The sequence below is a fragment of the Paenibacillus sp. ACRRY genome (genome assembly GCF_022346995.1).
Lineage (GTDB): Bacteria > Bacillota > Bacilli > Paenibacillales > Paenibacillaceae > Paenibacillus.
Map to the genome: position 1 here is coordinate 922,744 of NZ_JAKRNM010000001.1, position 57,671 is coordinate 980,414.

At 47.2% G+C, this 57,671-nt stretch carries 54 protein-coding genes (2 of these 54 only partly in view); 14 read left to right on the forward strand and 40 right to left on the reverse strand.

The features are described 5' to 3' along the window. The 4 genes from MH144_RS03920 to MH144_RS03935 all read right to left on the reverse strand — a co-directional run. Positions 1–1,029 carry the 5' portion of a VWA domain-containing protein gene (locus tag MH144_RS03920; RefSeq protein ID WP_239297753.1) on the reverse strand. 162 nt of this gene lie to the left of the window's left edge, so only the first 1,029 of its 1,191 coding nucleotides appear in the window; the start codon lies at positions 1,027–1,029; its stop codon lies beyond the left edge, outside the window. Then, on the reverse strand, positions 1,014–3,428 hold the full coding sequence (locus MH144_RS03925; RefSeq protein ID WP_239297754.1) for a DUF5682 family protein: 2,415 nt from the start codon (positions 3,426–3,428) through the stop codon (positions 1,014–1,016). The genes MH144_RS03920 and MH144_RS03925 overlap by 16 nt, the downstream gene beginning before the upstream one ends. Further along, positions 3,416–4,516, reverse strand: a complete 1,101-nt coding sequence (locus MH144_RS03930) for an ATP-binding protein (RefSeq protein ID WP_239297755.1) — start codon at positions 4,514–4,516, stop codon at positions 3,416–3,418. Before MH144_RS03930 ends, MH144_RS03925 begins: the two co-directional genes overlap by 13 nt. Positions 4,517–4,819: 303 nt before the next feature. After that, positions 4,820–5,797: an aldo/keto reductase gene (locus tag MH144_RS03935; RefSeq protein ID WP_239297756.1), complete on the reverse strand. Its 978-nt coding sequence runs from the start codon at positions 5,795–5,797 to the stop codon at positions 4,820–4,822. A 292-nt stretch (positions 5,798–6,089) separates the two neighbouring features. Here MH144_RS03935 and MH144_RS03940 point away from each other — a divergent pair, with 292 nt between their 5' ends. Together MH144_RS03940 and MH144_RS03945 are read left to right on the forward strand one after the other, a co-directional pair. Beyond that, the gene (locus MH144_RS03940; RefSeq protein ID WP_239297757.1) at positions 6,090–7,280 is read left to right on the forward strand and encodes a cytochrome P450 family protein; all 1,191 of its coding nucleotides are present in this window, start codon (positions 6,090–6,092) and stop codon (positions 7,278–7,280) included. A gap of 41 nt (positions 7,281–7,321) precedes the next feature. Then, positions 7,322–7,681, forward strand: a complete 360-nt coding sequence (locus tag MH144_RS03945) for a ribosomal protein L7/L12 (RefSeq protein WP_239297758.1) — start codon at positions 7,322–7,324, stop codon at positions 7,679–7,681. 133 nt (positions 7,682–7,814) lie between these two features. On the opposite strand, the gene MH144_RS03950 is transcribed toward MH144_RS03945, so the two are convergent. The 9 genes from MH144_RS03950 to MH144_RS03990 all read right to left on the reverse strand — a co-directional run bounded on the left by MH144_RS03950 (position 7,815) and on the right by MH144_RS03990 (position 18,552). Then, entirely contained in the window at positions 7,815–8,570 is a 756-nt protein-coding gene (locus tag MH144_RS03950; RefSeq protein ID WP_239297759.1) for an SDR family NAD(P)-dependent oxidoreductase, read from the reverse strand. Positions 8,571–8,866: 296 nt separating this feature from the next. Continuing rightward, complete coding sequence (poxB, locus tag MH144_RS03955; RefSeq protein WP_239297760.1) at positions 8,867–10,594, reverse strand: ubiquinone-dependent pyruvate dehydrogenase; 1,728 nt, start codon at positions 10,592–10,594, stop codon at positions 8,867–8,869. Positions 10,595–10,844: 250 nt separating this feature from the next. Further along, entirely contained in the window at positions 10,845–11,612 is a 768-nt protein-coding gene (locus MH144_RS03960) for an SDR family NAD(P)-dependent oxidoreductase (RefSeq protein WP_239297761.1), read from the reverse strand. 115 nt (positions 11,613–11,727) lie between these two features. Then, positions 11,728–12,033 carry a Dabb family protein gene (locus tag MH144_RS03965; RefSeq protein WP_239297762.1) on the reverse strand — a complete coding sequence of 102 codons (306 nt, stop codon included), beginning with the start codon at positions 12,031–12,033 and terminating at the stop codon, positions 11,728–11,730. A 183-nt stretch (positions 12,034–12,216) separates the two neighbouring features. After that, positions 12,217–12,468: a type B 50S ribosomal protein L31 gene (locus tag MH144_RS03970; protein WP_239297763.1), complete on the reverse strand. Its 252-nt coding sequence runs from the start codon at positions 12,466–12,468 to the stop codon at positions 12,217–12,219. A 142-nt stretch (positions 12,469–12,610) separates the two neighbouring features. Further along, positions 12,611–12,877, reverse strand: coding sequence for an HPr family phosphocarrier protein (locus MH144_RS03975; RefSeq protein WP_239297764.1), 267 nt, complete (start codon positions 12,875–12,877; stop codon positions 12,611–12,613). Between the two features lie 167 nt (positions 12,878–13,044). After that, the gene (locus tag MH144_RS03980; protein ID WP_239297765.1) at positions 13,045–14,112 is read right to left on the reverse strand and encodes an NAD(P)-dependent alcohol dehydrogenase; all 1,068 of its coding nucleotides are present in this window, start codon (positions 14,110–14,112) and stop codon (positions 13,045–13,047) included. A gap of 76 nt (positions 14,113–14,188) precedes the next feature. After that, complete coding sequence (locus tag MH144_RS03985) at positions 14,189–16,330, reverse strand: alpha-glucuronidase family glycosyl hydrolase (RefSeq protein WP_239297766.1); 2,142 nt, start codon at positions 16,328–16,330, stop codon at positions 14,189–14,191. Then, positions 16,327–18,552 (reverse strand): glycoside hydrolase family 52 protein, encoded by a 2,226-nt coding sequence (locus tag MH144_RS03990; RefSeq protein ID WP_239297767.1) that lies wholly within the window; start codon positions 18,550–18,552, stop codon positions 16,327–16,329. Before MH144_RS03990 ends, MH144_RS03985 begins: the two co-directional genes overlap by 4 nt. Positions 18,553–18,769: 217 nt before the next feature. Between MH144_RS03990 and MH144_RS03995 the strand changes: the two genes are divergently transcribed. Next, the gene (locus MH144_RS03995; RefSeq protein ID WP_239297768.1) at positions 18,770–19,684 is read left to right on the forward strand and encodes an AraC family transcriptional regulator; all 915 of its coding nucleotides are present in this window, start codon (positions 18,770–18,772) and stop codon (positions 19,682–19,684) included. Between the two features lie 84 nt (positions 19,685–19,768). Here the strand turns inward: MH144_RS03995 and MH144_RS04000 are convergent, their stop codons facing one another. Beyond that, entirely contained in the window at positions 19,769–21,169 is a 1,401-nt protein-coding gene (locus MH144_RS04000) for an aldehyde dehydrogenase (RefSeq protein ID WP_239297769.1), read from the reverse strand. Between the two features lie 96 nt (positions 21,170–21,265). Next, positions 21,266–21,568 (reverse strand): ArsR/SmtB family transcription factor, encoded by a 303-nt coding sequence (locus tag MH144_RS04005; RefSeq protein ID WP_095287060.1) that lies wholly within the window; start codon positions 21,566–21,568, stop codon positions 21,266–21,268. A 267-nt stretch (positions 21,569–21,835) separates the two neighbouring features. On the opposite strand from MH144_RS04005, the gene MH144_RS04010 reads away from it, so the two are divergent. The 5 genes from MH144_RS04010 (at position 21,836) to MH144_RS04030 (ending at position 25,851) form a co-directional block, all read left to right on the forward strand. Further along, on the forward strand, positions 21,836–22,504 hold the full coding sequence (locus MH144_RS04010; RefSeq protein WP_239299253.1) for a GntR family transcriptional regulator: 669 nt from the start codon (positions 21,836–21,838) through the stop codon (positions 22,502–22,504). A 42-nt stretch (positions 22,505–22,546) separates the two neighbouring features. After that, complete coding sequence (gene uxuA / locus MH144_RS04015; protein WP_239297770.1) at positions 22,547–23,614, forward strand: mannonate dehydratase; 1,068 nt, start codon at positions 22,547–22,549, stop codon at positions 23,612–23,614. Continuing rightward, positions 23,611–24,474, forward strand: coding sequence for an SDR family oxidoreductase (locus MH144_RS04020; RefSeq protein ID WP_239297771.1), 864 nt, complete (start codon positions 23,611–23,613; stop codon positions 24,472–24,474). Before uxuA ends, MH144_RS04020 begins: the two co-directional genes overlap by 4 nt. Positions 24,475–24,718: 244 nt before the next feature. After that, positions 24,719–25,447 carry a DUF421 domain-containing protein gene (locus tag MH144_RS04025; protein WP_239297772.1) on the forward strand — a complete coding sequence of 243 codons (729 nt, stop codon included), beginning with the start codon at positions 24,719–24,721 and terminating at the stop codon, positions 25,445–25,447. A gap of 32 nt (positions 25,448–25,479) precedes the next feature. Beyond that, a complete protein-coding gene (locus MH144_RS04030) occupies positions 25,480–25,851 on the forward strand; it encodes a DUF4363 family protein (protein WP_239297773.1) in 372 nt (123 codons plus the stop codon). Positions 25,852–25,924: 73 nt separating this feature from the next. On the opposite strand, the gene MH144_RS04035 is transcribed toward MH144_RS04030, so the two are convergent. The 7 genes from MH144_RS04035 to MH144_RS04065 form a co-directional block, all read right to left on the reverse strand. Beyond that, positions 25,925–26,632: a M50 family metallopeptidase gene (locus MH144_RS04035; RefSeq protein WP_239297774.1), complete on the reverse strand. Its 708-nt coding sequence runs from the start codon at positions 26,630–26,632 to the stop codon at positions 25,925–25,927. A 46-nt stretch (positions 26,633–26,678) separates the two neighbouring features. Continuing rightward, positions 26,679–27,167 carry a hypothetical protein gene (locus MH144_RS04040; RefSeq protein WP_343226011.1) on the reverse strand — a complete coding sequence of 163 codons (489 nt, stop codon included), beginning with the start codon at positions 27,165–27,167 and terminating at the stop codon, positions 26,679–26,681. A gap of 152 nt (positions 27,168–27,319) precedes the next feature. Further along, a complete protein-coding gene (locus MH144_RS04045; RefSeq protein ID WP_239297775.1) occupies positions 27,320–28,462 on the reverse strand; it encodes a metal ABC transporter substrate-binding protein in 1,143 nt (380 codons plus the stop codon). Further along, on the reverse strand, positions 28,449–29,342 hold the full coding sequence (locus tag MH144_RS04050) for a metal ABC transporter permease (protein ID WP_239297776.1): 894 nt from the start codon (positions 29,340–29,342) through the stop codon (positions 28,449–28,451). Before MH144_RS04050 ends, MH144_RS04045 begins: the two co-directional genes overlap by 14 nt. After that, the gene (locus MH144_RS04055) at positions 29,288–29,995 is read right to left on the reverse strand and encodes a metal ABC transporter ATP-binding protein (RefSeq protein WP_239297777.1); all 708 of its coding nucleotides are present in this window, start codon (positions 29,993–29,995) and stop codon (positions 29,288–29,290) included. The genes MH144_RS04050 and MH144_RS04055 overlap by 55 nt, the downstream gene beginning before the upstream one ends. A gap of 50 nt (positions 29,996–30,045) precedes the next feature. Next, entirely contained in the window at positions 30,046–30,195 is a 150-nt protein-coding gene (rpmG, locus tag MH144_RS04060) for a 50S ribosomal protein L33 (protein ID WP_036613813.1), read from the reverse strand. A 70-nt stretch (positions 30,196–30,265) separates the two neighbouring features. Then, complete coding sequence (locus tag MH144_RS04065) at positions 30,266–31,465, reverse strand: GTP-binding protein (protein WP_239297778.1); 1,200 nt, start codon at positions 31,463–31,465, stop codon at positions 30,266–30,268. 246 nt (positions 31,466–31,711) lie between these two features. Between MH144_RS04065 and MH144_RS04070 the strand changes: the two genes are divergently transcribed. After that, positions 31,712–32,743 (forward strand): permease, encoded by a 1,032-nt coding sequence (locus tag MH144_RS04070; protein ID WP_239297779.1) that lies wholly within the window; start codon positions 31,712–31,714, stop codon positions 32,741–32,743. A gap of 42 nt (positions 32,744–32,785) precedes the next feature. Then, entirely contained in the window at positions 32,786–33,769 is a 984-nt protein-coding gene (locus MH144_RS04075) for a TIGR03943 family putative permease subunit (RefSeq protein WP_239297780.1), read from the forward strand. A gap of 142 nt (positions 33,770–33,911) precedes the next feature. On the opposite strand, the gene MH144_RS04080 is transcribed toward MH144_RS04075, so the two are convergent. From MH144_RS04080 to MH144_RS04105, 6 genes are all read right to left on the reverse strand, one after another. Next, positions 33,912–35,213: a pyrimidine-nucleoside phosphorylase gene (locus tag MH144_RS04080; RefSeq protein WP_239297781.1), complete on the reverse strand. Its 1,302-nt coding sequence runs from the start codon at positions 35,211–35,213 to the stop codon at positions 33,912–33,914. 240 nt (positions 35,214–35,453) lie between these two features. After that, entirely contained in the window at positions 35,454–36,161 is a 708-nt protein-coding gene (gene deoD, locus MH144_RS04085) for a purine-nucleoside phosphorylase (protein WP_239297782.1), read from the reverse strand. Between the two features lie 130 nt (positions 36,162–36,291). Further along, a complete protein-coding gene (gene deoB / locus MH144_RS04090) occupies positions 36,292–37,470 on the reverse strand; it encodes a phosphopentomutase (protein WP_239297783.1) in 1,179 nt (392 codons plus the stop codon). 29 nt (positions 37,471–37,499) lie between these two features. Then, on the reverse strand, positions 37,500–38,690 hold the full coding sequence (locus MH144_RS04095) for a NupC/NupG family nucleoside CNT transporter (RefSeq protein ID WP_239297784.1): 1,191 nt from the start codon (positions 38,688–38,690) through the stop codon (positions 37,500–37,502). 185 nt (positions 38,691–38,875) lie between these two features. After that, complete coding sequence (gene deoC, locus MH144_RS04100) at positions 38,876–39,526, reverse strand: deoxyribose-phosphate aldolase (RefSeq protein ID WP_239299255.1); 651 nt, start codon at positions 39,524–39,526, stop codon at positions 38,876–38,878. A 203-nt stretch (positions 39,527–39,729) separates the two neighbouring features. Continuing rightward, the gene (locus tag MH144_RS04105) at positions 39,730–40,668 is read right to left on the reverse strand and encodes a sugar-binding transcriptional regulator (RefSeq protein ID WP_239299256.1); all 939 of its coding nucleotides are present in this window, start codon (positions 40,666–40,668) and stop codon (positions 39,730–39,732) included. A gap of 279 nt (positions 40,669–40,947) precedes the next feature. On the opposite strand from MH144_RS04105, the gene MH144_RS04110 reads away from it, so the two are divergent. Beyond that, complete coding sequence (locus MH144_RS04110; RefSeq protein WP_239297785.1) at positions 40,948–41,574, forward strand: FMN-dependent NADH-azoreductase; 627 nt, start codon at positions 40,948–40,950, stop codon at positions 41,572–41,574. Between the two features lie 92 nt (positions 41,575–41,666). Here MH144_RS04110 and MH144_RS04115 read toward each other — a convergent pair whose 3' ends face one another. The 4 genes from MH144_RS04115 to MH144_RS04130 all read right to left on the reverse strand — a co-directional run bounded on the left by MH144_RS04115 (position 41,667) and on the right by MH144_RS04130 (position 46,213). Continuing rightward, the gene (locus MH144_RS04115; protein WP_239297786.1) at positions 41,667–42,017 is read right to left on the reverse strand and encodes a hypothetical protein; all 351 of its coding nucleotides are present in this window, start codon (positions 42,015–42,017) and stop codon (positions 41,667–41,669) included. A gap of 145 nt (positions 42,018–42,162) precedes the next feature. After that, positions 42,163–42,825 carry a class II aldolase/adducin family protein gene (locus MH144_RS04120; RefSeq protein ID WP_239297787.1) on the reverse strand — a complete coding sequence of 221 codons (663 nt, stop codon included), beginning with the start codon at positions 42,823–42,825 and terminating at the stop codon, positions 42,163–42,165. 27 nt (positions 42,826–42,852) lie between these two features. Next, complete coding sequence (locus MH144_RS04125) at positions 42,853–44,352, reverse strand: rhamnulokinase (protein ID WP_239297788.1); 1,500 nt, start codon at positions 44,350–44,352, stop codon at positions 42,853–42,855. Between the two features lie 70 nt (positions 44,353–44,422). Continuing rightward, complete coding sequence (locus tag MH144_RS04130) at positions 44,423–46,213, reverse strand: L-fucose isomerase (RefSeq protein ID WP_239297789.1); 1,791 nt, start codon at positions 46,211–46,213, stop codon at positions 44,423–44,425. A gap of 403 nt (positions 46,214–46,616) precedes the next feature. Between MH144_RS04130 and MH144_RS04135 the strand changes: the two genes are divergently transcribed. Next, positions 46,617–47,648, forward strand: coding sequence for a LacI family DNA-binding transcriptional regulator (locus tag MH144_RS04135; protein WP_239297790.1), 1,032 nt, complete (start codon positions 46,617–46,619; stop codon positions 47,646–47,648). A gap of 107 nt (positions 47,649–47,755) precedes the next feature. Here the strand turns inward: MH144_RS04135 and MH144_RS04140 are convergent, their stop codons facing one another. The 3 genes from MH144_RS04140 to MH144_RS04150 form a co-directional block, all read right to left on the reverse strand. Beyond that, positions 47,756–48,649: an NAD-dependent epimerase/dehydratase family protein gene (locus MH144_RS04140; protein WP_239297791.1), complete on the reverse strand. Its 894-nt coding sequence runs from the start codon at positions 48,647–48,649 to the stop codon at positions 47,756–47,758. Positions 48,650–48,779: 130 nt separating this feature from the next. Beyond that, positions 48,780–49,502 carry a class I SAM-dependent methyltransferase gene (locus MH144_RS04145; protein WP_239297792.1) on the reverse strand — a complete coding sequence of 241 codons (723 nt, stop codon included), beginning with the start codon at positions 49,500–49,502 and terminating at the stop codon, positions 48,780–48,782. A 30-nt stretch (positions 49,503–49,532) separates the two neighbouring features. Beyond that, positions 49,533–50,513, reverse strand: coding sequence for a Gfo/Idh/MocA family protein (locus tag MH144_RS04150; protein WP_239297793.1), 981 nt, complete (start codon positions 50,511–50,513; stop codon positions 49,533–49,535). Between the two features lie 179 nt (positions 50,514–50,692). Here MH144_RS04150 and MH144_RS04155 point away from each other — a divergent pair, with 179 nt between their 5' ends. Beyond that, a complete protein-coding gene (locus MH144_RS04155) occupies positions 50,693–51,277 on the forward strand; it encodes a bifunctional transcriptional activator/DNA repair enzyme AdaA (protein ID WP_239297794.1) in 585 nt (194 codons plus the stop codon). Then, positions 51,274–52,095 carry an SPL family radical SAM protein gene (locus MH144_RS04160; protein WP_239297795.1) on the forward strand — a complete coding sequence of 274 codons (822 nt, stop codon included), beginning with the start codon at positions 51,274–51,276 and terminating at the stop codon, positions 52,093–52,095. The genes MH144_RS04155 and MH144_RS04160 overlap by 4 nt, the downstream gene beginning before the upstream one ends. 91 nt (positions 52,096–52,186) lie before the next feature. Here the strand turns inward: MH144_RS04160 and MH144_RS04165 are convergent, their stop codons facing one another. The 5 genes from MH144_RS04165 to glpX all read right to left on the reverse strand — a co-directional run. Then, positions 52,187–53,293 (reverse strand): Gfo/Idh/MocA family protein, encoded by a 1,107-nt coding sequence (locus tag MH144_RS04165; protein ID WP_239297796.1) that lies wholly within the window; start codon positions 53,291–53,293, stop codon positions 52,187–52,189. 99 nt (positions 53,294–53,392) lie between these two features. Beyond that, a complete protein-coding gene (locus MH144_RS04170; protein WP_239297797.1) occupies positions 53,393–54,118 on the reverse strand; it encodes a ThuA domain-containing protein in 726 nt (241 codons plus the stop codon). Between the two features lie 73 nt (positions 54,119–54,191). After that, positions 54,192–55,364, reverse strand: a complete 1,173-nt coding sequence (locus tag MH144_RS04175) for a Gfo/Idh/MocA family protein (RefSeq protein WP_239297798.1) — start codon at positions 55,362–55,364, stop codon at positions 54,192–54,194. A 39-nt stretch (positions 55,365–55,403) separates the two neighbouring features. Next, positions 55,404–56,450, reverse strand: coding sequence for a LacI family DNA-binding transcriptional regulator (locus tag MH144_RS04180; protein WP_239297799.1), 1,047 nt, complete (start codon positions 56,448–56,450; stop codon positions 55,404–55,406). 257 nt (positions 56,451–56,707) lie between these two features. Next, positions 56,708–57,671, reverse strand: partial view of a class II fructose-bisphosphatase gene (gene glpX, locus MH144_RS04185; protein ID WP_239299257.1) — the 3' portion only. It continues 113 nt past the right edge of the window; only the last 964 of its 1,077 coding nucleotides appear in the window; the start codon falls outside the window, past its right edge; the stop codon is at positions 56,708–56,710.

Below are 57,671 nucleotides of genomic sequence, written 5' to 3' on the forward strand. Positions count from 1 at the left end.
AATATCCTTGCACGCTTTATACATGTGTTGGATCGGATATCCCTCTTCCAGATCACTTACAAGGATGTAGATCGTTTTGCCAGGATTATCAATCAATGTCTCGCCATAACGCAGAGCCTTGGTAATGTGGGTTCCTCCGCCAAGCTGTACACTCATGAGCACGTCAACCGGATCATCCAACCTGTCACTTAGATCGACTACCTGGGTATCAAATATAAACAAGTGCGTGCGCAGTGCATTCAAACGGTAGAAGATACTGGCCATTACTGAGCTGTAGATGACCGAGTCCATCATACTGCCACTCTCGTCAACAGCGATAATGACGTTCCATTTATTATGCGGCTTTATATTACCGTCAAAATACAGACGATCAATCACAAATCTGCGGTTGACTCGATCAACATTTTTCAGGTTCTTGGTAATGGTTCGTTTGAAATTTAGATTACGCAGGGACTTTACAGAACTTGGTGTGTAACGGCTGCGTTTTCCCATGATGCTGGCTCTGGTCTGGGACTCCAGTTTACGCTGAAGTTCCTCAACTACAGTCCGTACGATCTCCTTCGCACTCCGCAGGACGTCCCCTTTCATTCGTCCTTTGAATTGCATGATGTTTTTCAGCAGGTTCATGTTGGGTTCAAGAGACTCCAGCAGTTTTTTGTCGGTTAACAGCTCTGTTAGGCCATAACGATCCAGTGCCTGTTTCTCCAGCAGCTCCACGGTTGGCTTGGGGAACAACTCCCTGACCTTATGCAGCCAGTTTGGTACCGTAAGAATAGAGGATCCACGTCCTCCTTCTTTACGGTATCCCTGTTCTTCGCCGTATTCCCGATTGTAGAGGTAACCCAGAATTTCATCGATTTCGGTATACTTGAAATGCTCAGCGTCGTATGCATCCGTATTCGATAAGCCTTCTTCAGCAGAATCTCCTAAGATCAATCGCCATCGGTTTAGCGTTTCAGCCTGTTTGGATACAGGAAGGGGCTTCAATTCAACTGGGGCTCTTTCCCCTTTGTTCAAATCAGCTTCCATGTCTCAAACTCCTTCCGAATGGCTTCATCCCAGGATTTCACCTGAATCAGCGTTAGTTCGTCGACCCCCGGCATCACCATCTCTTCGGCTTGAACCTGATGCAGCTTCGCAACCCGATCCGCAATCAGAGTTGTCTCCATAGGTGTAAAGTAAGTGAATGCAAGCCTTAGTTCCGGGATCATCAACATAAAATCATCATGATCCAGCTGCTCTATCATGTAATTCAGCTCTGATAGCAGCTGATCTTCATATAAAAATGCATCACGTGCGACGGAAAATACGCCCTGTAAATACAGTGCAGTCTGCCGCATTTGATCCGGCGTTCCGCGAATGTACCCCCGAGCACGATCAACGATCTCTTCCCTTGAGCGATCACCGAGTCCCGAGGAAATGGCCAGGCATACGCCTTCGAGTTGAGCCGGAAGGCTGTGGTCTGCCAGCAGTTCATTCAGATGAGCTCTGAAGGTTTCATCCCGGTAGCGTTCTTCGGAAGATTCCGCCAGCATCGCGAGCAGCTTCAGCCCCTGTATAACAGGCTGATGCTCATCAGGATTCGTTCTCGCGAGCTGCAGTAGTTTGTCCACAGCGTTATTGTAGGCCTCGGCAACCAGTTCTGGGAGATGACTGTCATCCGATAATCCCAGTAATCTTCGGTGCTGATGAACTCGGTCCAGAATATGAAGACTCCCGCAGAGCGAGAGGAAATTCCCGTCTTTTCTCAGTGCTGATCGGACTTGATCATACAATTGCGCTGCTGTATCCTGTAAACCCATGAGCAATGCCTGGAGCATGGATTTGGCAAGATCACCACTATGATGATCCGGGATGTCCTGCATGTGTTCTGCCATTTTCCGGGTTGCCGCTTCCTGAACGGTACCACCATAGAGTGAATTTTCAATTAATCTTGCTTCAATTCTTGATGAATAGGTATAGATCCAGGTCTCCCGGACCAAATTCATATCTCGCTGGGCGATCCAGTCTGGCCCGGATTGGCGTTTCGCGAATTCGGGAACCAGATAGGTAATGCATTGAAACAATTGACTAAGCTGCCGATGCTCTGGTTTGGCATATAGATCAAGGACCTTCTTGTGCTGACCGGTCGTACGAATCTGCAGCTTCGCTACCGCACAGCGGGCTTTGAAATCTTCAACGATCGGTATGTTGAATGAATTGGGGGCCACACTTCCTATGGCATCTCCGGTCAGAAGAAGCTGGAGCTCATGCAGCGGTCTTTCTGTAGCAAGTGTAAGCTCACCTTTGACAAAAGAAGACGTTGCCGCGTCCATCAGCTCATAGACTCCGCCTTCTTTTTTATCCCGAAGCGCTGCAAGCCCCTGCACCATGCTGTATGCCTCAATCGCGTCACTGGTCGATACGTGCTCATGGCCCTTACGGAGTGCACGTGTAAGCTTGGACAGAAGATTCACCGCCGTTACGTTGTAAGCGGTACTTTTCTTGCGGAGCAGCTCACTCCATATCATGTCGTAGTAATTCACATATGGCATTCCACTCGCGTAACCATTCAGACGATCCGCTTCTGCAAAGGTGTACACCATGGGATACATCTGCTGATGTACTGAATTCACGGCTCCAGAGCTTATGTTCTTCTTCACAGGCTTGTCCGAAGACTTCTGCGAACCCGAGTCTGTTTCCAAGCCCAGTAGCCCGTACGTATGGAATCCACCTGTAATGACAAGCACGCGATCATATTTCAGGGAAGCCTCACGGATGCAGCTTCGCATGTGCTCTTCTCTGGCAAAATCACCGGAACGGTGTAACCGATCAGCTGTGTAACACATACGGGATAACGTACAATAGGTGAACACATCCTGCACAAATTCCTTTGTGGATTTCTCCAAGCCACCGATCTCAAACACTTTCTCCCATAGTTCGTCGAAGCTGCGACAGTTCATTTTTTGACACAAACGGTTGATAAAGTCCGAACTGGCCAGCAGCGTCTCATCCTGAACAGAGATTTCATGCTGCTCTGCTTTTTCCTTGTTAGAGAAATGATAGTAATCGAGATCAATAAACTGCGCAGGAATACCAAGCCTCGATGCCTCCCGTAACGCTACATATTCAGGGGAATAACGCAGCATCGGATAATAACACGCTGCGCGGTCATCCTCGCTCTCATAGGTATAATACAAGCTGACCGGAGGGATCGTTGCTTCATCAGCCAGCACGGAGAGAAATGGATTACCGCTCTCCGGTCCTTCGATCAGAATACTGTCCGGCTTGTATTCCTCAATCAATTGCAATAAATGATAAGAGCAAACCGGGCTATGATGCCTTATCGGAAAATAAACCGTACCATTATTCAGGCTATACACCTGAGATTCAAAGAGGGTTTGTAACTGGGTAACATCCGGCTCCACTTGTGGCGCTACCCGATCCATTTTTTCTCCTCGTAATAGTCCTTCCAAATCCCCTCTTCTTTTGAGCGCTCCTTCACAACCTTGGAGAAGTAGGCTTTCAGAACGGACAGATCCTTGTCATTTTCCTTGGCAATGGTTCCAAGCATGTTCTGAACCAGACGATCCAATGCGATCCCCTTATCCTCGTAATAATAAGAAGTCATAGCACTTTGTACATATACGGAAACAGCTTCAGCGGTACTCATGGAAGCTTGTGGCGTGTCCAGCTTGTAACCTTCACGACTCATGCCGGTACGCAGTTCCATAAATGTCGTAGCAAGGAGCTCGACCACATCCGGATTAATTTCAATATCAATATCGCTATGTAATAAAAGGCTTCGTGCCTGGGATTCAATAATTTTCGCTTCCATCTTCACACTGCTGATCGGCTTGATCGTTTCGAAGTTGAAACGGCGTTTCAGCGCACCGCTCATCTCGTTAACACCCTTATCACGAATATTCGCTGTAGCAATAACGTTAAACCCCGGCTTGGCAAACAGCACACCACCATCGAGCTCAGGAATACTCATGACTTTGTCGCTTAGAATACTGATCAGACTATCCTGTGCTTCAGCGGGACAACGTGTAATCTCTTCGAAACGGGTGATGATGCCTTTCTTCATGCCGCTGTATAACGGGGCTGGCACCAGAGCCGCTTCCGATGGACCTTTATCAAGCAGCATTGCGTAGTTCCAAGAATACTTGATCATGTCCTCTGTTGTGCCTGCCGTACCCTGAATGGTGTTTAGACTGGTTCCCGAGATCGCAGCTGTCAGCAGCTCACTGAGCATCGTCTTCGCTGTTCCCGGTTCTCCCACCAGCATTAAGCCGCGATTGCCCGCCAGCGTTACCACCGCACGTTCAATTAAGACGTCATTTCCATAAAATTTACGAGTAATCGGTACGGCTTCTCCATCCAACATGGCGGGTTTGTCCCTGCCGATAATGAAATCACGCACATATGCGGGAGACAATAGCCAGTTTGGGGGGCGTTTTCCCTTGTCTTCCTCCCGAAGTGCGCGTAATTCAGTCTCATATAATGTCTCAGCCGGCGGCTTAAGCATTTCCATCGTTATCCTTAATCTCCTTCCACAAAACAGATCGTATGTTCTTATTCCTATTATTTTATCACAGTGGTCTATGAACCACCTTAGAAACCGGGAAAAATGGTTGAAACGTCCCTCTTATCAGAACTCTGAACTAAGTCTATGGACATGGGATATAGCGCATTTATGTATTCACAGACTACTAACTAATACGAGTGATGAATCTATCAATAATAAGACAAATAAAAAAACACAGACCACCGGCCTGTGTTTCGTTCCAGTTTATGAAAAAATGTTTCCGCTAACCTGCAATCATATGTCTCCTGCTTACATTCTTCTTCCACAGGACGCCGAATATAGCTCATACCATTCATGTCGCGTTAGTTCAATCCGGGTTGCATCACGGCAGGCTCGAATGCGTTCCGGCCGAATTGAACCAATCACAGGCTGAATGCCTGCGGGATGTTTCATTAACCAAGCGAGTACAACGGATTCAGCCGTCACACCCCGTTCCCCGGCAATCTTATTCACGACCTGGACTGTATGTTCAATTTCGGGTCTCTGACCTTCGACCACCCTGCCTGTAAATCTCCCTTGTGCAAGTGGTCCCCAAGCCTGCAGCTGGATATTCTCGGCCTGACAATACTCCATCGTACCATAAGGGAAGACTTGATCCTTGGCTTGGGGACGGTTCACGGTAACCCCTGCTTCCACAAATCCGATTTTGTCCAAACTCATCTCGAGCTGGTTCACGAAAAGAGGCACCGAACTATTCAGCTGCAGCAGACGAATCTGTTCCGAACCCATGTTGGATACACCAAAATGTCTGACTTTTCCGGATTGATGGAGCCTCGCCAGTGCTTCACCAATCTCCTGAGGATGCGCAAGAGGGTCAGGACGATGAAGTAAGAGAATGTCCAGGTACTCCACGCCGAGCCGAGACAAGATACCGTCAACACTGGCTTGAATATGCGCACCAGATGTATCGTAACGCTGCGGACCCTCGTCTTCCAGGGCAAGACGTATGCCGCATTTGGATTGAATGATGATCTGATCTCGCAACCCTTTTCTCTCTGACAGAATTCGTCCAAATACATGCTCTGCTTTGCCACGTGTATAGATATCAGCCAGGTCATAATGATTAATGCCGATCTCGAGAGCTGCTTCGACGGCCTGATGACCTTCATGTACCAGATCATTGGTGATGGGAAGTCCGTCCCACTCGCCTCCAAATCGCATACAACCTAATACAAGCGGACTCGCTGGAATCTGCCGACGATTCAGAGGAAGCCGTGATTCATTCATGATAGGTTGCTCCTCTCTTTGTAATTTTCATTCGTTTTGTTTCACTACTGTTTCTTCCTCACGTCTACATTTTCCTTCTCCTTCCAATAAAATCTTCCTGTCCATGGATATGTCTTCTCCTTCTTTGCTCCTCCGCAGGAAAACCGATTTCAATAAAAACAAGGTTTCAACGCTCTTTATATTGAATATATAGAGGGTGCAGGCTTTATGTATCAAGCCGAAGAAGCATACATATGATCCTTTTAGCAAAGGACTTCATAACTGAGCTCTTGGATGAGAGGAGAGAATTGAATTGAATACGAATGAAACTTCACAAACGGCATTCTTCACCAAGGAATTCACTCAAAATCCCTACCCCGTGTACGAAAAGTTGAGAGAGACAGACCCTGTTTTCAAAGTCATGTTTCCCCATGGCGAGTTCGGATGGATTATTACCCGATATGAGGATGCGGTCGAAGTACTCAAGGATCAACGCTTCAGTAAGGATGTAGCCAAACGATACGGACCCGAAAATCAAACTGTTTTTGTGAATAACATGCTATTCTCCGACCCGCCGGATCACCGCCGCCTGAGAGGACTTGTACAGAAAGCGTTCACGCCCAAATTGGTTGCGGATATGAGAAGCCATATTCAGGACATCGCTGATGATCTGCTAAACAAAGTAGGTTCCAGAGATAAAATAAATTTGATTGATGAGTACGCCTTTCCACTTCCGATTATTGTCATCAGTGAAATACTTGGTGTACCTGTAGAGGATCAGGATAAGTTCCGCGTATGGTCCAATTCGATCATTGATGCATCGAGTTCCGATCACGCGGAGATGTTTGAACAGCATGCCAAGGAGTTTACCGAGTACCTGACCGACTGGTTTGCCAAAGTACGCGAGAATCCAGGTAAAGACCTGATAAGCCAGCTTGTGATCGCAGAGGAATCCGGACAACAACTCACTGAAAATGAATTACTCGGTGTTGTCTCCCTCCTTATTATTGCTGGCCATGAGACTACTGTTAACTTGATTGGCAATGGTGTATTGGCCCTTCTTGAACACCCTGAGCAGCGAGATCTGCTGATTCAGAAGCCGGAGCTTATCCATAATGCAGTTGAAGAGATGCTGCGCTACAATGGCCCTGTTGAATTCAGTACGTCACGTTGGGCGCTGGAGGATGTTGAATTCCGTGGGCAGAACATTGCCAAAGGTGAGCTTGTGATTGTGGCGCTTGATTCTGCCAATCGGGATACGGAGAAATTCAAGGATGCCGATATCTTCGACATAACAAGGGAGAAAAGCCAGCATCTCGCTTTTGGTAAAGGCATTCATCTCTGTCTTGGAGCGCCACTGGCACGTCTGGAAGGCGAAATCGCCATCAGTACATTGTTAGCCCGTTATCCTGAAATACAGCTTCAGACCGATGTTACCGAACTGGAGTGGAGACCCGGCATGATTGTGCGAGGACTGAAGGAACTCCCGGTTCAACTCAAATGATGAAATGATTCACACGTAATGAAAGAGAGGCATTCTACATCATGGAAATCAACACCATTTTTTTAATCGTCTTATTACTTTTAATTGTGATACTACTCACCAGATTAATCAGCCTGCAAAGCCAACTGAATGAACTTAAACGGGATGTGGAACGTATTGAGAATGGTGCTGGCATAACGCAACGAACGCCACCTTCCTCATTGAATTATTCTGTTTCATCATCTACCCTGTCATCTTCGTCAGACCATCCAACGGAGTTGTCAGAGCTGGATCAGGAGTTGATCCTAATGATTCAACAAGGCAATAAGATTAAGGCCATCAAAAAGCTTCGCGAAGCCAGAAACCTTTCTCTTAAAGATGCCAAAGATTATGTAGATTCGTTAGAACGTACTTCTTCCTGATCTGCTTGTTAACTCTCCAAACCAATGCTGCTAACGCTACATGAGCAACGTGGTGACAAATATAAAATTGGAGAGCACTGACAAAAGAAAGAGGCCCTGTACACATACAGGGCCTCTTTTTCTTTAATTACTATTATTGTGCAGTCACTGCGCCGTCAATTGGATACACAGCACCGTTGATATAAGGAGCTTCATCTCCGAGCAGGAAGGCAACGAGATTAGCAATCTCTTCGGGTTTACCAAGACGTCCGGACGGAATGCTATCCACGGTTGCTTTGAATACTTCCGGGTTGTCTTTGCCGAATTGAATGACCATTGGCGTCTCGATTGTTCCTGGTGCAATTGCATTGACACGAATATTATCTTTGCCGTACTCAATGGCTGCTGTACGGGTCAAACCAACTACACCGTGCTTGGTAGCTGCGTAAGGAGCAACTGCCGGAACACCGACAATTCCTGCCGTTGAAGCCGTGTTCAGAATGGCACCGCCACCCGTTTTGAGCATTTCGGTGATGACATATTTCAGTCCATAAAATACGCTTCTAAGGTTAATATCGATAATCTGGTCGAACTGCTCAATCGTGTGTTCAATGAGCTTAATACCAGGCCCTGCGATCCCTGCGTTGTTGTAGAACATATCGATTCGTCCGAACTCTTCAACTGTTTTTTTGACATAATTCTCAACGTCACTGGCCTTACTAACATCTGCCTGTACAAAAATGGCTTTGGCACCGAGCTTCTCAATCTGTTTGACTGTTGCTAGACCAGTCTCCTCGACGAGATCAACAACCACAATGGATGCGCCCTTCTCTGCCAGCTTCAGTGCAGCTGCTTGACCCAATCCACTTCCTGCTCCGGTAATAATGGCTACTTTACCTGTGTGACTCATTCTGATCTCCTCCAGTTGTGTTAGTCATCTTGTCATCGGATCGGCTCATTGTGATAAAGTGTAATTCAACAATTTGCGACATATGTAGGTTAAAACTGACATAAATCCTGCCTGACTTTATCTATTTTAATGGACTTACGACATAAAAACAAACCAGATCATATGAGTACATACCATGATCTGGATCACAACCTTGCCATCTCGGAAAGGAGAGATCTTCACCATTCGGTGAATTTAAGCTCTCCATTCATATGAGATGTACAATAGAAGCATGTAGACTACACGTTACTCGCACGTTATCTGAGCAAGTTGGTTTTGGCAAGCTCGATCAATTCATCGCCACGTCCGTTGAGCACTGCCTTCATCATCCACAACGTGAATCCTTCTGCCTGTTTGATATTAATCTTCGGAGGCAGGGACAGTTCCTGACGATTCACGACGGCATCGATCAGAACAGGTCCATCATGTTGAAGTGCACGTTCCACCGCACCCTCCAGTTCTGCCGGGTCTTCGACCCGGATACCTTCGATACCCATGGCCTGTGCAACCAAGGCGAAGTTGGGATTCACCAGTTCCGTGCCAGATTCAAGGAATCCAGCCGCTTTCATCTCCAGCTCCACAAAGCTCAGCGCACCGTTGTTGAACACGACCACTTTTACAGGAAGATTATGCTGCTTGAGCGTCAGTAGATCCCCCATCAACATGGCAAGCCCGCCATCTCCGGACAGCGAGATCACTTGCCTTCCTGGATTCGCTACCTGTGCGCCTATCGCCTGTGGAAGTGCATTTGCCATGGTACCGTGATTGAATGAACCCAGTAATCTTCGGTTACGACTCATCTCCAGGTAGCGTGCAGCCCATACCGTAGGTGTACCTACATCACAAGTGAAAATGGCATTCTCCCCTGCAGCATCGCTGATCACTTTGGTTAGATACTGCGGATGAATCGGTTTCTTTCCAGGTTTACCGACAGCAAGTTCATCCAGCTCCTTACGTACCTTCAGATAATGGTCCACACTTTTACGTAGATGTTTGTCATTATGCTCGTGTGTCAATAAAGGCATCAAAGCCTCAATGGTTGATTTGATATCTCCGCACAACCCATAGTCCAGTTTCGTGCGCCGACCAAGGTGGGATGACTGTATATCGACCTGAAGGACGATTGCATCCTCTGGATAGAATTGACGATATGGAAAATCTGTTCCGAGCATTAACAAGACGTCACAGTCCATCATCGCATGATAACCGGATGAGTACCCAATTAAGCCAGTCAATCCGACAGAATAGGGATTTTCGTACTCCAAATACTCCTTGCCCCGCAAAGCTATAACCATGGGAGATTTCAGACGATCACACAGCTGCATGAGAGATTCCCGCGCACCTGCACATCCCGCGCCACAAAGTAGCGTGATTTTTTTGTCCTGATTCAGGTAATCGGCCAATTTCTGCAATTCCTGTTCAGAAGGGTGAACAACAGGCTGTGTCACATGGTAGACATGCTCGGGGACAGGCAGATTCGCTGCCTCAAGGCCTGCTACGTCTCCTGGAAGAACAATGACGGATACACCTGAACGTGCTACCGCAGTTTGTAACGCCATAGTAACCGATCGAGGCATTTGCTTGGCTGTCGTAATGACCTCGCAATAATGACTGCATTCCTGGAAGAGATATTCCGGATGAGTCGATTGAAAATAATCGCTTCCGATCTCATCACTCGGAATGTGAGCAGCAAGAGCAAGTACTGGCACACGGTTTCGGTGACAATCGTACAAGCCGTTAATCAGATGCATGTTTCCTGGCCCGCTACTCCCAGCACAGACAGCGATACTTCCACAGACCTGTGAATCTGCTCCAGCGGCAAATGCAGCTACCTCTTCATGGCGCACATGAATCCATTCGATTTTACCCGAACGCCGGATGGAATCCAGCACTGCATTAAGTGAATCACCCACGATGCCATATATTCGTTTAATTCCTGCATTTAATAATGCTTCAACCAGTACATCTGCGATTGTTGTTTTCATAGCGGATCTCCTTTAATCGCTTATTTTGAGTTATGTTTCCACCCCGTCAATATACCTATTCTAATACCCCAATCTTTCGAAAACCGAATCAAAATCATATGTAGTTTTGGATATATAAAACAAAACACCCCTACGCCATTCCGTCTTCACGGAGCTAGATAGGGGTGTTTCAATGATTCTTTCCTAAGCAAGATATAAGTATATAAGTATATAAGTAATTCAATTCATTCTTTTCTAACACATATTCAAATCAAATAGCTGGCATCACGTTGCCGCCAGTGACCGGGATATAGGCACCTGTAATAAAAGAGGACAGGTCCGATGCCAAAAAGGCTACCGCATTGGCAATCTCCTGATCTTCACCCCTGCGTTTCAAAGGAACTGTACGCGTGTAACCCTCATCATGCCCAGGCTCACTGTTACGATCACGATCGCTTATTGTCCAGCCTGGAGCGACTTGGTTGACGGTAATCTGATACTCTCCCACTTCCTTGGCAAGAACCCGATACAGTCCGTCCATCCCACGTTTCCCTGCGGTATATGCCGATTGTGTCGCAAAGTTCTGCATGGCACATTCCGTGTTAATGCCGATAAATCGACCGCCTCTGGCTTCCTTCATGTGTGGAATAAATGCCTTGGCGAGATACACACTCTGCAGTACGCAAGATTCAAATTGGCTGATGTAGTCTTCTGGAGATTGTTCGAGCACCGTGGTCCATTCATATTGAATAACCGCATTAGCTACCACAATGTCAACCCCGGCGACGCCAAGACTAGCCTGAATCTGATCCCGCATTTGTATAGCTGTTTCCTGTTTCGTAATATCTCCTTGAACGATAACTGCCTGTCTACCACTCGCCTCAATCTCTTGCTTAAGTTCGAGAGCTTTGGTTTCATTGTTTATGTAATGCAGCGCGAGATTGGCACCACAACTAGCCAGCGTACGAGCGATTACTCTCCCGAGTTGTCCAGTGGAGCCAGTGACCAGCGCGGTCTTGCCTGTAAGATCCAATTGCATGGAGACAGCACCTCTCTAGTTCTAAATCAATAAATGAATTAACTGAAATTGCAGCATGATGAATTAAAACGGTTTCGAAAAGTGTCATTTCCTTATCTTAAATTAATATTTTAATTCATATTCCGTGTTTGATCAGATCAATTTCCTGAAAACGGCTAACTTCCTTCTCCCAACGCTCTTCCACGTATTTGCGGTGAACCGGGTGCTCATTATATGCATCATAAGCTGCTTGATCGGCGAAAACCATTGAGAAACTGTAGTCAAACTCATTTTTGGCGCTTACCTGACGCAGTACCTGGAAGTTCTCCACGCCCGGAATGACTGCAAGTGCATCCGCACTTTCTTTCAGAAAAGCTTCTGCCTCTGCTGTATCCTTGCCAGCGTAGAGTGTAAACGTAACCATATGTGTAATGCTACTCATCTCTATTTCCTCCTCCAATATGATTTCACTCATTTCCTAGTTTACCTCCGAATGATATGTAAGCGCAATCCTTAATAAAATTTGTCAGAGTTTGGAGCCTTGGTAGACCTGCAAATGATGTTCAAGACATAGAAAAACCCCGGAAACGAATTCCCGAGGTTGATCTTGCCATCTATGGACAAACTAGTTTTTGAGGTTGTATTTACGGTTGAACTTGTCAACACGACCACCGATGTCCACGTTTCTTTGTTTACCAGTGAAGAAAGGGTGGGATGCGGAACTAGTGTCCACACGGATTACAGGGTAAGAGTTACCATCTTCCCATTCCATTGTCTCGTTCGAGAATTTAGTCGAAGAGCTCAGGAATTTGAAATCAGCACTTGCATCGTAAAAAATAACTGTTTGTGTCTTTGGATGGATATCAGCTTTTGGCATAATCTATTTACACTCCTTTAAATGGGTACTTCCTTGAATAGAACTAAATTTTATTATACTCTTTTTTTGGACAAAGTACCAGCAGGATTTGAAGAAACGATAAATATTTACCTATTCGCCACAATCTGCACCTGATCACGTTCTAAGTTATTCCCTTCTCCAGTACATCCAGCATGTACTCCAGAGCCTCCAATTCATCTCTTCCTCGCGTCTGCAATCTGACTATACTGCCATGACGAATCGGAAGAAGCGCCATGCCAAGCAGGCTTTTGACATCTACACGACGCTCATGCTCAGACTCAACAAACGACAATGAAATATCCGAGGCAAAACGTGACGCTTGAGAAGATATAGACATCAGATCATCCCGGTGAAAATCAGAGTGAATCGTAAATTCATGTGTTCTCACAACCTTCAGTTCCTTTCGCTAAGTAGCTTACCAACCAGAGAGGTTTGTATCCATTTATATATTAAAATCTCCATGAATTATACCATGTTATGGGAGCTTGTATAATCATTTATTTGGTGAAAATGAAAAAAAAGAAGTCCCTGAATCGGGACTTCCTGAGTAGAGAATTACTTGCCGTTGGGATAGACCATCACTTTCAGACTGCCGCTCTTATTGTGAAGAGCCCGTTCCATCGCTTGTTGAGTTTCATCCAGTGAATAACGATCCGTGATCAAGGACAATACATCGTGCTGACCGGAGCTCAGGAATTCAATTCCCGCTGGATAGGTGTTGGCATAGCGGAATATCCCGTATATATCAACCTCGTTATCAGCAATAAAAGGAACATTCAGTGCAATCTCATCCTGTGCCGGCAGGCCCACAATGGCAAGTTTGCCTCCGCGCCGCAGTGAATACAATGCAGATTGGAGCGCTTTGGGATTCCCTGCAGTTTCCCAGGCCGTATCCACACCGATTCCATTCGTTAACTCTCGAATGACTGTCTGTGCATCCTCGTTTCTCACATTAATCGTATGCGTGGCTCCCATACGCCGAGCTGCTTCAAGTCGAACTTCCTCCAGGTCCGTAACGATAATTTTGTCGACTCCAAATGATTTTGCAGCAGCGACAGCCATCAGCCCAACAGGTCCCATGCCCATGATCGCCAGCGTGGTTCCTGGAGCAAGTTTACTACGACGCGCAGCGTGAATGCCTACCGAAAAAGGCTCGTTCATGGCAGCTTCCTCAAAGGACAGATGATCCGGAATTGGAAAAACCATATCCTCACGAATGGTCATGTATTGTACAAATGCACCGTCAACAGGCGGGGTTGCGAGGAATTGTACATCTGGACACAGGTTATATCGTCCTTCCTTACATGCCGTGCAGCGTCCACAAGTAACGCCTGGCTCGATGGCAACCCGGTCACCCGCCTTCAAGCGTGAAACGTTCGAGCCTACAGCAGCTACAATACCTGCACATTCATGCCCCAGAATAATGGGCTTTTCCACTACAAATCTGCCGATTCTTCCGTGTTCAAAATAATGCACATCCGACCCGCACACACCCACTGCCATGACCTGAATCAGAACTTCGTCCTCGGCAGGCTTCGGTACAGCCTGTTCTTCGATGATGATTCGTCCTGGTTCCGTCATTACAGCTGCTTTCATGGTCTGGGGTAATTGATGCTGTCCCATTGGATTTTCGCCTCCTCTTGGTTGCCAATGCTGCTCTTTCATTCAATAACAAAGAGATGTGTAGCAGAATTCTCTATTAATAAATGGTTCGTCCCTGTTCATCCTCAATGCCACTCTTGCGATAGAAGTACGTATTAATCATGTCCCGCCATTCCTTGGCATGCTCGGCCTGATTGTCCTGACGCTGAGCTACGGTTTCGAAAATTTCCGGGTCTACTTTACCTTCGAGCTTTCTCCAGGTTTCCGCTAAAGCTTGTGCCTGTTCCGCACCCTTGAAGTGTGTATCATAAATGTGCTGAATGACGGTCTTGCCAGAATGCAGCACATGTGTATAAGGAACATGGTGGAAGAATAACAGCAGCTCATCCGGACAGGCCGTTACATTTTCATATCGTTCCGCATTTTCAGTATGATACTGCGATGTATAACCTGTACCGCTCTGTACGGTCCGATCTACTCCAATGCCCTTGCAATCTGCAAAGTGATACGTTCCCCACTTGGAATATTCATAACCGTCCACATTGGGGCCATAATGATGATCCGGATTAACCATCCAGCCTACTCCGAGCGGCGCCGTATAATTTTCATAGATGTCGAGAGAGTCCAGAAGCATGCCAGAGATCAGACGAACAACCTCTTCGTCGTGCCCAAACGTGAGTCTAACCCATTCGTCCGCAATCTCTTCCGAAGACAGTTCAGGATTCCAGGCGAGTCTGCCATAACCGTACAAATTGGCCTGAGCAAGCGGATGTCCTGTCCAGCATGCATCTGCACCAATATTCGAAACAGCAGCAAAACCGCTTTGAGGTCTGTTGTACAGGGAACCATCCGCAATACGTTTAACTTCCGAACCTTGTCCCTTCGCATAAGTGTCGAAATCCAATACTTCTTTCCACTGTGGAATCAGGTAACACAAATGCCGCTGCTGACCTGTATATTCCTGTGTAATTTGAAATTCGAGTACCTGATTGGTCTTATCCATCGCTCCGAAGAGCGGAGATACCGCCTCCCTGACCTGAAAATCCATCGGACCATTTTTGATCTGCAAAATGACATTATCTGCAAATCTACCATCCAAAGGCTTAAAGTGGTCATAAGCAGCACGTGCACGGTCTGTGGATCGATCACGCCAGTCCTGCTTGCAGTTGTAGACGAAACAGCGCCAAATAACCAATCCACCAAATGGACGAAGTGCTTCAGCTAGCATGTTCGCCCCGTCTGCGTGATCCCGATTGTAAGTGAATGGACCTGGGCGATTTTCGGAATCCGCTTTGATCAGGTATCCGCCAAAGTCAGGGATGGCCGCATACACTTTGGCAGTCTGAATGTTCCACCATTCTCGTACTTGTTCATCCAGTGGATCTGCGGTAAGCAATCCGCCGATCTCCATTGGACTTGCATAGTTGGCGCTTAAGTATAGTCGAATACCATACGCTCTGAATGCAGAGGCCACACGAGCTACATCACTCAGAAAGCGTTCTGTCAGAAACAATGTTTCGCGCTGGTGCACGTTGACATTGTTGATGGAAATGGCATTAATGCCAGTCGAAGCGAGCAATCGTGCGTAATCCCGAATGCGTACGTTATCTTGCGTGAATTCTCCATTTTCATAAAAGATGGATTTACCGGCATATCCGCGTTCAATGCTTCCATCTACATTATCCCATTGATTAATCATCCGCAGCGCATTCCGTGGCTGCTCAATCACATGACTCCACTTATTCGGAGATGTATCCGCTTCACTTGAACTCCCCTGTGCCAGTACCAGCTCTCTGAGCAAATGGAATGTACCATACAGTACACCTTGAGGTGTCTCTGCACCAATAAAGAGTCTGCCTAGCTCCTGGTCTTCACGGATGACGAAGCCTTCACCTTGAACAGCGGCACGTTCACTCTCGCTGAACGTGTCTGCAAGAAGTGAATTGCCTGCCCACGTACCCATCCAGATCCCAGGATCATGCGTAGCCTGTTTATCCGCAAGGTCGGTACCGGATAAGACTGTTGTTGGTTTCTCACCGAACAATCTCTCCAGTCCTTGTGTAAGCTCCTCCAGAGCTGTAGCAATGACTTCATGCTTCTCGATTGTATTTATACGTTTCACCCAAGCAGGAACAGTCTGTCTTGCAGTACCCTTACGACTGTATTCACCAGAGAGATATCCAAGCCACGCATCATACTGCGGGCCAGCCAAATTTTGTTGAACGATTGAACGATTCATCGTACCGCCTCCTTGCTAGCATAGATCTGTTCCAAACGAGTACCTTTGCCTTCCAGCAGCCAAAGGATGGATGTTACTCCGCGCGGGTAATATTTGCTGCCTACGGCAACCCCCGACAGGATCTGGTCACTCCAGCACCAGTAAGACTCTTCGGGATGCAGCAGCCAGTTCACATGCGCGGCATCGGATGCCTGCCCTGATTCATCCCATTCCATGCCCAGTATTTCTCTAGTGATAAACTGGGACAGATAGATTTTGCTTAACCACGAGTTATTGCTTGTCGAGGACAGCTTCCATCCCCCATCTTCGAATAGACAAGTACCTGGTACTAGAACGGTCTTCAAATGGGTTCGAAGTGCCTGTAGGTAAGAACCAAACCGGCCGTGAACATCCAGTGCACCTTCACAGCCTGTAAAGTAAGGGAATACCAGCCCCTCTATAGCCGGGATGATACGGGAATCATTATTCTCGGCAATAACAGCCGGGATGTAGCCTCCTTCCGTCAACTGGGCTGCAACACTCGCGGCACAGCGATCAGCCTGACGTCCGGCCTGAAGGGATAAATCCGAGAGTTTCTCCGCGGCAAACAGCTTTTCAAGAGCCACATATACAGCCCAGCATTTCCCTGCCAAATAAATATTGTTACGGGATTGACCGAGTGACACATCAAGGCTGTCATAAGTCGTAATTTCTGCTCCGCCCTTCGTGCGGCTGCTATCCAGTCCCATGAGTCCGTTACGCTGATCTTCATCCGGGTGATCCCGGTTGAGCATGCTATCGAAGCAATCCTGAATTACAGGAAGCATCTGCTTCACAAATTCCTGATCCTTGGTTTGTTCAATGTAGACGGTTGCACAGCACAGCCAGTTCACAAGCTCTTCATGACTCATCTGGGAAAAGCAATCATCTATTCCTACTAACTCATAGGCAGAATGTCCTGGACGGGAGAACACATTCGCCACACCAATATCATGGGTGAAGGTCAAGCCGCCTGGATACAATTGATCTTCCCCGGGGAAGCGAACCTGATCAGTATAGCTGTAACGTTTCACAAACCACTCGAGCTCGTTGCGCACGGTCCAAGGGTTCAGGGCAAGTTCAAAATACAACTGATCTGCTGTGAGATCAAGGGTGTTCATCATCCGATACTCGCCTTCATTGACAATCCAGAACGGTTCTCCATCTGCGTCCAGCAGCTGCGTGCTTGCATAATAACTATGAATGGAATGGGCGAGCATAAATGCCTGATCATCCGACAGAGAGCTGGTACCCAGACGCTGTTCAGCTTCCTCGCAAGATGCTGTCAATGTGTCGAAACGATCCAGGACATACTGGCCAGCTTCCTGGATATCCGCGAAATATCGGGTATACCAGTACGTCGTATCCAAACCGGAAGTGACGATGCCACCGCGGTAAAAACAAACTGCGAACTGATATGTACGTTTCTCTCCAGCAGGGACTTCCATTAGCAATGCCGCAGTGCGACCTAATCCAAAAGCCAAATTCTCCACATGTTTTTCCTGCAGGATTTTATCTAATGTGAACCCAAGTGCAGGGTACAGTCCATCATCTGAGGACATAATCGCTGTAAGCCTTCCTTGTCCGACACCCGTGAGCTTTCCGCCCTCGGGTCCGCCAATCATGCGCATTGCCGAATAAGGATCATTACCCTGATATCCGAAATAGGCTTTACGTGACTGCTGTCCTTGCGTGTTATCAATTGTCATCTCCACGAGGACCGCTGGAACCAAAGCATCCTTTAATTGTTCAAGATCCCCATGCTTCGGTTCAGGTACAGGACGTACTGGTGAATAGATCCGGAAAGTCAGATCTCCCGCTGTCCATGTGTCTGTACCGGACTTGAACTCACGTGTGATTTCTTCATCACGAAATGCTGCAATGAGCGGACGCTTCGATCGGGTTGGAGTATGTGACTGAGATTGTACCTGTGATTCGGCTCCCTCTTCTATTCCGTTTTCTGCATTGTCCAGCTTCTCAACATCGTAGCGAACACTCTCATCCTCGGTCGCTGCAAAAAAGGGCAGTGCCTCATAATGTTCGCCATCGCGAGATTGTAATCCTATATATATATTTTGGTCTGCAGGTTTTCCCAGCTCCAGGCCGAGTCCACCTTTGGCTCCCTTGTATCCAAGTGTAAAACTTGCAAAAGCCCCGATCGGTGAGTGGTGGGCGTTATAAAAGATCGATTTGGATGTGCTCATGAACGATGACCCCTCTCAATATGGTTTGCATGCGTTTTCATAGCCTCATCCTAACATGCTCATTCCGCACTAGACCATGGACAAATCAATCGGATATTTACCCAAATCAAGCTGATCGTTTATAATGGATTAAAGCGATTACATTAAAATTTGAACAAGCCAGCCACATAAGGCTGACTGTCCAAATTAATAGTTTCTATTATAAAGGAGGTCTCCTATGTCATCTACTTATTTGCCTCCCGCTCTCGGTGAAAGTGTGCATGAGGTCTTCTACCCGGATGTACAGACCACCGTCAATCTTTTTGCTATTCATCTGCGGAGTGTTGGTGCGGACTGGAATTATCCGGCACATGAACATCCTCAATACGAGCTGAACTATGTAACAGAAGGTGTTCAGCTCATGTCGGTGAACGGACAAATGTACACACAAAAGGCTGGCGAACTGCTTCTCATTCCTCCAGGAAGCGTACATTCCAGCCAGAGCCAGCACGGCCAGGGATTTACCTATTTCTGCATGCACTTTGATATCGATGATCAGTTGTTCCTCTCTTTGCTTGCCCGAATCAAGCAGACCCTCTTCCATGCAGACAATCCGGTTACATTAAAAATTGAGCCGGTCCTGAGCAAATTAATGAATTCTGCAAATGAAGAAACGACCTCGAACACAATGGTTCAGCGCATGCAGCTGCAATCTGCTGTATTCGAATTATTCGGGCACTTGTGGGAAGCCGTCTCTCAGGAGGCAGCGCATCTGTTCTCTGAAGGATATGAACGGATTGAGCTTGCTCATCAGATCCGAAATCGACTGCAAGGGCTGGTAAACCAGCAGTTTAAGCAAGGAAATGAAACCGATAGCCACTATGGAATTGATGACATTGCTGCTGAACTGGGGATTAGCTCCTCGCATTGTAACCGTGTGTTCAAGCAGGTATTTGGTCAATCTCCACGAGTGGCGCTCTCTGAGATGGTTTTGCACGAAGCGAAGGTTCTGCTTGGTAATCCGAAGCTGTCCGTTCAAAGTATCGCTGCAATGCTCGGCTACAAGGATATTGCTCATTTTAGCCGTCAATTCAAGCGTTGGTCAGGCATGTCACCGTCTCGATTTCGACAGGAACAACCCGCTTTAGAGTGAGTCGTCAGCCTGTAGTAGAGCGAATTGATGGATATGAAATCCTTCTGCTGATGCACAGTACTTATTTCAACTGATGTACAGTACTTATTTCAACAAACGCTTGATTGTCTTCAGCTTGCCATCGTACGGCGGGTACAAAATGGACAAATTCAGTTTGGTGCTCTTTTTGAGCACACTTTTCATATGTGAGAAGGTTTCGAGGCTGTATCGCCCATGATAAGAACCAATCCCAGAATGTCCTACTCCGCCAAACGGCAGCCGTGGATTGGCTACGTGGGTGATCGTATCATTAATACAACCGCCTCCAAAAGAAACCTCACTTAACACTTTATCCTGAAGCTGTATGTCTGATGTAAACAGATAGAGAGCAAGCGGCTTTGGACGCTTCACGATCTCGGAGATTGCATCATCCAGGTTCCGGCAACTGATTATGGGCAAAATCGGTCCGAAGATCTCATCTTCCATGGTGGCTGCATCCCAGGATTCAGCATCAATCAGTGTCGGTGCAATGTAGCGATCCGCTTCATCAGAGTGACCGCCATAGATTACTTTGTCCTGGTCCCGTTCGATGAGTTTTGTTAATCTTCTGAAATGAGCCTGATTGACAATCCGTCCATAATCGGAATTATGCTGAATGTCTGTACCGAAGAAGGACTCCACAGCTGTTTTCATCTCCGAGATCAGCTGTTCCTTCACTCGTTCGTGCACAAGCAAATAATCCGGAGCGATGCAGGTCTGTCCCGTGTTGAGCAGTTTACCCCAAATGATGCGTTCAGCAGCAACTTTAATATCAGCTTTCTCGTCCACAATGACAGGACTTTTCCCTCCAAGCTCCAAAGTAACAGGAACGAGATTTTTGGCAGCGGCCTCCATGACGATTTTACCTACCGGTACACTGCCCGTAAAAAAGATGTAGTCAAACGGAGCATTAATCAGTGCTGTCGTTGTGTCCTTGGCGCCTTCCACGACTTGAACATAGCCCGGCTCGAATACCGAAGCGATTATCTCACGAACAACGGCCGAAACGGCAGGCGTGTTTTCGGAGGCTTTGAGCACCGCGGTGTTCCCAGCAGCAATCGCACCAACCAGAGGTTCAATCAGAAGCTGAAATGGATAGTTGAAAGGTCCGATAATCAGCACGGATCCATATGGCTCAGGAATAATGTAACTTTTGGAGCCAACCAGAGCCATCTGCGTTTTTACCTTAACGGGTTTGACCCATTTTTTCACTTTTCGTATTGTATGTTTGATGCTGTCCATCATAAAGCCAATTTCGGTCGTATAGGATTCAAACTCACTTTTACCCAAGTCCTGATACAGCGCTTCGGTGAGCTTCGACTCGTACTTCTGAATAGCCTGTTTCAGCTGGGTTAAACGCTCAATTCTTGTCTCCGCTGAACGCGTGGCCCCTGAACGGAAAAACTGGTGCTGCTGCTCCAAAATCAGTTTAACCGCATTACGATCTAATTCCTGTAGGGTGCTCATATCATATGTCTCCTCTTCTTATATTGATGAAACGTTTAAACAAACGAACGTTTTGACTAAAAAGTACTTACTTCATCGTTGTGATTCGTCAGTTGTCTACAGACACTCTTTCTCCAACGCTGCAACCAGTTCTTTCAACAGTTCAACGGATGGCTTCAGGGAAGCAGAATAATACCGCTGGGTACCCTTCTGCTCCACGGATATAAGCCCTTTCTCAAGCAATAACTTGAGATGGTGAGAAATTGCTGGTCTGGATAGACTTGATTGTTCTGTAATTTCGTTTACGGTCATCTGACCCCGCTCGGTTAGAATCAACAAAATGTTTTGACGGTGGTTATCGCTTAGCACCTGGAATAATGGGATGCAGGACTGGAAAATACTTATCGCTTGTTGACCCATATGTTCTGTTCACCTCAATCTGCTCAATCATCGTATACATTAATATCAATTGGTTTAAGTGTTTAAACCTATCGACCTCCATTTTACCTCTCCTTCAAATAAAACTCAATTATTCATTTATTTATTTCAGTTGAAATATGATAAAAGCGCTTCCACACTACCATACAAGTATGGTAGTATGTCATTGAAGGAGTTGAAGTTGTGGAATATACCCCAAAGTTCTCGTCCAAATCCGGATTGTCGTCTTCCTTAAACGGTCTGTCGTCCATGAATAAGCAAACTTCCTCAACACGAGATGTCGTCTACGTTACGTTGAAGCAATTGATCCTAAGTTTGAAATTGCCTCCCGGCACGGCTATTTCCGAGAAGGAAATAGCGTTGGAGTTTCAAGTAAGCCGCACTCCTGTTCGAGAGAGCTTTGTAAGACTTGCACAGGAAGGTTTGCTTGAAGTGTATCCCCAGCGCGGCACGTATGTTTCTCTTATTCAGGTAGACCTCGTTGAAGAAGCACGCTTCATGCGTGAGCAGCTGGAACGGGCTGTGATCCGGCTTGCATGCGAGCATTTTCCGGATCAGGAGATGATTTTGTTGGAGCAAAACCTTGCTCAGCAGCAAGCATGTTTGCTGCAACCGGACGATGAACGAATGTTTCAACTGGACGAGGAATTCCATAGCACCCTTTTTGCAGGTTGTAACAAAAGCAAGACATGGACCGTGATCCAGCAAATGAATGTGCACCTCAATCGAAGCCGGATGCTTCGTTTGTCTTCGGATCATCAGTGGGATCATCTGATACACCAGCACCGGTCCATGGTGGAGGCCATTCAGCAGCATGATGCCAAGACGGCGGAACGAATTATGGAAGAACATCTTCACCTGACCGTCACAGATCTGGCCATCCTTCAGGATACATATCCATCCTATTTTCAACAATGACATGTCTTGCTCTATCTAATTACACTTGATGAGGTGAACGTGATGAGAATGGTTTTTCGCTGGTTTGGCGAAGGCAATGATACGGTGACGCTGGATCATATTCGGCAGATTCCGGGTGTGGAGGGCATTGTATGGGCACTGCATGATGTTCCGGCAGGCGAAGAATGGCCCATGGACAAAATTCTGGCCGTCAAAGCGGCAGCCGATCGGGCAGGATTACATTTGGACGTGGTGGAAAGCGTCAATATTCATGAAGATATCAAGCTAGGCCTGCCTACACGGGACAAATACATTGACAACTACAAAAAAACGATGGAAAAACTCGCTCAGGTGGGCGTAAAAGTGATCTGTTACAACTTTATGCCTATCTTCGACTGGCTGCGTACGGATCTTCATAAGGAAATGGAAGACGGATCCACTGCCCTCTTCTATGAAAGCAGCAAGCTCGCAGATATTGAACCACTGGAGCTTGTTCGGCGCATAACGGAGAATTCCGCGTTAACAATGCCAGGCTGGGAACCGGAACGTCTGCAGTATTTGACTGGCCTATTCGAAGCTTATAAAGATGTGACCGAGGAAGATATGTGGGAGCATGCCCGATATTTTCTACAGGAGATCATTCCTACGGCTGAGCGGCTTGGCATTCGAATGGCGATCCACCCGGATGATCCGCCATGGCCTATTTTCGGTTTACCGAAGATCATTATCAGCCAGGACAACCTACGTAGATATCTGAATCTTTATGATAGCCCTTACAACTCTGTAACCTTGTGCAGCGGATCTCTTGGAGCCAACCCGGATAATGATATTATTGGTATGATTCATGAATTCCGCGACCGGATTCCGTTTGCCCATATTCGTAACGTCAAAGTGTATGAGAACGGTGATTTCATTGAAACTTCACATCGCAGCCAAGATGGGAACGTGGATATTGCAGGTGTAGTTGAAGCTTATCACGATATTGGATTTGAAGGTTATGCCAGACCGGACCACGGACGTCACCTCTGGGGCGAAGAATGCAGACCAGGTTATGGTCTGTACGATCGCGCTCTAGGCATCATGTATCTCTGGGGTGTCTGGGATTCCCTACAAAGGAGGACAAAAGCATGAGCGACTATGTATTTGAAACATCATCCCGACTGGAAGGCAAAACAGCGGTAATTACAGGTGGTGCCGGCGTCCTCTGCCGATCCATGGCTGAAGAACTTGCTCGTCACGGAGCCCGTGTGGCCATTCTTAATCGCACAGTTTCCAAAGGTGAAGAAGTTGTTGCAGCAATTGAAGCTGCTGGCGGAACCGCCATTGCCGTTGCTTGTGACGTAACCCAAGTGGACAGTGTGAAGGCCGCGGCGGAAATTGTACAGGAAAAGCTGGGTCCATGCGACATTCTGATCAATGGCGCAGGCGGTAATCATGCCAGCGCTAATACCACGAATGAGATTTTCAGATTGGAAGATCTCGGGCAGCCCGATGTCACTACGTTCTTTGACGTCAGTGTGGATGGGTTCCGCCAGGTCATGGATCTGAATTTTGTGGGCTCCCTTATCCCTACCCAGATCTTTGCAAGACAAATGATTGACCGTGATGTACCCGCAACAGTCATTAATATCTCGTCGATGAGTGCACCTTCGCCCATGACCAAAGTTCCTGCGTACAGTGCTGCCAAGGCTGCAATTAACAATTTCACGCAATGGCTTGCAGTCCATCTTGCCGAATCGGGAATTCGGGTTAACGCCATTGCACCAGGTTTTTTCCTTACAGAACAAAACCGGAATTTGCTGCTTCATCCAGATGGCTCCCCGACTGAACGTTCCAGCAAAATCATTGCACATACGCCAATGCGCCGGTTCGGGAAGCCTGAAGATCTGCTGGGCACGTTAATGTGGCTTGCGGATGAGAAGCAATCTGCATTCGTTACCGGCACGGTTATCCCCGTTGACGGGGGATTTATGGCTTATGCTGGAGTCTAATGATCCGATCGGTACATTTATAAGAGATATCTTAATAGTAAAGCACTAAAAATAATTATTAACATGTAATAACGACCCGTAATCAGGAGTGTGTATCCTGGTTTCGGGTTTTTTCATATTCCGAATAAGATCATCCAGCCGAGGCAACGCTTGTAATAGTCAACACTAACAATTGGCAGCTAGTTGTCTACTAATAAATACATGTGATTTTGCAGTACGCCAAATGTAGGAAGGTGATACATACATGATGGAAGAAACATGGGTTGTGGTTGTGCGATCCATAATTGCTTTTTTGACCCTGATCATCTATACCAGAGTGCTCGGCAAACAGCAAATGGGTAACCTTACGTATTTCGATTATATTAATGGGATTACCATTGGTTCCATTGCGGGAACTTTCGCTACTGATTTGTCTTCTAAAGCATGGATTCATTTTGTCGCACTTACCATTTTTACAATCATTACGATTATCTTTCAGTACATTACACTTAAAAATCGAATGATTTCCAAGCTGATGGATTCTGATCCTACCGTTGTCATACAGAACGGTAAAATCCTTGAGCAGAACCTGCAGAAAATGCGTGTCAAATTCGATGAATTGACCATGATGCTGCGTCAAAAAGACGTATTTGACATTACGACACTGGATTATGCAATCCTAGAACCGGACGGCAATCTCTCCGTCGTTTTGAAGCCCGAGAATCAGCCAGTTACAGCCAAGGACATGCATATGCATCCTCCAAAAAGCAAACTGATGACCGAGCTCATTATTGAAGGTGTCTTGATCAAGCAAAACCTGAAAGAGAGAAATAAGGACATCAATTGGCTGACTGAACAATTAAAAAAGAAAAATATTACGATCCAGGACATTGCTTTTGCGGCTATCTTGCCTAACGACAAATTGTATGTCGATCTTTTCAAAGACCAATTCTCAGAAAAAACGGATATGGGTGATTATAAGGGACCCTTCTAATTTTCTTTTACTATCTGCATGGAGGCGGTTGAATGAAAACACGTTTCTGGTTGCTGTATGTACTGCCCATATTTTTGCTTGTTCTGTTTGTAGCTATCATGGCCACAGGGTCATTTCTCAAAAAACCATTTGGTACACAGGACCGCTTGCTCGAATCCGTACAAACCTTGGAAAAGCAAGTGGAGAAGAAACAGTGGACTGAGGCCAAGTCTCAAGTTGAATATGCAATGCAAGCCTGGGATCGCATCGTCAATCGTATTCAGTTTAGTGTGGAACGTGAGACCATTTATGATATTCTGGGTACTCTTGCTCGAATCAGGGGAGGCGTTGCTGCTGAAGATGATCAGGCGATAATGGAAGAGATTTATTATTTCTATGTCCTATGGGATAATCTTGGGGATTAAGATATACAAAATTACATGTGACGCAGAAAGGCACCTCCTTTATCCCAAAAGGAAGTGCCTTTTCTAAATGCATCTAAGCGTTTCGCGAACGTACAGCACGTGATCGTGGGCTACGAGATGTGGCTTCTTTGCGAAAAAACAGACTCAGTGCCCCCTTTGCACACCACAATGCAAACAATGCAAAGAGTGTACCCCAGAACAGGGCTGGAAGGAACGTCTGCTGAGCCAGATTTGCTGCATCACCTGCCCGTGAAGGCTGTGTCCAGGACATTAAACCGACGTACATGGCACTAACCACAGACTCTTCCAACGTCAAGAAAGCAAGTAACAGATAGTAGTACTTCACGATTTTGGCGCCGAAGATCATAATCACGACATTCAGCGCAATGAAGCCTGTGAGCCACAACATGCCAAATTCTCCTCTTACGTATAACAAAAGGGAAACCAGTGCTACAGCGGTCATGATACCCAGCCCCCACATATGCAGCCCTTTGCGGTATAGATAGAATAACAACCATGCAAAGAGAGAAGCTGTGACATACCCTGCCAATGACACCAAAATGGATCTGCCTGGTGTTAACATGGATGAGTAGGTAACGCCGCTGTGATCCGCGTATAATTCGATTCGTAGTACTTTTCCGGATAACAGCAGGGTCATTAATGCATGGCCGAATTCATGTATCATTGTGTCCAGGTTCCGGAACAACGAAGAAAACGGAATAAAACGTGTTAGAAAAACTGAAGCCACCAAAAATAATATGGTTTTGAGCCATTTATTCAATTCCGTGTTCCCTCCTTCTCACCGACTAAACATGCCCATCGTTATACTACGTATCAACCCTCTTCGCGTTTCTCCTTGTGAAGTGGGCTGCGCAATATTCCATCCACCAGCAGAAGCTGCGATTGTGTCCAATGAAGAAAGAAGACAAATCATAACGTCCCTTCTCGACCTCGAGCGTAACGAGCAGACGATTTCGCATATGCTTCAGTGCATATTGGACGAATTGATCGGCGGTTTCACTTTGCACTAGTGTAACATAAGCATATAACGAATGGTCTACCGGCTCATCTAGCGGACTTACTCCGGCACATGAAAACTCTGTCCCAACACCAGCTTGCTGAAGTGAGGATAAGGCTTCGAGCAGCTCTGCATCAATTTCTACACCGTTCCACAACACCGTTCTTTTCGCAGACACGGTATATTTATCGCGTTCCGTCCAGTGCAGCAGCTCTTGCTTGCGTCTTCTCCATAGATGAGGCGGCTGCTGACTTAACAATACTTCCTGTTCTTCACTTAGACCCATAAGCTTTTTCACCCCTATCCGATTGGTCTTCCGATCGTCTTACACAAGAAAAGAGCACATCGCTGTGCTCTCTGCTTGGCAAAAGGCAAAGGAATGGCACAGCCATTCCTCAGCATGTTGTACCATTGTACCTTTTTCGATGACTGGTATCAAATGGGTTTTAATTATTCATTCAAAGCCAGTTTAAGGGCCTCCAGATTCTGCTCCATTACGCCAATGTAGTCCAGACCCGCAGCAATTTCCTCTTCGGTTAATCCTTCAATGGGATTCAATACGGCTGTTTTGGCACCCACTTCACTGGCAATAGTCTCGGAAACTTTGGAAGATACCAGTGTTTCGAAGAAAATCGTTTTGACCTGATGTTCCTTGGCAAAATCGATGACAGATGCCATCTGTGCTGCAGATGGCTCTTGCTCGGGAGACAACCCGGCGATAGGTACTTGCTGCAGACCATACTGCTGTGCAAGATAGCCGAACGCTGCATGCTGGGTAACGAAATCTTTCCGTTTGCTGTCGGATACAGCCGCTTTAAAATCTTGGTCAAGTGTCTCCAGCTTGGCGATGTACGCATCCGCATTTTGCTTGAATTGCTCAGCATGTTCCGGTGCAGCTTGTGCCAGCCCGGCTTCGATGTTTCGCACTTCCTGAACAGCCAGAACAGGTGATAACCAAACGTGCGGATCAAGCCCGCCATGATCATGTGAATGCCCTTCTTCGGTGTCTGCATCATGTTCATGGTCATGTTCTTCTGTCGTCGCTTCATCTGCATGGTCATGGTCATGCTCTTCTGCAGCAGCTTCTTCCCCATGCTCGTGATCATGTTCTTCTGTAGTTGCTTCATCTGCATGATCGTGGTCGTGCTCATCTGCACTAGACTCCCCATGATGATGGCCATCTTCTACGCCTTCAAGCAGATCAATGCCTTGGCTTGCTTCAACTTGTACCAGCTTGTCATTCCTCAAACTATCCTTAACTTGATCAATCCATGATTCCATCCCAGCACCATTATAGACAAGTACATCTGCTTTCTCGATGCTTGCTATATCCTGAGGTGTTGGCTCCCAGTCATGAGGCTCCATACCAGCAGGAACGAGTGTATGTACATCAGCCAGATCTCCTGCTACATTTTTGGTGAACTCATACATCGGATAAAAGCTAACCTGTACGTTCAATTTTTTCTCAGTTCCTGCCGGAGTACTTGTTGAAGCTGCATCCGAATCGGATGCGGGTTTGGTTTGTCCGCAACCTGCTACAATAAGTGTGAGACTGAACAGCAGTCCCATTGCTGATTTTTTACTGAATTTCATGTGGTGTATTCTCCCTTGATTGTATTAATATCCTTGCGCCTTGCTGTTTTACTTCCTTGCGATGCCGTTTACGATTGTATAGTTGAATCAGCTTTTGAGCTGATATTCCAGTCAATAGAAAGGCCAGCAAAATGAGTGCGATCGTTCCACCTGGCGGTGTATTTAAATGGTAAGATGTTGTCAATCCGCCAAAAATGCCGATTAACCCGGTAATGACGGCAATGACCAATGCAGCAGCGAAGCTGCGAGAGATTCGAAGTGCCAGCGCGGCTGGCAGCACAATCAATGCGGATACAAGCAGTACGCCAACGATCGGCATAGCCGAAGCAACCGTCAGTCCTGTCAGTACGGCGAAAGCAAACGATAACCCTTTTACCTGAACGCCTCCAATAGAGGCTGTCTCTTCGTCAAACGTCAAATTATATAACGGTCTCCGTAGTACAATGAAAAATAACAAACCAATGACACATACAGCTGCCATCATCCATAACTGAACATTGCTGACTGCAACGATGGAACCGAACAGATAGGAACTGAAGGTTTTGGACAAGTTTGTTTTCAGACTCATGAGCACCACGGCCAGTGCCAGGCCAGAGGTCATGATAATTGCCACTGGCACTTCGCTATACGTACGATAGCTTCTCCGCAATTGTTCGACCAATAATGCACCAATGACAGCGATCGCAAACCCGCAGATGACCGGGTTGAGATTCATGACCGAACCAAGGGCCACTCCCGCCAGAGAAACATGAGACAGCGTATCGGCCATCAGCACCTGCCTCCGAAGCATCAGGTAGACGCCAAGAATCGGAGCAATAATGCCAATTAGTCCGCCTGCCCAAAAGGCTCGCTGCATGAATTCGTACTCAAACACTGCCATTCCTCACTTTCTTGACGCTCCAGGGTGATCGTCCGGTCCAACCGGTTGCCCATCTCTTCAAGGCCATGTGTCACCATAATAATGGTCAACCCATGTACATCTGCATAGTGTCGCATCAGATCATAGAAGCCTTCCCGGCTGCGGCGGTCCATGCCTGTTGTCGGCTCATCCAGAACTAGAACTTGAGGCTGTCCTGCCATAGCTCTGGCAATACAGATGCGCTGCTTCTGTCCACCCGACAGAGCGCCTACACGTGTATTGCGATATTCCCACATGCCGACTTCCCGAAGACTGCGTTCGACTACGGCTTCCTGTTCGGGTGAGAATTTTCGGAATAGACCAAGCTTGCGGTAACATCCGGATCGCACCAGTTCAATGACTGTACTGGGAAACCCGCTGTTGAATGATGCCACCTGCTGTGGTACATACCCGATCTCCAGTTTGTTACCACGGTTGTTCTGAATATTCATATGTACCGTGCCGCTCCAGGGCTGTAACAGCCCCAGCAGCAATTTCAGCATGGTTGTCTTCGCCGAACCATTGGGTCCAGTAATGCCTACAAACTCGCCCACATGAATATCCAGCGATAATTGATCAATGACGGGTTCTTTGCCATATCCAAAAACCACGTCGCGCATGGAAGATAGAATCATGGTAGGTCCTCTTTTCGTAAGTATTACGATTTAAAAATGACAAAAAAAATTTATCTCGTTTCCCGGTGAATCGTCATTTTCTTCAATCGTGGTGAATATTTTTTCATTTCAAGACGCTCCGGGTGGTTACGTTTGTTCTTTGTCGTGGTGTAGTTGCGATCCCCGCACTCTGTACATGCTAAAGTTACAATGACTCTCATGGTTGTGACCTCCTTATATTTAATCGTAATTATTACTGTTTAATGATACTATCCCATCCTTTTTCTTTTGTCAACCCCATGATGGGAAGGGATCTTTCAATTCACGCCAGTTAAGCTGCATTTCTTCTTCGGTAAGCAATGTATCGTCCAATGTTCTCTCAATCTCAGCGCGGTCCATATCAATTCCGATAAATACCAATTTCGTTACCCGGTCTCCCCATGTATCATCCCAATCCGGAATGGCTGGTAACGTATCTCCAAAATGCATCTGCCGTTCCTCTTCGCTCATGGCACCTACCCATAAGCCAGCTGGTCCAAGTTGTTTGGAGGTGCCTGCGTGACTGAAAGAGATGGCCATATGGTTCCGTGTAGCCAGCCACATCAAACCCTTAGATCTGACAATACTCTCCGGCCACTTCGCAATCCAGCGCAGCAATCGTTCCGGATGAAATGGACGTTTCCGATGGTACACAAACGAGTGAATGCCATACTCTTCCGTTTCCGGGGTGTGTTCTTCCTTCATCAATTCACGGATCCAGCCTGCAGACTGACTGGCTTTTTCAAAATCAAACCTTCCCGTGTTCAATATCTCCTTCGGATCAATCTGCCCGTGAGACGTTCGAATCAGCTTAGCTTCGGGTTGCATCGCATGCAGAGCTTTTTCCAGCTTCAGCAATTCCTCCTCAGAGACGAGATCACACTTGTTGAGAATCAGCACATCACAGAATTCAACCTGATCGGTCAATAGATGCACGATTCCCCGGACATCGCCCTCTCCTGCCTCCTGTCCCCGATCCATTAATGTTTCTTTTGAATAAAAGTCCCGCCAGAACTGCGCCGCATCCACAACAGTTACCATGGTATCGAGTCGGGTGAACTTCGTTAAATCAATTCCGAGTTCTTCATCGATATATGTAAACGTCTGTGCAACGGGAACAGGTTCTCCAATACCCGTCGATTCAATCAAGATATAGTCAAAAGAACCATCCAGAGCGAGACGTTCCACTTCTTTCAGGAGATCTTCCCGAAGCGTGCAGCAGATACAGCCGTTGGACATCTCCACGAGTTTCTCGTCAATACGCGATAATCCGCCTCCATCTCGAATTAACCCGGCATCAATGTTTACTTCACTCAGGTCGTTTACGATTACCGCGACTCTCATACCTTCCCGATTATGTAGCACGTGATTCAATAAGGTTGTTTTGCCTGCGTCCAGATATCCGCTTAATACGGTTACCGGTACCCGGCGATTCTCTTGTTTTTCAGACATGTCTACTCCTCCACTCCAAGGTTCTTTAATAAAAAGGAAGAACCCATATGTTTTTTGGTTGATTGTTAATCGTAATGATTACGATTAACAATCAACACTATACTTGACTTGACTTTCGCTTGTCAACTTCTCGATTCAATACTGACGAATAAATCGTAATATTTATGATTAAAAGACCAAACTGCGTATGTTGCTAAAGGTACAAGCATATAGATTACTAAAAGTCCGGTTGTGGAGGTCTGTTGTATGAAGCTTGCAGCCAATCTGAAGCTCTTGTCTATCCTGGTGCCTTGCGCCTTTCTTGTTCCCGTGCTCATCACGATGTCCTCTGATCTGAATCAGGCGTGGAACAGCGAAGCTTTGCAAAATATGAAAACCGTATTCATTGGCATTTTCCTCGAAGCTGCCCCTTTTCTACTCATCGGTGTACTGCTCTCTTCACTCATGCAGTGGTTCGTGTCGGAAGAAATGGTACGCAAGCTTACACCAAAGAACCCCGTTGGTGGAGTATTGGTGGCTGGCTTACTTGGAATCATATTTCCTATCTGCGAATGTGGCATGATACCGGTTGTTCGCCGTTTGATGCACAAAGGCATGCCTGCATACATTGCAGTTACTTTTATTCTTAGCGGTCCTGTAGTCAATCCGATCGTGTTTACCGCAACATTGCTCGCTTTTCCATCTCATCCCGAAATCACGATTACCCGCATGGGACTGGCTTTTGCCGTCGCAGCTTCGATAGGCTTGTTGGTATATTTGTTTGTGCGGCAGAATCCTCTGCGCAAAGTCAAGACTTCCGTGACAGAAGTCAAGACTCACTCCGGATTTAAAATGGCACACTCACCTAAGAATGGAGACCACGACCATAACCATGAGAAAAACTGGCGCAGCTTCTTTATTCATGCCGGAGATGAATTTGTGGATATGAGTAAGTATTTGGTCATTGGTGCATTGATTACAGCCTGCATTCAGACGTTTATTAGTCGAAGTGACCTGATCGCGCTTGGAAACGGCCCGGTTGCCTCCTATGTGTTTATGATGGGATTTGCTTATGTATTATCTCTTTGCTCCACTTCCGATGCATTTGTAGCTTCTGCGTTCTCGCATACCTTCGCTCTCGGTCCGCTCATTTCATTTCTTGTTCTTGGTCCCATGCTTGATTTCAAGAGTACACTGATGCTGCTGTCCACTTTCCGTACTAGGTTTGTCATTGGGTTAAGCTTAGCCATTATTGTTCTTGTCTTTGCTGGATCTTGGCTTGTTAACCTTCTGGTATAGCGTATATGCTCACTTCATTATAAATTGAAAAGAGGTGATTAGATGATTCATCCTGCATCCTTTCACACCCACAGTCACACTCCAAAGAGGCACTCCATCCAGTGGCATTCATTAATCCGTGCGGTATGGATTGGTGGTCTTGCCATATATATCTTCCATTTGAAGGAGAATGATTCTTTACATTATTATCTGGCACCTACGATGCAGCGTTTGTTGTTATGCTGCCCCATACCACTATTGTTCATCGCGGTCATTATGGCTTCGCATGGACTTTTGGGTCAGGCCCAGGTCCATTGCGATTGTGAACATCCACCTCCGTCTGGAGGGCTTCGAAGCTCAGTGACCTACGGCTTAATCATGGTTCCCCTGCTGCTCGGCTTTTTCTTACCCGATCAGGCACTCGGCAGTTCCATGGCCAGTCAGAAAGGCATGTCGCTATCTTATGCTCCTCCCGAAATCCGGCGTAAAGAACCTGCACCAGAGGAAGCTGCCAGCCTGAACATTCAAGATTTTGCCCAAAATTCACCAACTGCTGCATCTGGGTCATCTGGTAAGGTCCAATTCATTCCTCCAGATGAATACAGCCGTGAATTTGCTAAGCTAGCGGAAAAATTGTATGCAGAACCAGTCATCCAGGTTTATCCTGAGATTTTTTCCGAAACGCTTGGAACGATTGACATGTTTCAACGACAATTTGCAGGCAAGCCTATCTCCCTTACTGGCTTTGTCTATCGGGATGAAAGCATGGATCATGAATCACACTTTGCGCTTGGGCGGTTCCTCGTCATGTGCTGTCCAGCAGATGCAGCGCCATTTGGCGTAATGATCCACATCCCCGAAGCCGACAGCTTCCCTACCGACAGCTGGGTACAGATTGATGGCAGCATCGGTTCTGCCCAGGTGAATGGCAAGGATACCATTGAGATCAGGGCAGCGAAAATAACTGCTGTTTCCGAGCCATCCACGCCTTATATCTATACAAACGCAGATTCCGTAATGGCCTATGATAAGCTGCAGGCAAAATGAGAGGAATGGTTTTAAACCTAGGTTTAAGACTCCAATCCAGGCTCGTATACATTGAACGAGAAAAACCCGAAGCCATGAATCCGCGGCTTCGGGTTTTTCAATTCGAGTCCAAAAACGTATTGTACTCGGGGCAGCTGATTGATTATTCTGTTACAATATCATGAACGAGAACAGGAGCATCGGCTTGATCAGCGATGGTAATATTCTCTTTGATCTTCGCGATCACGTCTGCCACATCCTCACGATTGGCATGAATGGTTACTAGCGATTCACCAGCTTTGACCTTGTCGCCAACTTTTTTGTTCAACATCAAGCCTACAGCAAGATCAATCTCGGATTCTTTGGTAGCACGACCTGCGCCAAGCAGCATCGCAGCAGTACCAATCTCGTCCGCTACGATTCCAGCCACATAACCGTCCTGGTCAGCTTCAACTTCAATCAGATATTTTGCCTGTGGCAGTCGATCCGGATGGTCAACTACAGACGCATCGCCACCTTGGTTGGCCAGGAAATGCTTGAATTTCTCCAGTGCCTTCCCGTTCTGGATCACTTCTTTCAATTTCTCTTCTGCTTGCTCCAAGGAGTCTGCTTTGCCAGCAAGGAATACCATTTGACGTCCAAGCGCAAGACATAGTTCTTCCAGATCTTTCGGTCCTTTACCTTGCAGCGTCAAAATAGCTTCTTTCACTTCAAGCGCGTTACCGATCGCAAGGCCCAGTGGCTGAGACATGTCGGAGATGACAGCCATCGTTTTGCGCCCTACATTGTTACCAATGCTGACCATGGCATGTGCCAGTTCTTTTGCATCTTCCGTCGTTTTCATGAATGCACCCGCACCTGTTTTTACATCCAGTACGATGGCATCAGCGCCTGCAGCAATTTTCTTGCTCATGATGGAGCTGGCGATGAGCGGTATGGAGTTTACTGTTGCTGTAACGTCACGGAGCGCATAGAGCTTCTTGTCGGCTGGTGTAAGGTTACCACTCTGACCGATAACCGCTACCTTATGTTCATTTACGAGTCTAATAAATTCTTCCTTCTCCAGCTCGACATGGAAACCGGCAACAGACTCCAGTTTGTCTGTCGTTCCGCCTGTGTGACCCAGGCCGCGTCCGGACATTTTCGCTACAGGAACATCCAGGGCAGCAACAAGCGGTGCCAGTACCAATGTCGTTGTATCACCAACGCCTCCGGTGGAGTGCTTGTCTACTTTGATGCCTTCAATGGCGGATAGATCGATCGTTTCACCCGAGTTGACCATCGACATCGTTAGATCCGCACGTTCCTTGTCCGTCATATCCTTGAAGAAAACGGCCATCGCCCAAGCGCTGACTTGATAATCCGGAATTTCTCCTTGTGTATACCCTTGAACAACAAAATCAATTTCAGCTGTTGTCAGTTCTTTTCCGTCACGTTTTTTGGCAATAATGTCTACCATTCTCATGATGATCTCTCCTCGTGTAAGTGATTGTATGGAACACTTGTGCAAAGTCCGTTCCGGCCCCGGATCATTCTTCCGATCGCTGTTGTCTCCAAGTTTTTTTGATCCATTTTGCAATGGGAAAACTCGGAGACAAAGGCGAACGCTTCGCTTCTTCACAATCGATTCCGGTTCCTTCACTCCGTGCTTAAAAACAAAAGTTTCGATTAGAATTAAATGATTATTGAATATAAAATGCAACAATTACAGCATGATTGCTGTTTCCAGTGCAACGACCATCATGTCGTTGAATGTTTTTTGACGCTCTTCAGCAGAGGTTTCTTCGCCCGTTAGCAAGTGGTCACTTACTGTCAGGATGGTCAATGCATTAACGCCAAACTTCGCTGCGATTGTGTATAGTGCTGTCGTTTCCATTTCCACGCCCAATACGCCGTGCTGCATCAATTTTTCGGTAACGGAGCGGTCATCACGGTAGAATGAATCGGAACTGAATACGTTACCCACATGGATTTTCAAACCTTTTGCTGTCGCGCGGTCATACGCTTCTTTCAGCAAAGAGAACGTTGCGATTGGAGAGAAATCATACCCGCCAAACACAAGCTTGTTCATGCTGGAATCCGTACAGGATGCTTGAGCCAAAATGACATCACGAACACGCACATGCTCCTGCATACCTCCACATGTACCAACACGAATGAGGTTTTTGACGCCATATTCGCTGATCAGCTCATTGGCATAGATGGCGAAAGAAGGAATCCCCATTCCTGATCCCTGCACCGAAATGCGATGTCCTTGATATGTACCGGTAAAGCCTAGCATTCCGCGAACTTCGTTATAACAAACGACATCTTCCAAATACGTATCCGCAATAAATTTAGCGCGCAATGGATCTCCTGGCAAAAGGATCGTTTCTGCAATATCTCCGGGTTTGGCTCCAATATGTGTACTCATGGTCTAAATCTCCTCCAGTTTATCCATTAATATAGTAATGCCAGATCCCGGGCAGCCGAAGCTGCTCCGGTGACCTGCACATCTTATTTAACAATCCGATATTATCTGATTTCAGCTTGAACAAAGGTATTTATTTCAAATCTTTCAGGAAGCTTGTACCATACTCCGGCAATTGAACACCGAAATTATCAGCTACCGTAGCACCAAGATCTGCAAATGTACTGCGCAGTTCAAGCTGCTTACCTTCAGTAAAGCGTGGGGAATACACTAGCAGTGGTACATACTCTCGTGTATGGTCCGTGCCACGATACGTTGGGTCGTTACCATGGTCAGCCGTAATGATCAGCAGATCATCGTTTGTCATTTTCCCAAAAATCTCAGGCAGACGTGCATCATAATCCTCAAGTGCTTGAGCATATCCTTGTGGATCACGGCGATGACCGAACAATGCGTCGAAGTCTACCAGGTTCAGGAAGCTAAGCCCCGTGAATTCTTCATCCATTGTCTCGGACAATTTGTCCATACCATCCATGTTGGACACTGTACGGACAGACTTGGTCACCCCTTCACCATCATAGATGTCTGCGATTTTACCAAGGGCAATGACATCGAATCCCCCGTCCTTAAGCTCGTTCATCACCGTACGCCCGAATGGTTTAAGCGCATAGTCGTGACGATTCGCCGTACGTTTGAAGTTACCGACTTCACCAACGAACGGACGAGCAATGATACGACCCAGCATGTATGGATCATCGAGCGTGATCTCCCGGCAGAATTCACAAATTTCGTACAGCTCTTTCAATGGCACCACATCTTCATGTGCTGCAATCTGCAGAACCGAATCAGCAGATGTATAGATGATGAGCGCTCCTGTTTTCACATGCTCTTCACCAAGCTCATCAATGATTTCCGTACCGCTTGCGGGTTTGTTCCCGATGACTTTACGCCCAGTTTCCTCTTCGATGCGCTGAATCAGCTCATCCGGGAAGCCATTCTCGAATACACGAAACGGGGTATCAATATAGAGTCCCATGATCTCCCAATGGCCTGTCATGGTGTCTTTGCCCCGGGACGCTTCCTGCATTTTGGTATAATACGCTTTGGGTGCATCCGCGACAGGAATACCCTCGATTTCTTTAATGTTGGACAGTCCGAGACTTGCCATATTCGGCATGTTCAGACCTCCGCGTTCACGTGCAATGTGACCAAACGTATCCACATCGAAGTCATCGAATTCTGCCGCATCCGGCGCTTCACCGATACCTACAGAATCCATAACGATCAGATGTACTCTTTTGAATGTTGACATAACTTATGCACTCCTTCCAATTATCCGGTTTACAAGAACAGTCCGGCGATGATCGCAGACAGCACGCTGACAAGCGATGCACCGTAAAGCAGCTTCAGACCGAAGCGGGCCACCACATTGCCCTGTTTCTCATGAAGTCCCTTGACCGCACCGGCAATGATACCGATGGAGGAGAAATTGGCGAACGATACGAGGAAGACCGACACGATGCCTGTCGTACGGGCAGACAGTGCGGTTTGTTTGGTCAGATCCAGCATGGCGACGAATTCGTTCGACACCATTTTGGTTGCCATAATACTTCCCGCCTGAATCGCTTCTTTCCAGGGAACGCCCATAATAAACGCAAAGGGTGCAAACACATAACCAAGCAGTTCCTGGAACGAAATGCCAAGAACAGCACTAAATATGCCGTTAATGAGCGCAATCAGGGCAACGAAACCGATGAGCATTGCTGCAACAACGATCGCCACTTTGAATCCGTCTAGAATATACTCACCCAGCATCTCGAAGAACGATTGTTTTTCCTCTTCCTGCACTTCCAATATATCTTCTTCCTCGGTTACCTTATAAGGATTCACGATGGAAGCGATGATAAAACCGCCAAACAGGTTCAGCACAAGCGCTGTGACCACATATTTCGGATCAATCATGGACATATAGGCACCGACAATGGACATCGATACCGTGGACATGGCTGAGGCACATAGTGTGTACAGCCGATGCTTCGGCAGCAAACCGATTTGTTTTTTTACGGAGATGAACACTTCAGATTGCCCCAGAATGGCGGAAGCAACCGCGTTATATGATTCCAGTTTGCCCATTCCGTTGACTTTGCTTAATACCAGACCAATATATTTTATAACAAAAGGTAAGATTCGGATATACTGCAATATACCAATCAGGGCAGAGATGACGACAATCGGCATCAGCACGTTCAGGAAAAACGGTACCCCGCCGCCTTCTGCTTCAATGGTCGTGAGACCACCAAATACAAAAGCGATCCCTTCGTTTGCGTAATCAAGCAAGTTTTCAAATATCGTGGAGAATCCACCAATCAAAAACGTACCAATCCCAGTGTTCAGCAAGGCATACGCCAATATAATCTGTAAAACAATCATGACGACCAGCGGCCGGTAGCGAATTTGCTTCTTGCCGTTACTTGCAATATAAGCCAGTCCAAAAACAACAAGTAAACCAAGTATGGCAATTAGAAATTTCATTTGATCTCTCCTTTGAAGGTAGTTTAGCCAGATGTTGAATTCAGCTCAAAGGCCATACAATAAAATTAAACTTTCAGAAAGTTTATTAAGCGCTTACAAATAATTCATTTTATAAAGGTTGGAAACCTGTTCCCCATCATCGGTGTATATACCGGATTCTAGAGAACAGGTCAACGACCTGGTTCTTAGTAGGAGGATGTAGATTGTCCGCCTTGCATGATCTTCACGCCGGAGCTTGCACCAATACGAGTTGCTCCTGCTTCAATCATTTTTTGCATGTCTTCCAGGCTGCGTACCCCGCCCGATGCTTTTACACCCATATCTGGTCCAACCGTGCGACGCATCAGAGCGATATCTTCTGGTGTTGCCCCACCTGTAGAGAAACCTGTGGACGTTTTGACAAAATCGGCTCCAGCTTTAACGGCTGCCTGGCATGCACGTACTTTCTCTTCATCTGTAAGCAGACACGTTTCGATGATGACTTTTACCAATGCTTTACCCGCTGCAGCTTCAACAACAGCACGAATATCCTGCTCCACATCGTCATCTTTTCCATCTTTTAACGCGCTGATGTTGATCACCATGTCCACTTCTGTAGCACCTTTAGCGATTGCATCTGTCGTTTCGAACGCTTTGGTCTCGGAAGTAGAAGCTCCCAGAGGGAAGCCGATCACTGTACAGATATCCACGCCACTGCCTTGAAGCTGTCCTGCTGCATAGGAAACCCAGCCCGGGTTTACGCATACGGAAGCAAATTGGTACTGTTTCGCTTCTTCTGTTAATTTGTTAATTTCGCTTTGCGTTGCATCCGCACGAAGCAAGGTATGATCGATCATTTTGGCTAATTGAGCTGTAGTCAATTGAATCTCTCCCTTATCTGAACTGTTTATTTATAGCCTTACACTAACATGAACATATGTAAAAATCAATATGAACCTTTGTTCACTCTCTGTATTGAACGAAACAACGCTTATAGCTTCTGCCCTAAAAAAGCAAAACATCCACCATTCTTCCGTGGCAGATGTTGTCATCCTCAGATTTAAAATCGAAGCAAAGCCTGCGCTGTGTACTGGTCTGTTACCAGAATATTAGCATAGTGCCCTTTAAGCGCTGCATGGATGGCTTCGATTTTGCGTTGACCACCGGCAACAAGGATCGATTTCTCTTTGTTCCGTAATTCGGCCAGATCAATCCCTACCGTTCTGCTGTTGATTTCCTCACTAATCAATTGACCCTCAGCATCAAAGAAACGTGAACAGATATCACCTGCACCCGAATTCATCAGCAATTGCTGTTCCTCTTCGTTGAAATAACCCAGCTTGAACAGGAGTGCGTCCTCCTTAACCGTACCCACGGTAAACAGAGCAATGTTGGCTTGCCTGCCAAGCTCTACAATTCGACCGATGTGCCGGTCGGCTTCCACCATTTTCTTGACTTCAATATTGTCAAAAATAACAGGCAGGGGCAGGTACCGAGGAACAGTGTGAAACGCTTCCGCGAACAAATGCACGATCTCCGCTGCATACGTGTTCACGTGCGAATGACTGACGCCTCCCTTTAACTGAACGACTTCAACACCTTTAACCTGTTTAGCCCGAAGTTGTTTGGCCACCGCGTACATCGTTGTTCCCCATGTCACTCCAATAATATCTGCATCCTGTACGGTGTCCTGCAGATAGTCCGCAGCTCTTTTGCTGATATGCTTCTGAATTTCTTCATCACTCTTCAATGGTGCAAAACAGACGAGCGCGGTATCCAGATTATATTTGGCTTTGAGATCTCCGGCAATGATATCAATGTCCTCCAGCGGGTCCATAATTTCAATACGGACATACCCTCGGTCCTTGGCATACTGGAGCAACCGGGATACGGTTGGACGAGACACGCCCAGCCTGACGGCAATATCCTGCTGGCTGTAATCCGACTGATAATACAATTTGGCTGCTTCAATGCTTAATCGTTGTTTCTCCAGATCCATTCCCATTTGCAATCATCTCACTCATCCATGGTATCGTTTGAAATCCTTGTTCCATATTGCTTACATATTTTAATTCGCTGCTAGTCCAGTTTATTATACATCATGAAGTACCAGGTCACTATTCCTTCTGTAGCTAATGACATAAGAGGAGATTTCCGAAATCCAAGCATAAAAGGAATCCAAGCATAAAAAGTATTTTAGGGTGCATACTACAGCGGTCACTTTATCGTTTGAGTAATTATGAATTCACCAAAATACATGACTGAGAGGAAGTATTGCATGCCAACCCTACTGTATATTACTGCCCATCCACATGATCATGAGACCTCTTTCAGTATGGCTACAGGTCAAGCTTTTATAGATGCATACCGGGAAAGCAATCCATCGGATGAGGTTGTCCATCTTGATCTGTATCGCTCCAACATCCCGCATATTGATGCCGATGTGTTCAGTGGTTGGGGAAAACTTCAATCAGGAAGTGAACTCACTGCGGAGGAGCAATCCAAAGTCAGCCGTCTGAATGAGCTATCGGATCAGTTTGCATCTGCTGACAAATATGTTTTTGTTACTCCGATGTGGAATTTCTCGTTTCCTCCAATCATGAAAGCGTACATTGACTCCATATGTGTGGCTGGCAAAACGTTCCGCTATACAGAGCAAGGTCCGATCGGACTTTTGACGAATAAAAAGGCACTTCATATTCAGGCTCGTGGTGGCATTTATTCAGAAGGTCCTGCAGCACAAACGGAATCAGGGCATCGTTATTTGAGCATCATTATGTCTTTCCTTGGTGTACCCAAGCTGGAGGGAATCTTCGTTGAAGGTCACAACCAATTCAGAGAACGTGCGGATCAGATTAAACAGGATGCAATTGAACAGGCTCGTACCGTAGCGAAACAGTTTTAATCATGAAATAAAAATAGTAAAGCCCGCTGTCCACCCCTATAAGTACGAAGGGGCACACAGCGGGCTTTTATATAATAATGACTGATATCTGCTTACTGTTGACCGGCACTGGCACGGCTTATGGTTTCAAGTTTGCGGGTAATGGCATTACGGTCCACTTTCAACCCCCAGAGCATTTCAGCAATTTGCTCTTTCTCTTCCGCGGAATCTGCATGTTTGAGCTGCATTAAGAGATCATGCATCTGTTCATTAATTCCTTCAAACTGGGTCCAGAGATCCTGGCGTACTTCTTTGGAATCCAAGTGACGATTAGCATCCACCTCTTCTTTTAGTCCTTGAAGAATGGAGTTTTTCCACTCATCGTCACCTAACTGTGTCGCTATGTTCAGGAGATCCAGATAATCGTCAACAAGAAGTGAGTTTAATTCAGCATGTGTTTTCATCGTTTATTGCATCCCCTTTTCGTCTATTTACCAAGTATTATACTCGGTTTTTCAGGATATGCAATAGGTGTCGGAAAAAGTTGCAACTTCTTACCCTTGATGTCGAATTACGACGAAACACAACGAGTAATGACTAATGTTGGTATTATGACTTGAGTTGTTGTAACAATTGAACACGATACGCTTCACTCTCTAGAGATTGGATCTCCTTATATTGTTCAACCGTAAGAACTCTTGGTTCTCCAGCTGCCTTGGCTATCATGTACACTTTCGCACTTTCCTCCACCACTTGAGTTCGATAATAAGCTTCACGCAAATTTTTTCCTGTCGTAACCAATCCATGATTGACGAGAATGAGGGCCGAATGTGATTCCACCTTAGCAGCGACTGCATCGGCCAGCAGTTTGGTCGTGGGAAGAACGTAAGGAATAAAACCGACGTCCCCTACAAGTGCTGACTGATCCGGAAAAAGGTGAGGCAGTTCATCGTACACGAGACTCAGAGCGATCGTATATGCAGGATGCGTATGAACAATCGCTTGAATATCGGGATTTACTCGATAGCTGTAGAGATGCATTAACACTTCTGAGGAAGGACGTGTTGATCCGGCCCGCGTCTCACCTGTCTCGATATCAACCGCAATCCATTCCTCCGGTTCAATATCCTCAAGTGCATAACCACTTGGAGAGAGCAGCATCGTCCCTTTCGAACGGGCACTCAGATTGCCTCCAGGTCCAACTACGAGACCCTGCGCTACCGATCTGCGGGCATATTTGGTCAGTTCTTCTCTTACCAGCTGTTCAGACATGTGTTTCTCCACTCCCTTAACTTCTTTTTATTTCAATCCCTTCGTTAAGCGCCCATTCAGTTTTTGATAGATTTCATAGGCTTCCTGCCATGGCAGGCTATCCTCTGGCTCATAGGTTTCAAAGGTGAAGGAAGCGGCGGCAATCTCCCGGACCTCAGACAAACTGCTTACTTCGCCATGGGCCAGGAATTGCAGCATGCAATTCCCGGCGGCAGTTGCCTCCACTGGCCCTGCTATGACAGGAATACCGGTGGCATTCGCTGTAAACTGACATAGTAAACGATTCTGAACACCTCCGCCTACCATATGAATGACGCTTGGGCGGCTCCCCGTGACAAGTTCTAGTTCATCCAGCGTCTGCCTAAATTCCAGCGCCAGGCTTTCCAAAATGCAGCGTACAATCGCTCCGATTGTTTCGGGAGTAACCTGCATGGTGGCACTGCACTGCTGACGTATTCGTCCGGGCATATCACCAGGCGTTAAATATATCGCGTCTCCCGGCAGGATAAAGCTTTGTAGCGCTGGAGCCGATGCTGCGAGATGAACCAGTTCCTGATGGCTAAAAATATGGTTTTCCCGTTCCCATTGCCTTTTGCACTCCTGCAAGAGCCAGAGACCAGACCGATTCTTCAATATTCTTGTCTTGCCACTGACCGTTCCTTCATTGGTGAATCCCAGTCTTCGGCTGCGTTCATCCAATACTGGGGATTCGCGTTCCATGCCCATTAGTGACCATGTTCCACAACTGATAAAGGCAAAATTCGAATCTGACGCAGGAATGGCTGCAAGTGCTGATGCAGTATCATGCGAGCCTACAGATATGACTTGCATGGGTTCGATCCTTAACTCCGCACACAGATCATCTGTTAACCGTCCCAACACAGTGCCTGGCCGAACAATGGGTGGGAAAAGTGTTTCAGGTAGACCGAGGCGGCCAAACAATGAATCATTCCAGCGGTCCTCTCCGGCATGCAATAGTCCGCTCGTGCTGGCAATGGTATATTCACAGGCCTGCTGCCCCGAGAGATAAAAGTGAAACAGATCCGGCATGAATAACATCCTCATATCTGGTCGTAATTCAGCGTTTCCCCGTAAGCTTCCAACCAATTGGAATACCGTATTAATCTGCTGAGGCAGAACGCCGGACATGGTATACAGATCTTCTTCATTAACCATGCGCAGCGTCTCTTTCATCCAATCGGCATTACGGGATTCCCGGTAATGACGTGGGTTTCCATATAATCTTCCTGCACCATCCACCAAGCCATAATCAACGCCCCAGGTATCCACGGCAATAGAACGAACCGGGTGGGTTAATCCCTGAGTGCCTTTTACAATGCCCTGTTTCAGTTCATGGAATAGTCTTAGGAAATCCCAATACAATCCGTCCGCAAGCTGAACGGGATCATTACTAAATCGGTGTACTTCCTGTAATGAGAGCATTTCACCGTCAAAACTTCCCCTGACCACCCGGCCGCTTCCGGCACCATAGTCAGCAGCAAGCACATGGTTTGCCTTATCTCCCATCTCTCTTGCCTCCTCCTTTGGAAGAACGCCAAATTCTGATTAGACAGAATTTGGCGTCTGACAGGATAGTCTAACGGTATAAAGGTCCAAACACGCTGCAAGCACGATAATCTGCACTCTCGGGTTCACTTGTTCCAAATAACCCCCATGCCCGTGGACGGAATATCTCGGAATCCGGAACATTATGCATACTCACCGGAATCCGCAAGATAGAAGCCAGGGTAAGGAGATCTGCTCCAATGTGCCCGTAAGAGATCGAGCCGTGGTTGGCGCCCCATTGGTTCATGACTTCATAAACGGAGGTAAATGCGCCTGTTCCTGTTAAAATCGGGGCGAACCAAGTTGATGGCCAGGTCGGATCCGTCCGCTGGTCCAGCGTATTATGCACTTCATCAGGCAGATCGACGGTGTAACCCTGAGCGAGCTGCAGCACAGGACCAAGACCCTTAACCAGATTGAGACGTGTCATCGTGACTGGCATACCGCCTTTGGTCAGGAAGTCAGCGGAGTAACCACCGCCTCTGAAATATTCGACTGAAGCAGGTCTCCACGATGTCGACTGCAAGCAGTTCTGAACTTCTTCATCTGTAATTTCCCAGAAAGGCTTCAGAGCAGGATTACCGTCTTTGGATTGCTGCCCAGTGCCATCGAGTGCTGCTGAGCCCGAATTGATTAAGTGGAGAATCCCGTCCTTCGCTTTTCCCTCCAATTGGTGTCCAGTTACCCGTGCTACCGAATCCGGACTCCAATACGTGCGTACATCTGCAAAGATTTGGGCTGTATGGGTGAGCAGCGAGCCGAACAGCATGGACACACCATTCAGGCTGTCATTTTCTGTGGCGACCAGATAAGGTGAGCGTTTGCCATTCCAGTCAAAGGATGAATTCAGGATCGACTCCAGGAAATCGCCATTAGGCGAGTGATCCGTCCACTGCCGCTGACCCTGGAAGCCGGATACAATCGCGTGATGACCCATCGATTCTTCTGTGAAACCGAGTTCTGCCAATCTCGGATTGCCTGCCATCAAATCACGTACGATCTGAGTCATTTTCACGACAGTTTCCCATTCATACTCTTTCCGCTTGCGGTCTGTTTGCAAGTGAGTCGGGTTGTTGTCCGGCCCTTCAATGCAATTCTCTTTCACCCAAGCCAGTGCCAATTTATATTCTTCCGGATCATAGATTTCTTCCTCAATCCGCCGGGTCAGCTCGCTCATATCCACATATTCGTTCCTCATGCCGAGATATTCCTGGAAAAAGGAATCGTTCACAATGGATCCGGCAATCCCCATGGATACCGAGCCAATGGACAGATAGGCCCGCCCCTTCATCGTAGCGGCTGCAAGACCCGCCCGGCTGAAGCGAAGCAATTTCTCCCGGACGTCATCTGGAATGGTCGTATCCCCGCCATCCTGAACATCCTCGCCATAGATTCCGAAGGCCGGAATCCCCTTCTGAGCATGTGCAGACAGTACGGCTGCCAGATAGACTGCGCCAGGCCGCTCCGTACCGTTAAAACCCCAGATGGCCGTAGGGATGGATGGAGACATATCCATCGTTTCCGTACCATAACACCAGCATGGAGTAACCGTGATGGTAACTCCAACATTCGAACGATTGAACAGCTCTGCCGCCGCAGCTGCTTCGGCTACACCGCCAATACAGGATTCGGCAACGACGCATTCGACCGGGGAGCCGTCCGGATAACGAAGTTCTGCCGTAAGCAGCTCAGCTACCGATGTTGCCATTCGCATCGTTTGTTCCTCCAGGGATTCACGTACTCCCTTGCGTCTGCCGTCAATGGTGGGACGAATACCAATCTTGGGAAAAGCCTGTTTATAACGGTAATCCTGATGTGTCATACTAATACGTCCTCCTTCAAGTGGTTTCTGGATAGGTACGAATTGATTTCACGTTGTCTTTCAGGATGCAGTTAAAGCGGTCAGACCTTGAAGATGTAATTCCGATACCCATTGGTGCGTCAGTCCTGGACAAGAGAGCAATTCATTAAATGAATGCGTTTACAAATTTAAATTGAACAAAAGTCCACTTTATGTATGGATCACCATGATGCAGTCCTGTCTCTCTGCAGGAACGGATGTATGGAGCGGAAAAAGATTGAGTAGTGTGAAAAGTTTTGCTGAAAAAAAAGATCGTTTTTTACTTTGGGTTATCGGTAACCCTAACATAGCACGCGCCCATATTGCTGTCAATCGGCATTATCCTATAGAATGGTAAGACTATGTTATGAGAGGTTAGATTCTATTGATCACTATTTATGATATTGCCAAGAAAGCCAATGTTTCTGCCATGACGGTCTCCAAAGTAATTAATCAAACAGGTCGCATCAGCACGGCCACAAGGGAACGGGTACAGAAGGTTATTGATGAACTCGGGTATATCCCTAATTCGAATGCACGCAGCCTTGTACTTCAGCGAACACAGATGTTATCTCTGCTGATTACAGATATCACCAATCCATTTTATACAACACTCGCACGCGGTGCCGAGGATGCAGCTAACGCTCGTGGATATCGTCTGTTGTTTGGAAATAGCGATGAAGATTACAGCAAGGAGAAAAACTACGTGGAGACGATTCTGTCAACGCGTGTTGATGGAGTCCTGTTTGCCCCTGCGGGCGACCGTTCCCTCGATCATCTGCAGCAGTTACATGAGAGGAACATCCCGTTTGTCATTTTGGATCGTACAGTACCTGGGATCACGTCGGATGTTATTGCGGGGGACAGCCGGCAAGGTGCACTTCTATTGATCCGATATCTGACGGAACTGGGGCACCGCCGAATCGCACTCGTTAACGGCTCATCTGAGGTTTCTACGGCCAGATTACGTGAAGAGGGTTATGCAGAGGGATTACGTGAAGCAGGTCTTAAGGTTGATCCGATGCTTGTCCTACGGACAGGTTATCGTGATTTCAGTGATGAGGCTGGCATGGAACAATTACTTATGCAGCCGGATAAGCCAACGGCTATTTTTGCGGCCAATAATATGCTCGCGATTGGGGTCATTCGTCTGCTCCGCAAAAGAGGGCTGCGTGTACCGGAAGACATCTCGGTTGTCTGTTTTGATGACCTGGATTTGGCTTCCGCTTTTGATCCTTTCCTCACTGTTGCAGCGCAGCCCGCCTATGATTTTGGAGCCAAAGGCATGCATATGCTAATCGACAGAATTGAAGGTACTGCACCGACTGATTCACAAACGGTCATTCTTCCATCCGAACTGCGTATCCGTGCTTCAGCTTCCCTGCCATTAGGGCAATCGAAACCATTGGAATCATGATAGAATCCGTATGACTGGACTTAAATTAATATAAAAAAAACAGGACGCCAAGGAGTTACTCACTCCCTAGCGTCCTGTTTTACCATTCATGCTTATCTACCAAAAATCTAACCTTCGGACTGCAGCGCCAGTGCCACTTCACGTACGAGACCCGGAAACCAGTCCATCAGTGCTTCAAAGGTATATCCCGCCTGCTCTGCCTTGGTTGTATCCATCGTCCATGATTCCGAGATACCGAAGGGCGACATATCCTCCTGAACGGTTTCGCGTAATACTTGGGACTGCATGCCAGTCACAGTCTCAATCAGATTCATCATGGCAGATAGCGTAATTGAGCCTTTCGAAGCGGCATTTACAGGTCCGGTAATCGATGAATGCCCCAACCATGCAAGAAATCTGGCTGCTTCCTTGGAATTGATAAATCCAATCTCGGCGTCCGGATTCGGCATGCCGATTGGCTTTCCTTTTTGCACATGCTCAATATGAAAATGCAGCCTTCTCGTGTAGTCGTCTATTCCGAGAACAATTGGAATTCTCATCGCCACGACAGGGAAACTAGCTTTCTGGAAAAACACAGCCTCCGCCAGCCGCTTGCCCTCTCCATACGAAAAGTCCTCGTGATTCCCGTATTTCAATGGATACGTGTATGGATCAAAATCCTCTTCCTTAAATCCTGGTTTGGGATCGCCATAAACGGAGAGTGTTGACGTAAGTACATATCTTTGGGTACGTCCCGCAAAAGCGTCACACGCCGACTTTGCCGCATCCGGTGAGTAACAGATGTTATCATACACCACATCCCACTGGTCAATCTGTGCCACTTCAGCTAGAGATTGTGGATCCTCCCGATCCATCTTGATCCGGTTCACCTCCGGCCCAAAGTCCACGTTCGTTTTGCCGCGCGTCGCAACGGTAATTTGCGATTTTCCTTCCCACAGCAAATGATCGACCAGACGTTTGCCGAAAAAGCGTGTCCCGCCAAGAATGAGTACCTTTTTCATCCGATAGACCTCCTACCCTCTTCTGGTGTTTCGTATATTATAGCGAGGTATGCAATACTACAACAAATATACCCCGTAACTCAACAGTTAACCTGTGTTTCAAGGACGGAAAGACCTCTTATCACATGACTCAGAATTCGGGTTTTGTAATTTTGAGCATCGTATGGGCTCCTTGCTGAAATTCATACGTCGTGCTGACTTCTGTAACCCTGAATCCAAGGTTCTTCAGAAAGGACTTGATCTCGTCCATATGTTCATACCGTTTTCCAGACAGATCGACTGTAGGGAAAATCCGCAACTCCTGTCTCGTTACGCGCAACAATTCAAGAATGGTTTGCTCATGGAAGCTGAAGTCCAATCGATCTGCATACGTAAACAGAAAATGCGCAGATAAAGTCATATCGAATTGTTCGTCAGTAAAAGGCAGCACGGGAAGCTCGGCATAGATATATTGCTCGGGAAAGTTTCTCATATCTGCCACACAATCCCGAAGTGCATTCATTCTTGCTTGCTTCAAACCATCCATCGAACCGAAATAGTCCCATCTGTATCTGTCACGCACCTGTTTCAATTGCTCCATGGTGTGTTCAACGTCTTGCTGCCCTTTGAGTTCCAATTTGTCGATTTCGTGTTCGTATGCAATATCTGCTGCCATGGAGTCCGCACCATGCCTGCGGGCATGGCTGCTGAATGAACAAGCCCCTCCCGGACAGTCCAGAATGGATCTGCCACGGAGATCTTCTGGTGTAAGGTTAAACATTAACATGTATTCCTTATACGTTCGGCCAATAAAAATAATTTTCTCTAGTTCGAGACCCACGCTCTTGTTTTCTTGCTGCTCTTCTCTACTCATCTCGTCTCAGCTCACTTTCCTGTTGCTCTATTAATCGTTCGGGAAAACCAGACCAATCTGCTTGCGGATCTGATCCATCACCTGCATGGTTTCATAGGAGCGTTCATAGCTATTCATCTCGGATTCCTGTTTCCCCTGCTGAATGAGTTGAACGAATTCCTCCACCTCATAATACATGGCTGGATAGGTCTGCTCAGCTGTCAACGGTTCAACCGTACCGTCATTGTATCGTATTTCCGCATGCTCGGGCGAACCAATCTTATCAATAATAATGCTGCCGCGCTCTCCCATAATTTCACTTGGTACATGAGAGTTGGAGATCTTGGAGTAAGTCACTACGGCTTCCATCCCTTCGTAGCCCAGAAGCACACTGCCCTGTCCATCAACTCCGGAATTCAGCATGATAGCCTGAGCTTGAACCTGTTTTGGTGCACCAAATAAGGTGATTAGCGGGTACAGACAATACACCCCAAGGTCCATCAAAGCGCCGTTTGCAAGTTCAGGCTTGAAGGCATTGAGCACAACGCCCTCTTTGTACTTATCGTATCGGGATGAATACTGACAATACCCCGCGATATATTTGCGCACAGGTCCGATTTTGTGCAGATGGGCCTGTACCATTTTGAACGAGGGAACCAGGGTCGACTTCATCGCTTCCATTAGCAAAACGTTGTTATCACGAGCAGTATTAATCACATGAGAAACCTCTGCAGCATTGGCAGCTAGTGGCTTCTCGCATAATACATGCTTGCCGTTTCTCAGAAACAGCGCGGTCTGATCGGCATGATATGTATTTGGTGTAGCAATGTAGACCGCATCAATCGTGTCACTCGCTGACATGTCCTCCAGGTCAGTGAATCGGTGCTTGGCGTTATATTTATCTGCAAATGCATTCGCCTTGTCCTCTGTCCGTGAGTAGACAGCTGTCAATTCGAATCCCTTCACATGTGCTGCAGCTTCAAGAAGCCTTTCTGTAATCCAATTGGTACCTACAACTCCGAAACGAACCATTATTACCTACCTCTTTCATGAATGAATTTCGCATGTACATCATCCTGCTCATTGTAGCATATTTCATTCCCTGGGAAGGAAGGGATAGTCGTCTGCTTGCCATTGAGATCTTGCTTTTTCATGCGAGATTCTGTTGAACATCTTTCGTACAAGGGTATAATGTGTCGTGAGGTGATCGTATGAAGCTTCGTGACAAACCAGAGTCCCCTTCTTTTTCAATAAATGAATCGCAATGGACTGCCATTATCAGCAATGATGCCTCCTATGACGGGAAATTTTATTACGGTGTCAGGACGACAGGTATTTTTTGCCGACCTTCATGCAAATCCAAAGATCCGAAATACGAAAATGTACTGGGTTTCCATAATCCTGAAGATGCTCTGGCGCAAGGCTTTAGACCATGCAAACGTTGCAAGCCTACAGGACAGCGTGTTCCTGATCAGGAATGGGTTTCCGTCGTAACGAATTATATTACCCATCATTATTCAGAATCTCTTACTCTGGATATCCTTGCCCAGATTAGTCATGGTAGCCCGTATCATCTGCATCGTGTGTTCAAACGGATTACAGGTATGACTCCGGTGCAATATATCCAGAACATACGGATGACCGAAGCGAAAAAGTTGCTTGTGAGCAGTTCACTCTCAGTTTCAGATATCGGTCGTCAAGTAGGCATCACAAATCCTGCCTATTTCAGTGCCGTGTTCCGTAAGCTTACAGGGCAGACACCTGCTCATTATCGGGAACAGGAGAAACGCCTATGAAGAAGACCGAATATTTATATAAAACACCCAAGACGCTATTGAACAAAGGGACCGGTTTCCTTACCGGATATACTCACACGCTTAATCCCTATACAGGGTGTTCTTTTGGATGCTCTTACTGTTACGTTAGGCAAATGCCCGTTTCATTGTTCCGTAAGGAGGATTGGGGGAGCTGGGTTGATGTGAAGCAGGAGGCTGCTGGCCTACTTGCCAAAGAGTTGAAACGTGCTCGTTCCAAAGGAACAGTGACGATATTTATGTCATCCAGTACCGATCCATATCAGCCTGTTGAATATAAGGAGCAAATTACGCGTTCACTGCTCGAAGTCATGATACAGCATCCTCCGGATTTTATACTGGTTCAAACCCGTAGTCCTCTCGTCACTCGGGATATGGATCTGCTGCAGCAATTGGGCGACCGGGTGCGTGTGAGCATGACGATTGAGACGGATCGCGATGATATTCGTAAGCATTTTAGTCCGGCTGCACCACCCATTCCCGGTAGATTACATGCATTGGAACTACTAAGGGATGCAGGTATAGCTACCCAGGTTGCGATTGCCCCTGTGCTGCCGAGCAGTGACAACTTCCCTTCCCTCCTTCGGCCTTTGGTTCAACGTGTATGTATCGATGATTACTTCAAGGGGGATGGCAGTCAAGGCAAACGAACCCGCAGATTGGGCATGGAGTCACTCTATCAGGAGTTAGGCATGGAAGATTGGTATCAACCAAAGGCCTATCAGATCGTAGAAGAACGGATGAGAAAGCAGTTTGCGGAAGATGAGATATGGATCAGTCAGGCGGGCTTTGAACCTTAAATACGGTTTGTACGACTATAACAAAGAGCCCTGCTTCCTTGAGAGGAAGTCAGGGCTTCTTTACTTGTATTAACATGCTGCATATCGATGATTATTGATCAAGGGTATATCGTTCCAAACCTTCCGGCAGAGCAGCAGGACGCTGACAAGTGCTTCTCATTTTATAGAAAGACTGCTCATCGGAAGAGTCATGGAATGCCCACATCGCTTCAAGAACATGGTAGGCAAGCTCTCCGCTCGCGCGGTGTGCGCGGCCGCTATGAGCAGCATACGCCATATCAGCTACACCAATCCCGCGTGTATTTTCCTGATAACCCGGAAGAAGAGGAACCTCCGTCCACTCCTGTTCACCCAGCAAACGGTAACGTACAGGGCCACCAAATGTGTTAGGATCGGGTACTTGTAGCGTGCCGTGCGTGCCATAGATCTCGATCGGTGGCAACGCACTTCCTCCAAAAACATCAAAGCTCGTAATCAGCGTACCGATGGCACCCTGCTCGAACTGCAATAGTCCTGCCACATGCGTTGGAATTTCAACGGGGATGGTCTGACCTCTTTTTTTCTCACTTGTGATCGTACGCTCTTCCATCGCTTTGCCTGTCATGCCAGCAATGGAGCTGATCGGACCAAGGAGCTGCACTAATGCTGTCAGATAGTAAGGCCCCATATCGAACATCGGTCCGCCGCCTGAAGCGTAGTAGAATTCCGGATCGGGATGCCAGTGTTCATGTCCACGGCTCATCATGAAAGCCGTAGCAGCTACAGGTTTGCCGATAACGCCATCTTCAACCAGTTTGAGTGAGGTCTGAATGCCTGATCCGAAGAAAGTTTCAGGAGCGCAGCCTACCAGCAATCCTTTGCGTTTGGCTGTTTCCAGTACTGCCTGCCCTTCCTCGCGTGTAACGGCGAGTGGTTTTTCGACGTAGACATGTTTCCCCGCTTCAAGAGAGCGTAAACATACATCTGCGTGGACAGCAGGAATCGTTAAATTGATGATCAGTTCAATCTCCGGATTGGCCAACATCTCATCTACCGTGTACACATTCGGAACATTATAGGCTGCTGCCTGCTCTTCAGCCCTCTTGCGGTCAATATCCGCTACGGCAACCAGATCTAAGATTTCGAAGCGATGACAGTTTTCCATATAAATACTGCTGATTTTACCACAGCCAATAATGCCAACTTTCATTGTTTTCATGCAGGTGGGCCCCCTTCACGCGAGTCGGAATTGTGGAATGCTGGTCAAGATTTGCTCACTACCGTATGTCACTTGGTTTAACACTAAAAGAAGCGGAAATTAAGTTTGGTTATCAGCCATGCCTGTGTACACTTCAGCTGCTTTGCCTGCTTTGTTGTTAGCAACCGCTTTGCCTGCTGCAGTCCATTTGAAGCCACTGCGCATCATTTCAATCACTTGAGGCATCTCTACAATATCCGCATGATGACCTAGCGAGTTATAGTACACACGGCCAGCACCCCAGCGCTTCGTCCATACAACCGGCATATCCACTGGCCCATTCGCTGAATGGGGACCTTCCACCACCGGGAAACGAGTTGTTGCCAGTACTTCCACTGCAGGGTCAACGTGCAGGTAGTATTGCTCGCTTTTCACCTGAAAATCTTCAATGTGGTCCAGCAGCGGACTTGAACCACGTTTGATGTTAACCGTATACTCCACACCATCATTGCCCGGATGAGCAACCCACTGACCGCCAGTCATAAACTGCCAATCGACATTGTTCCGGAACGCATCACACATCCCGCCGTGAATACCTGCGAGGCCCACACCGCTCTGAACGGCAGCCGATACATTGTTGACCAGTTCCTGTTCAATCTGTCCCATCGTCCACAGTGGAACGATCAGATCAAGCCCCAGCAGTTTGTCGGCATCTGCATAAGCTTCCAATGTGTTCGAGACCTCGACTTCAAACTGTTCTTCCTTCAGAATACGCTCAAAAATCGCTGCTACCTGCTCCGGTTCATGTCCATCCCAGCCGCCCCATACAATAAGTGCCTTACTCATCGCTTTATCACTCGCTTTCGGATAGTTTTATAGATCCTGCCTGTGTATCGCTGTATAAACAACTAAACTTTGCTCACATCTCATCAAGGGAAACCCAGCGCCGTTCTGTTACGGAACGTTCTACGGCTTCGAGCACAGCCTGGCAGGCAACACCATCGTGGAAACTAGGTGAAGGCTGTCGGCCTTCAGAGATGGCTGTAACCAATTCCAGCATCTCGTGTGTAAACGTATGCTCGAATCCAATGGTATGTCCTGCTGGCCACCATGCCTCAGCATACTTATGCGCCGGATCAGTGGCCAGAACACGCCGGAATCCCTGAACGTCCTCTTCATCTTTCGTAAAATACACTTCCAGTTCATTCATTCGTTCAAAGTCAAACCGGACACTGCCCAGGCTGCCGTTAATCTCGAATGAATTCGTGCTGCGGTGACCTGCTGCAAAGCGCGTAGCCTCGAAGCTTCCAAGCGCTCCACCTGCAAACCTGGCCAGGAACAATGTCGCATCATCCACTGTCACTTCGCCCTTCGGTGCGTCCGCATTCGAGCTGCCTTTCGCACTAAGTCCAGTCATCTCGGAAGCAAGCGGCCGTTCCTTAATGAACGTCTCACTCATTCCGATGACTTCTTGGAATTCACCAACTAGGAAGCGTGCGAGATCAATTAAGTGTGCTCCCAGATCGCCATGCGATCCCGAGCCAGCCACTTCCTTTTGCAAGCGCCAGACAAGCGGGAAGGATGGATCCATGATCCAGTCCTGCAGGAAAAAAGCACGGAAGTGATAGATCTTACCCAGGCGACCGCTCTGAACCAATTCCTTGGCAAGCTGCACAGCCGGAGAGAAGCGATAGTTGAATCCCACCATGTGGGCAACTCCAGCATCTTCAGCTGCTTGAAGCATCTCTCTAGAATCGGCAAGCGACAAGGCCAGCGGTTTCTCACAGAACAAATGTTTACCCTGACGGGCTGCTTCAAGTGCAATCTCCTTATGTGCATCACTCGGAGCATTAATATCAATCAGATCGATATCATCGCGCTGTACCAATTCACGCCAGTCGGTTACACTTTCGGACCAACCAAACTGATTCGCTGCTTCCTGGACACCTTTTTCATTCCGGCCGCAGATGACCGACATTTCAGGCTGTAACGGTGCTGACGGGAAAAACATCGGCAAACTCCGATAAGCATTGCTATGCGCCTTCCCCATAAACTTGTATCCTACCATTCCGACACGTAGACGTTGTGACATGTTCTTTTCCTCCTTTGGAATCTAAAATCATGCTCTATACTACTTACGAATCGATGAAGCCCGGATGATTAACTCTGCCGGCAATAACTCTCTGGGCCATTCAGATGAGAATTCCGAATTATCTGATGAAGCGCTTCCAACCAAAGAACCATGAATGAGTTTCGATGCTGCCAGTTCCCCCATTTCATAAAAGGGTACTCTGACGCTGGTTAGCGGAGGCACGGCCATCTCGGCAGCATCGGAGTCGTCATACCCGACAAAAGCCGGGAAATCCTCAACTCTAATCCCACGCTCACGCAAACCGTGCATAACACCAATAGCCATACGGTCATTGGCAGCAAATACGGCGTCGATCTCGTCAAGCCTTGCCGCAATCGTGGCTGCAGCCTCCACACCGCTTCTTCTGCTGTAATTCCCTTCAAGCAGCAGGCTGGGATCCAGCTCCATTCCCGCTTCATGTAAACCAATCCGAACACCCTGCAGCCGTTCCTGACTGTTGGAATAACTGTCCGGACCGTTGAGAAAAGCAATGTTGCGGTAACCCTGATCGGTAAGGTGACGAATGGCGAGCCGACTGCCTTCCACATGATCAGCATCCACTTCCAAAAAGGCTTCTCCTGTAAAATGTTGATTCATAACGCAAAAAGGATGACCTTCCTCTTGCAGCTGCTGCATGGCTGCCAGTTCCCCAGGGTCATCTCTGGCCCCAAGAATAATGCAGGCGTCCACTTTTTGACGTCGGAACAGGTCGGCATAATTCATTACTTCACCTGGTGATCTGAACATGACCAGCAGATCCATACCGCTGTCTCTCGCCTTATTACCAATACCACTCAGCATTTCGGAGAAAAAATAAGCAGAAAACAAATGCGCCTTCGGAACATAAGGCAAAACAACCCCGAGGTTACCGCTTTTGCTTCTGGCGAAGCTACGTGCAAGGGCACTCGGCACATAACCCAGCTTCTGGGAAGCTTCCAATACTTTGCGGCGAGTCTCCTCTTTGATCGGTCCAACTCCGTTAAGAACCCGAGATACCGTCGCTTCGGAGACTCCTGCCAAGTCAGCGACCTCTTTGCGGGATGCCATGGATTTCACCCCCTTACGTCCTTTAAATACGATACTATTTGTAGAAGATGATTTTTATGTACGCGCGTACATTTTCTCATGTGTTGTAACCGTTGTCAATGCTTTTAACATAAAACAGGAAGAGGATCTCTATAAGCAGATTCCCTTCCTGTTTGTTCATTCTATGAGCACAGATCTTGTCCTAAGAATTATGGATGAGTCTACTAGATAACCTATGGTTTGAAATTGACTTTTAGACCTTTAGAGCGTAGTAATATTTATGTCAACACACTATGATTCACCGACGATTGACTAAACTCTGCCTGTTCTACTATTTTAACCGGGCTTTGGATACGGTCTGAAGGTTCCGGCGTGGCTTGCAGTTCACGTACCTTGTGCAGCACTTCCTTGTTGGGCAGGAAATGCACGGAGCGAATGTAACGGATCGTTTTGGTCTTGGCACGCATGACAATGGAATCCGTCTCGGCCCGGTCATCTGCAAGATAACGCACACCGCCCAAAATCTCCCCTGGCGTCACACCGGTTGCAGCGAAAATGACATCTTCGGTACCGATCATGTCCTGCATCGTTAAGACTTTGTAAGGATTATCAATGCCCATCTGCAGGCATCGCTGGAACTCGTCTGCATTAGCAGGCATTAAGCGGCCTTGTATTTCGCCTCCCAGGCATGAGAGCGCTGCTGCAGCCAGAACGCCTTCAGGTGCTCCGCCGGAACCGACGTATAAGTCAATACCAGCCTCAGGGAATGCAGGCGCCATGGCACCCGCTACGTCGCCGTCACTGAGAAATTTAATCCGTACGCCAACCTTGCGCAGCGTTTTAATCGTGCTATCATGCCGTGTTCGGTCCAGAATCATGACGGTCAGATCGGAAATGTTTTTGTTCAGTGCAGCAGCTGCTTTCTCTAGCGTAATCTCAACCGGGTCTTCGATGCTGACCTTGCCGACCAGTGCCGGACCTACAGCCAGTTTCTCCATATACATATCCGGTGCATGGAGCAGGTTTCCTTTTCCCGCCACTGCAATAACCGATAAAGCGTTGTTCAGTCCCTTGGCCACAATTTCTGTACCTTCAAGAGGATCTACAGCAACGTCTACTTCAGGTCCTTCAGCGTTACCCACTTCCTCGCCGATGTACAACATGGGTGCTTCGTCCATTTCTCCTTCACCGATTACCACCGTGCCGCGAATGGACACGGAATCGAACATGGCGCGCATGGCC

Coding starts and splice junctions, on each gene's coding strand:
- MH144_RS03925 (WP_239297754.1), bottom strand. CDS start 3,428: ATGGATCGGGTAGCGCCACAAGTGGAGCCGGATGTTACCCAGTTACAA.
- MH144_RS03930 (WP_239297755.1), bottom strand. CDS start 4,516: ATGGAAATGCTTAAGCCGCCGGCTGAGACATTATATGAGACTGAATTA.
- MH144_RS03935 (WP_239297756.1), bottom strand. CDS start 5,797: ATGAATGAATCACGGCTTCCTCTGAATCGTCGGCAGATTCCAGCGAGT.
- MH144_RS03945 (WP_239297758.1), top strand. CDS start 7,322: ATGGAAATCAACACCATTTTTTTAATCGTCTTATTACTTTTAATTGTG.
- MH144_RS03950 (WP_239297759.1), bottom strand. CDS start 8,570: ATGAGTCACACAGGTAAAGTAGCCATTATTACCGGAGCAGGAAGTGGA.
- poxB (WP_239297760.1), bottom strand. CDS start 10,594: ATGAAAACAACAATCGCAGATGTACTGGTTGAAGCATTATTAAATGCA.
- MH144_RS03960 (WP_239297761.1), bottom strand. CDS start 11,612: ATGCAATTGGATCTTACAGGCAAGACCGCGCTGGTCACTGGCTCCACT.
- MH144_RS03965 (WP_239297762.1), bottom strand. CDS start 12,033: ATGAGTAGCATTACACATATGGTTACGTTTACACTCTACGCTGGCAAG.
- MH144_RS03970 (WP_239297763.1), bottom strand. CDS start 12,468: ATGCCAAAAGCTGATATCCATCCAAAGACACAAACAGTTATTTTTTAC.
- MH144_RS03980 (WP_239297765.1), bottom strand. CDS start 14,112: ATGGGACAGCATCAATTACCCCAGACCATGAAAGCAGCTGTAATGACG.
- MH144_RS03985 (WP_239297766.1), bottom strand. CDS start 16,330: ATGAATCGTTCAATCGTTCAACAAAATTTGGCTGGCCCGCAGTATGAT.
- MH144_RS03990 (WP_239297767.1), bottom strand. CDS start 18,552: ATGAGCACATCCAAATCGATCTTTTATAACGCCCACCACTCACCGATC.
- MH144_RS03995 (WP_239297768.1), top strand. CDS start 18,770: ATGTCATCTACTTATTTGCCTCCCGCTCTCGGTGAAAGTGTGCATGAG.
- MH144_RS04000 (WP_239297769.1), bottom strand. CDS start 21,169: ATGAGCACCCTACAGGAATTAGATCGTAATGCGGTTAAACTGATTTTG.
- MH144_RS04005 (WP_095287060.1), bottom strand. CDS start 21,568: ATGGGTCAACAAGCGATAAGTATTTTCCAGTCCTGCATCCCATTATTC.
- MH144_RS04010 (WP_239299253.1), top strand. CDS start 21,836: ATGAATAAGCAAACTTCCTCAACACGAGATGTCGTCTACGTTACGTTG.
- uxuA (WP_239297770.1), top strand. CDS start 22,547: ATGAGAATGGTTTTTCGCTGGTTTGGCGAAGGCAATGATACGGTGACG.
- MH144_RS04020 (WP_239297771.1), top strand. CDS start 23,611: ATGAGCGACTATGTATTTGAAACATCATCCCGACTGGAAGGCAAAACA.
- MH144_RS04025 (WP_239297772.1), top strand. CDS start 24,719: ATGATGGAAGAAACATGGGTTGTGGTTGTGCGATCCATAATTGCTTTT.
- MH144_RS04030 (WP_239297773.1), top strand. CDS start 25,480: ATGAAAACACGTTTCTGGTTGCTGTATGTACTGCCCATATTTTTGCTT.
- MH144_RS04045 (WP_239297775.1), bottom strand. CDS start 28,462: ATGAAATTCAGTAAAAAATCAGCAATGGGACTGCTGTTCAGTCTCACA.
- MH144_RS04050 (WP_239297776.1), bottom strand. CDS start 29,342: ATGGCAGTGTTTGAGTACGAATTCATGCAGCGAGCCTTTTGGGCAGGC.
- MH144_RS04055 (WP_239297777.1), bottom strand. CDS start 29,995: ATGATTCTATCTTCCATGCGCGACGTGGTTTTTGGATATGGCAAAGAA.
- rpmG (WP_036613813.1), bottom strand. CDS start 30,195: ATGAGAGTCATTGTAACTTTAGCATGTACAGAGTGCGGGGATCGCAAC.
- MH144_RS04065 (WP_239297778.1), bottom strand. CDS start 31,465: ATGTCTGAAAAACAAGAGAATCGCCGGGTACCGGTAACCGTATTAAGC.
- MH144_RS04070 (WP_239297779.1), top strand. CDS start 31,712: ATGAAGCTTGCAGCCAATCTGAAGCTCTTGTCTATCCTGGTGCCTTGC.
- MH144_RS04075 (WP_239297780.1), top strand. CDS start 32,786: ATGATTCATCCTGCATCCTTTCACACCCACAGTCACACTCCAAAGAGG.
- MH144_RS04080 (WP_239297781.1), bottom strand. CDS start 35,213: ATGAGAATGGTAGACATTATTGCCAAAAAACGTGACGGAAAAGAACTG.
- deoD (WP_239297782.1), bottom strand. CDS start 36,161: ATGAGTACACATATTGGAGCCAAACCCGGAGATATTGCAGAAACGATC.
- deoB (WP_239297783.1), bottom strand. CDS start 37,470: ATGTCAACATTCAAAAGAGTACATCTGATCGTTATGGATTCTGTAGGT.
- MH144_RS04095 (WP_239297784.1), bottom strand. CDS start 38,690: ATGAAATTTCTAATTGCCATACTTGGTTTACTTGTTGTTTTTGGACTG.
- deoC (WP_239299255.1), bottom strand. CDS start 39,526: ATGATCGATCATACCTTGCTTCGTGCGGATGCAACGCAAAGCGAAATT.
- MH144_RS04105 (WP_239299256.1), bottom strand. CDS start 40,668: ATGGATCTGGAGAAACAACGATTAAGCATTGAAGCAGCCAAATTGTAT.
- MH144_RS04110 (WP_239297785.1), top strand. CDS start 40,948: ATGCCAACCCTACTGTATATTACTGCCCATCCACATGATCATGAGACC.
- MH144_RS04115 (WP_239297786.1), bottom strand. CDS start 42,017: ATGAAAACACATGCTGAATTAAACTCACTTCTTGTTGACGATTATCTG.
- MH144_RS04120 (WP_239297787.1), bottom strand. CDS start 42,825: ATGTCTGAACAGCTGGTAAGAGAAGAACTGACCAAATATGCCCGCAGA.
- MH144_RS04125 (WP_239297788.1), bottom strand. CDS start 44,352: ATGGGAGATAAGGCAAACCATGTGCTTGCTGCTGACTATGGTGCCGGA.
- MH144_RS04130 (WP_239297789.1), bottom strand. CDS start 46,213: ATGACACATCAGGATTACCGTTATAAACAGGCTTTTCCCAAGATTGGT.
- MH144_RS04140 (WP_239297791.1), bottom strand. CDS start 48,649: ATGAAAAAGGTACTCATTCTTGGCGGGACACGCTTTTTCGGCAAACGT.
- MH144_RS04145 (WP_239297792.1), bottom strand. CDS start 49,502: ATGAGTAGAGAAGAGCAGCAAGAAAACAAGAGCGTGGGTCTCGAACTA.
- MH144_RS04150 (WP_239297793.1), bottom strand. CDS start 50,513: ATGGTTCGTTTCGGAGTTGTAGGTACCAATTGGATTACAGAAAGGCTT.
- MH144_RS04155 (WP_239297794.1), top strand. CDS start 50,693: ATGAAGCTTCGTGACAAACCAGAGTCCCCTTCTTTTTCAATAAATGAA.
- MH144_RS04160 (WP_239297795.1), top strand. CDS start 51,274: ATGAAGAAGACCGAATATTTATATAAAACACCCAAGACGCTATTGAAC.
- MH144_RS04165 (WP_239297796.1), bottom strand. CDS start 53,293: ATGAAAACAATGAAAGTTGGCATTATTGGCTGTGGTAAAATCAGCAGT.
- MH144_RS04170 (WP_239297797.1), bottom strand. CDS start 54,118: ATGAGTAAGGCACTTATTGTATGGGGCGGCTGGGATGGACATGAACCG.
- MH144_RS04175 (WP_239297798.1), bottom strand. CDS start 55,364: ATGTCACAACGTCTACGTGTCGGAATGGTAGGATACAAGTTTATGGGG.
- MH144_RS04180 (WP_239297799.1), bottom strand. CDS start 56,450: ATGGCATCCCGCAAAGAGGTCGCTGACTTGGCAGGAGTCTCCGAAGCG.